43 protein-coding genes, 2 pseudogenes and 1 riboswitch (1 of these 46 running past the window's edge) are annotated in these 57,671 nt (G+C 40.4%); of the genes and pseudogenes, 40 read left to right on the top strand and 5 right to left on the bottom strand.

Annotated features, from left to right (window positions below):
- The 14 genes from K4Z77_RS06315 to K4Z77_RS06250 all read left to right on the top strand — a co-directional run.
- Positions 1-564, top strand: partial view of a GGDEF domain-containing protein gene (locus tag K4Z77_RS06315; RefSeq protein WP_224218795.1) — the end only. Its footprint begins 1,410 nt before the window's first position; 564 of the gene's 1,974 nt are visible here — the last part of the coding sequence; the start codon falls outside the window, past its left edge; its stop codon occupies positions 562-564.
- On the top strand, positions 561-1,013 hold the full coding sequence (gene rplI / locus K4Z77_RS06310) for a 50S ribosomal protein L9 (protein WP_224218794.1): 453 nt from the start codon (positions 561-563) through the stop codon (positions 1,011-1,013). Before K4Z77_RS06315 ends, rplI begins: the two co-directional genes overlap by 4 nt.
- 43 nt (positions 1,014-1,056) lie before the next feature.
- Positions 1,057-2,409 carry a replicative DNA helicase gene (gene dnaB, locus K4Z77_RS06305; protein ID WP_224218793.1) on the top strand — a complete coding sequence of 451 codons (1,353 nt, stop codon included), beginning with the start codon at positions 1,057-1,059 and terminating at the stop codon, positions 2,407-2,409.
- 1 nt (position 2,410) lies between these two features.
- The gene (locus tag K4Z77_RS06300; RefSeq protein ID WP_001278169.1) at positions 2,411-2,677 is read left to right on the top strand and encodes a Veg family protein; all 267 of its coding nucleotides are present in this window, start codon (positions 2,411-2,413) and stop codon (positions 2,675-2,677) included.
- An 88-nt stretch (positions 2,678-2,765) separates the two neighbouring features.
- Positions 2,766-3,881, top strand: a complete 1,116-nt coding sequence (gene cbpD, locus K4Z77_RS06295) for a choline binding-anchored murein hydrolase CbpD (protein ID WP_224218792.1) — start codon at positions 2,766-2,768, stop codon at positions 3,879-3,881.
- Between the two features lie 82 nt (positions 3,882-3,963).
- A riboswitch (TPP riboswitch) is annotated at positions 3,964-4,066 on the top strand.
- Between the two features lie 68 nt (positions 4,067-4,134).
- Complete coding sequence (locus K4Z77_RS06290; protein WP_224218791.1) at positions 4,135-4,425, top strand: thiamine-binding protein; 291 nt, start codon at positions 4,135-4,137, stop codon at positions 4,423-4,425.
- A complete protein-coding gene (locus tag K4Z77_RS06285) occupies positions 4,388-5,146 on the top strand; it encodes an ABC transporter permease (RefSeq protein ID WP_203175218.1) in 759 nt (252 codons plus the stop codon). The genes K4Z77_RS06290 and K4Z77_RS06285 overlap by 38 nt, the downstream gene beginning before the upstream one ends.
- A gap of 38 nt (positions 5,147-5,184) precedes the next feature.
- Positions 5,185-6,192, top strand: coding sequence for an ABC transporter substrate-binding protein (locus K4Z77_RS06280; protein ID WP_224218790.1), 1,008 nt, complete (start codon positions 5,185-5,187; stop codon positions 6,190-6,192).
- Positions 6,192-6,920, top strand: coding sequence for an ATP-binding cassette domain-containing protein (locus K4Z77_RS06275; RefSeq protein WP_049540316.1), 729 nt, complete (start codon positions 6,192-6,194; stop codon positions 6,918-6,920). The genes K4Z77_RS06280 and K4Z77_RS06275 overlap by 1 nt, the downstream gene beginning before the upstream one ends.
- Positions 6,921-7,038: 118 nt before the next feature.
- Positions 7,039-7,497, top strand: coding sequence for a CtsR family transcriptional regulator (locus K4Z77_RS06270; protein ID WP_001211279.1), 459 nt, complete (start codon positions 7,039-7,041; stop codon positions 7,495-7,497).
- Between the two features lies 1 nt (position 7,498).
- On the top strand, positions 7,499-9,931 hold the full coding sequence (locus K4Z77_RS06265; protein ID WP_224218789.1) for an ATP-dependent Clp protease ATP-binding subunit: 2,433 nt from the start codon (positions 7,499-7,501) through the stop codon (positions 9,929-9,931).
- A 147-nt stretch (positions 9,932-10,078) separates the two neighbouring features.
- On the top strand, positions 10,079-11,137 hold the full coding sequence (locus K4Z77_RS06260; protein ID WP_153193811.1) for an AAA family ATPase: 1,059 nt from the start codon (positions 10,079-10,081) through the stop codon (positions 11,135-11,137).
- Between the two features lie 9 nt (positions 11,138-11,146).
- Positions 11,147-11,926 (top strand): nicotinamide riboside transporter PnuC, encoded by a 780-nt coding sequence (gene pnuC / locus K4Z77_RS06255; RefSeq protein WP_224218788.1) that lies wholly within the window; start codon positions 11,147-11,149, stop codon positions 11,924-11,926.
- A 1-nt stretch (position 11,927) separates the two neighbouring features.
- A complete protein-coding gene (locus tag K4Z77_RS06250; RefSeq protein ID WP_153193813.1) occupies positions 11,928-12,701 on the top strand; it encodes an NUDIX domain-containing protein in 774 nt (257 codons plus the stop codon).
- Between the two features lie 53 nt (positions 12,702-12,754).
- Here K4Z77_RS06250 and K4Z77_RS06245 read toward each other — a convergent pair whose 3' ends face one another.
- Positions 12,755-12,985, bottom strand: a complete 231-nt coding sequence (locus K4Z77_RS06245) for a hypothetical protein (protein WP_153193814.1) — start codon at positions 12,983-12,985, stop codon at positions 12,755-12,757.
- Between the two features lie 277 nt (positions 12,986-13,262).
- Between K4Z77_RS06245 and K4Z77_RS06240 the strand changes: the two genes are divergently transcribed.
- Complete coding sequence (locus tag K4Z77_RS06240) at positions 13,263-13,991, top strand: hypothetical protein (protein WP_224218787.1); 729 nt, start codon at positions 13,263-13,265, stop codon at positions 13,989-13,991.
- A gap of 69 nt (positions 13,992-14,060) precedes the next feature.
- On the opposite strand, the gene K4Z77_RS06235 is transcribed toward K4Z77_RS06240, so the two are convergent.
- Genes K4Z77_RS06235 through hslO form a run of 3 tightly spaced genes read right to left on the bottom strand, consistent with a single transcriptional unit; the run spans position 14,061 to position 16,453 of the window.
- Positions 14,061-14,612 carry a cysteine hydrolase family protein gene (locus K4Z77_RS06235; protein ID WP_153193815.1) on the bottom strand — a complete coding sequence of 184 codons (552 nt, stop codon included), beginning with the start codon at positions 14,610-14,612 and terminating at the stop codon, positions 14,061-14,063.
- A gap of 1 nt (position 14,613) precedes the next feature.
- On the bottom strand, positions 14,614-15,594 hold the full coding sequence (gene dusB / locus K4Z77_RS06230; protein ID WP_000183308.1) for a tRNA dihydrouridine synthase DusB: 981 nt from the start codon (positions 15,592-15,594) through the stop codon (positions 14,614-14,616).
- A complete protein-coding gene (hslO, locus tag K4Z77_RS06225; RefSeq protein WP_049499132.1) occupies positions 15,581-16,453 on the bottom strand; it encodes an Hsp33 family molecular chaperone HslO in 873 nt (290 codons plus the stop codon). The genes dusB and hslO overlap by 14 nt, the downstream gene beginning before the upstream one ends.
- Positions 16,454-16,617: 164 nt before the next feature.
- On the opposite strand from hslO, the gene K4Z77_RS06220 reads away from it, so the two are divergent.
- The 17 genes from K4Z77_RS06220 to adcA all read left to right on the top strand — a co-directional run bounded on the left by K4Z77_RS06220 (position 16,618) and on the right by adcA (position 36,803).
- Complete coding sequence (locus K4Z77_RS06220) at positions 16,618-18,045, top strand: AcpB/EbpR/MafR family transcriptional regulator (RefSeq protein WP_153193817.1); 1,428 nt, start codon at positions 16,618-16,620, stop codon at positions 18,043-18,045.
- A 159-nt stretch (positions 18,046-18,204) separates the two neighbouring features.
- Positions 18,205-19,713 carry a glycerol kinase GlpK gene (gene glpK, locus K4Z77_RS06215; protein ID WP_224218786.1) on the top strand — a complete coding sequence of 503 codons (1,509 nt, stop codon included), beginning with the start codon at positions 18,205-18,207 and terminating at the stop codon, positions 19,711-19,713.
- A 41-nt stretch (positions 19,714-19,754) separates the two neighbouring features.
- Entirely contained in the window at positions 19,755-21,581 is a 1,827-nt protein-coding gene (glpO, locus tag K4Z77_RS06210; RefSeq protein ID WP_173278049.1) for a type 1 glycerol-3-phosphate oxidase, read from the top strand.
- A 70-nt stretch (positions 21,582-21,651) separates the two neighbouring features.
- Complete coding sequence (locus tag K4Z77_RS06205; RefSeq protein WP_224218785.1) at positions 21,652-22,356, top strand: MIP/aquaporin family protein; 705 nt, start codon at positions 21,652-21,654, stop codon at positions 22,354-22,356.
- Between the two features lie 515 nt (positions 22,357-22,871).
- A complete protein-coding gene (locus K4Z77_RS06200) occupies positions 22,872-23,735 on the top strand; it encodes a helix-turn-helix domain-containing protein (RefSeq protein ID WP_000713268.1) in 864 nt (287 codons plus the stop codon).
- A gap of 153 nt (positions 23,736-23,888) precedes the next feature.
- Positions 23,889-25,193 carry a radical SAM protein gene (locus K4Z77_RS06195; protein WP_001197959.1) on the top strand — a complete coding sequence of 435 codons (1,305 nt, stop codon included), beginning with the start codon at positions 23,889-23,891 and terminating at the stop codon, positions 25,191-25,193.
- A 268-nt stretch (positions 25,194-25,461) separates the two neighbouring features.
- Positions 25,462-27,039, top strand: a complete 1,578-nt coding sequence (locus K4Z77_RS06190; protein ID WP_000670463.1) for an ATP-binding cassette domain-containing protein — start codon at positions 25,462-25,464, stop codon at positions 27,037-27,039.
- 210 nt (positions 27,040-27,249) lie between these two features.
- A complete protein-coding gene (locus K4Z77_RS06185; protein WP_224218784.1) occupies positions 27,250-28,428 on the top strand; it encodes a ryptide export MFS transporter in 1,179 nt (392 codons plus the stop codon).
- Positions 28,429-28,741: 313 nt separating this feature from the next.
- Positions 28,742-28,873, top strand: a complete 132-nt coding sequence (locus K4Z77_RS06180) for a teichoic acid D-Ala incorporation-associated protein DltX (RefSeq protein WP_000813667.1) — start codon at positions 28,742-28,744, stop codon at positions 28,871-28,873.
- 20 nt (positions 28,874-28,893) lie between these two features.
- A complete protein-coding gene (dltA, locus tag K4Z77_RS06175) occupies positions 28,894-30,444 on the top strand; it encodes a D-alanine--poly(phosphoribitol) ligase subunit DltA (protein WP_224218783.1) in 1,551 nt (516 codons plus the stop codon).
- Positions 30,441-31,685 (top strand): D-alanyl-lipoteichoic acid biosynthesis protein DltB, encoded by a 1,245-nt coding sequence (gene dltB / locus K4Z77_RS06170; protein ID WP_224218782.1) that lies wholly within the window; start codon positions 30,441-30,443, stop codon positions 31,683-31,685. Before dltA ends, dltB begins: the two co-directional genes overlap by 4 nt.
- A 12-nt stretch (positions 31,686-31,697) precedes the next feature.
- On the top strand, positions 31,698-31,937 hold the full coding sequence (dltC, locus tag K4Z77_RS06165) for a D-alanine--poly(phosphoribitol) ligase subunit DltC (protein WP_000351967.1): 240 nt from the start codon (positions 31,698-31,700) through the stop codon (positions 31,935-31,937).
- A complete protein-coding gene (dltD, locus tag K4Z77_RS06160; protein ID WP_153193822.1) occupies positions 31,930-33,198 on the top strand; it encodes a D-alanyl-lipoteichoic acid biosynthesis protein DltD in 1,269 nt (422 codons plus the stop codon). The genes dltC and dltD overlap by 8 nt, the downstream gene beginning before the upstream one ends.
- Positions 33,199-33,347: 149 nt before the next feature.
- Positions 33,348-33,788 carry a zinc-dependent transcriptional regulator AdcR gene (gene adcR / locus K4Z77_RS06155; protein WP_001249314.1) on the top strand — a complete coding sequence of 147 codons (441 nt, stop codon included), beginning with the start codon at positions 33,348-33,350 and terminating at the stop codon, positions 33,786-33,788.
- On the top strand, positions 33,788-34,492 hold the full coding sequence (locus K4Z77_RS06150) for a metal ABC transporter ATP-binding protein (RefSeq protein WP_001269496.1): 705 nt from the start codon (positions 33,788-33,790) through the stop codon (positions 34,490-34,492). Before adcR ends, K4Z77_RS06150 begins: the two co-directional genes overlap by 1 nt.
- The gene (locus K4Z77_RS06145) at positions 34,485-35,291 is read left to right on the top strand and encodes a metal ABC transporter permease (protein WP_000950030.1); all 807 of its coding nucleotides are present in this window, start codon (positions 34,485-34,487) and stop codon (positions 35,289-35,291) included. The genes K4Z77_RS06150 and K4Z77_RS06145 overlap by 8 nt, the downstream gene beginning before the upstream one ends.
- A gap of 9 nt (positions 35,292-35,300) precedes the next feature.
- A complete protein-coding gene (gene adcA / locus K4Z77_RS06140) occupies positions 35,301-36,803 on the top strand; it encodes a zinc ABC transporter substrate-binding lipoprotein AdcA (RefSeq protein WP_224218781.1) in 1,503 nt (500 codons plus the stop codon).
- A gap of 630 nt (positions 36,804-37,433) precedes the next feature.
- On the opposite strand, the gene K4Z77_RS06135 is transcribed toward adcA, so the two are convergent.
- The gene (locus K4Z77_RS06135; protein WP_224218780.1) at positions 37,434-38,291 is read right to left on the bottom strand and encodes a 5'-nucleotidase, lipoprotein e(P4) family; all 858 of its coding nucleotides are present in this window, start codon (positions 38,289-38,291) and stop codon (positions 37,434-37,436) included.
- A gap of 258 nt (positions 38,292-38,549) precedes the next feature.
- On the opposite strand from K4Z77_RS06135, the gene K4Z77_RS06130 reads away from it, so the two are divergent.
- From K4Z77_RS06130 to K4Z77_RS06095, 8 genes and pseudogenes are all read left to right on the top strand, one after another.
- Positions 38,550-39,434, top strand: a complete 885-nt coding sequence (locus tag K4Z77_RS06130; protein WP_004237018.1) for an SPFH domain-containing protein — start codon at positions 38,550-38,552, stop codon at positions 39,432-39,434.
- A gap of 196 nt (positions 39,435-39,630) precedes the next feature.
- Positions 39,631-39,857, top strand: a pseudogene (locus K4Z77_RS06125) (YSIRK-type signal peptide-containing protein); the annotation flags it as partial.
- Positions 39,831-44,453, top strand: a complete 4,623-nt coding sequence (locus K4Z77_RS06120; RefSeq protein WP_281461375.1) for a ZmpA/ZmpB/ZmpC family metallo-endopeptidase — start codon at positions 39,831-39,833, stop codon at positions 44,451-44,453. The pseudogene K4Z77_RS06125 and the gene K4Z77_RS06120, both read left to right, overlap by 27 nt.
- 235 nt (positions 44,454-44,688) lie before the next feature.
- Entirely contained in the window at positions 44,689-48,477 is a 3,789-nt protein-coding gene (locus K4Z77_RS06115; RefSeq protein WP_224218779.1) for an Ig-like domain-containing protein, read from the top strand.
- Position 48,478: 1 nt separating this feature from the next.
- Positions 48,479-50,167, top strand: coding sequence for an alpha-L-fucosidase (locus K4Z77_RS06110; protein WP_224218778.1), 1,689 nt, complete (start codon positions 48,479-48,481; stop codon positions 50,165-50,167).
- Between the two features lie 100 nt (positions 50,168-50,267).
- The gene (locus tag K4Z77_RS06105; RefSeq protein ID WP_224218777.1) at positions 50,268-51,218 is read left to right on the top strand and encodes an Rpn family recombination-promoting nuclease/putative transposase; all 951 of its coding nucleotides are present in this window, start codon (positions 50,268-50,270) and stop codon (positions 51,216-51,218) included.
- Between the two features lie 7 nt (positions 51,219-51,225).
- Positions 51,226-51,582, top strand: a pseudogene (locus tag K4Z77_RS06100) (Rpn family recombination-promoting nuclease/putative transposase); the annotation flags it as partial.
- Positions 51,583-51,981: 399 nt separating this feature from the next.
- On the top strand, positions 51,982-57,671 hold a 5,690-nt coding region (locus K4Z77_RS06095; RefSeq protein WP_224218776.1), incomplete at its 3' end, for a DUF1542 domain-containing protein.

Here is a 57,671-nt window from a genome sequence, read left to right as displayed (position 1 = left end):
GAATTGATTCAGTTCCAGAATTCTAAGAAAAATCGTTTGAGTCGTATGCAGGCCAGTGTTTTGATGGCTGGTATGATGCTGGATACTAAAAATTTCACCTCACGAGTGACTAGTCGGACATTTGATGTTGCTAGCTATCTCAGAACGAGAGGAAGTGATAGTATTGCTATCCAAGAAATTGCTGCGACAGATTTTGAAGAATATCGTGAGGTCAATGAACTGATTTTACAGGGACGTAAATTAGGTTCAGATGTATTGATAGCAGAGGCTACGGACTCGAAATGCTATGATACAGTTGTGATTAGTAAGGCAGCAGATGCCATGTTAGCTATGTCGGGTATTGAAGCGAGTTTTGTTCTTGCGAAGAATACACAAGGGTTTATCTCTATTTCAGCTCGCAGTCGTAGTAAGCTAAATGTACAACGGATCATGGAAGAGCTGGGAGGTGGAGGCCACTTTAATTTGGCAGCAGCTCAAATTAAGGATTCAACCTTGTCAGAAGCAGGTGAAAAACTGACAGAAATTGTATTAAATGAAATAAAGGAAAAGGAGAAAGAAGAATGAAAGTAATCTTTTTAGCAGATGTCAAAGGAAAAGGTAAAAAAGGCGAAATTAAGGAAGTACCAACAGGGTATGCGCAAAACTTTCTTATCAAAAAGAGTCTAGCCAAAGAAGCGACTGCTCAAGCTGTAGGTGAACTTCGTGGTAAACAAAAATCTGAAGAAAAAGCTCATGCTGAGATGATTGCAGAAGCAAAAGCAATTAAAGCTCAACTAGAAGCAGAGGAAACTATTGTAGAATTTGTTGAAAAAGTCGGTCCAGATGGCCGTACTTTTGGTTCTATTACCAATAAGAAGATTGCAGAAGAATTGCAAAAGCAATTTGGAATTAAGATTGATAAACGTCATATCCAAGTACAAGCTCCGATTCGAGCGGTTGGTTTGATCGATGTACCAGTGAAAATCTATCAAGATATCACAAGTGTAGTCAATCTTCGTGTGAAAGAAGGGTAAATTTACATCTTCTTGACAAGATTGTAAAAGGAAGGGAAGTCTTATGGCGGAAGTAGAAGAGTTACGAGTACAACCTCAAGATATCTTAGCTGAGCAGTCCGTTTTAGGGGCTATCTTTATTGACGAGAGTAAGCTTGTTTTTGTGCGAGAATATATTGAGTCTCGGGACTTTTTTAAGTATGCCCATCGTTTGATTTTCCAAGCTATGGTCGATTTATCCGATTGTGGCGATGCCATAGATGCAACAACGGTTCGTACCATTCTTGATAATCAAGGCGATTTGCAGAATATTGGTGGCCTGTCTTACCTGGTTGAGATTGTCAATTCTGTGCCAACTTCTGCTAATGCGGAGTATTATGCTAAGATTGTTGCAGAGAAGGCCATGCTACGTCGATTAATCTCCAAGTTGACAGAGTCTGTCAATCAAGCTTACGAGGCTTCGCAACCAGCTGATGAAATCATTGCTCAGGCAGAAAAAGGCCTGATTGATGTCAGCGAAAATGCTAATCGAAGTGGATTTAAGAACATTCGAGATGTGTTGAATATCAACTTTGGAAATCTGGAAGCTCGCTCGCAACAAACGACCGATATTACAGGTATTGCGACAGGCTATCGTGACTTGGATCATATGACGACTGGACTTCATGAGGAGGAGTTGATTATCCTAGCAGCCCGTCCGGCGGTTGGTAAGACAGCCTTTGCCTTGAATATTGCTCAGAATATTGGGACTAAGTTGGACAAAACGGTTGCTATTTTTTCACTGGAAATGGGTGCGGAAAGTCTAGTGGATCGTATGTTGGCGGCAGAAGGTTTGGTGGAATCGCATTCTATCCGTACGGGTCAATTGACTGATGAGGAGTGGCAAAAATATACCATTGCTCAAGGGAATCTAGCTAATGCAAGTATCTATATCGATGATACGCCAGGAATTCGGATTACAGAGATTCGTTCTCGTTCTCGTAAATTGGCTCAAGAAACTGGAAATCTTGGTTTGATTTTGATAGACTATTTGCAGCTTATCACGGGAACTGGTCGAGAAAACCGCCAACAAGAAGTTTCAGAAATTTCACGTCAGTTGAAAATCCTAGCCAAGGAACTGAAAGTTCCAGTAATTGCTCTGAGTCAGTTGTCTCGTGGTGTAGAACAACGTCAGGATAAAAGACCAGTCTTGTCTGATATTCGTGAATCTGGGTCTATTGAGCAGGATGCTGATATCGTAGCCTTTCTCTATCGTGACGATTACTATGAGCGTGGTGGTGAAGAAGAGGAAGGCATCCCAAATAATAAGGTAGAGGTTATCATCGAGAAAAACCGTAGTGGAGCTCGTGGAACGGTGGAATTGATTTTCCAAAAAGAATACAATAAATTTTCAAGTATCTCAAAGAGGGAGGCATAAGATGTCAGATGCATTTACAGATGTAGCCAAGATGAAAAAAATCAAAGAAGAAATCAAGGCACATGAGGGACAAGTCGTAGAAATGACTTTGGAGAATGGTCGTAAGCGCCAAAAAAATAGATTGGGTAAGCTAATTGAGGTTTATCCATCCCTATTTATCGTTGAATTTGGGAACGTTGAAGGAGATAAACAAGCTAATGTTTATGTTGAATCCTTTACTTATTCAGATATTCTTACAGAAAAGAATTTGATTCATTATCTTGACTAAAGTGAGAAATTTTCTCACTTTTTCTTTTTTCTCCGAATAGTTTAAGTGAAGGTAATCTTCGATTTATATTATTTTTCAAGGAGGAAGAATGAAAGTTTTACCATTCAAAGTAACAGAGACAGGATTTTCTTTGAGAAAATCAGTTAAAAAGGTTGTTCCTTTTTTAGCAGTAGGATTGATGCTAGTAGCGAGTGATAGTGTATATGCCTATTCTGGAGGAAATGGATCGATTGCGCGTGGGGATGATTATCCTGCTTACTATAAAAATGGGAGCCAGGAGATTGACAAGTGGCGCATGTACTCTCGTCAGTGTACTTCATTTGCAGCCTTTCGCTTGAGTAGTGTCAATGGTTTTGAGATTCCAGGAGCTTATGGAAATGCGAATGAATGGGGCTATCGTGCCCGTCGTGAAGGCTATCGTGTAGATAATACACCGACTATTGGATCTATTGCTTGGTCTACTGCAGGAGGATATGGTCATGTTGCCTGGGTTTCAAATGTAATGGGGGATAATATAGAAATTGAAGAATACAACTATGGTTATACAGGATCCTACAATAAACGAATTATAAAAGCGAATACAATGACAGGATTTATTCATTTTAAAGATTTGGATGGAGGGAATGTCGTAAGTAGTAGCAAAGTATTCAATAGTCAACCTTCGTCTTCGACAGGAGGAACTCATTATTTTAAGAATAAGGTAGCTATAAAAAATCAACCTTTAGTTAGTGCAACTTCAATTGCCTATTATTCTCCAGGTGAGAGTGTTCATTATGATCAGGTACTTGAAAAAGATGGGTATAAGTGGTTGAGTTATATATCTTATAGTGGAAGTCGTCGCTATATTCAGTTAGAGGAGGTTGTGTCATCGCAGAATCAAACAGAAGGTAGTTCCAATGATGTTCTGACTGTTGGTTGGAAAAAAATAAATGGTAGTTGGTATCATTTCAAATCAAATGGTTCTAAATCAACGGGCTGGTTGAAAGACGGTTCTAGCTGGTATTATTTGAAATCATCTGGTGAAATGCAGACAGGATGGTTAAAGGAAAATGGTCTGTGGTATTATTTGGATAGTTCAGGGGCAATGAAAACAGGATGGTATCAAGTCTCTGGTAAGTGGTATTATTCTTACTCTTCAGGTGCCTTAGCTGTTAATACGACGGTGGATGGCTACAGAGTAAACAGTGATGGAGAACGAGTATAGAAAATTGGAGTAGGAAATTTTTCCTGCTCTTTTCTGTAAGCAGTTTCCTTGACATTTTTTTTGTTTTGCGCTATCATATTTCCATATAATATATGGGAGTCTGTGTACAGTCTGAGAGGAAGCGTTAAGCTTCGACCGCACCTGATCTGGGTAATGCCAGCGTAGGGAACGATACTTAGTCTATTCTTGACCTTTTCCATATATGGTAAAGGTTTTTCTTTTTATCAAAGGAAAACGAGAAGAGGAGGTTTTTATGAAAGCAAGCATTGCCTTGCAAGTTTTACCCCTAGCACAGGGGATTGATCGGATTTACGTAATTGATCAGGTCATTGCCTATCTGCAAGATCAAGAAGTGACCATGGTGGTGACACCATTTGAAACGGTCTTGGAAGGGGAGTTTGATGAGCTTATGCGCATTCTCAAAGAAGCGCTGGAGGTGGCAGGGCAGGAGGCAGATAATGTCTTTGCCAATGTCAAAATAAATGTAGGAGAGATTTTAAGTATTGATGAGAAACTTGAAAAGTATACTGAGACGACACATTAGTCTATTGGGCTTTCTAGGAGTCTTGTCAATCTGGCAGTTAGCAGGTTTTCTTAAACTTCTCCCCAAGTTTATCCTGCCGACACCTCTTGAAATTCTCCAGGCCTTTGTTCGTGATAGAGAATTTCTCTGGCACCATAGCTGGGCGACCTTGAGAGTGGCTTTACTGGGGTTGGTTTTGGGAGTTTTGATTGCCTGTCTCATGGCTGTACTTATGGATAGTTTGACTTGGCTCAATGACCTGATTTACCCTATGATGGTGGTCGTTCAGACCATTCCGACCATTGCCATAGCTCCTATCTTGGTCTTGTGGCTAGGTTATGGGATTTTGCCCAAGATTGTCTTGATTATCTTGACGACAACTTTTCCTATCATCGTCAGTATTTTGGACGGCTTTAGGCATTGTGACAAGGATATGCTGACCTTGTTTAGTCTGATGTGGGCCAAGCCTTGGCAAATCCTATGGCATTTTAAAATTCCAGTCAGCCTGCCTTACTTTTATGCAGGTCTGAGGGTCAGTGTCTCCTACGCTTTTATCACAACAGTGGTATCTGAGTGGTTGGGAGGCTTTGAAGGACTAGGTGTCTACATGATTCAGTCCAAGAAACTGTTTCAGTATGATACTATGTTTGCTATTATTATTCTGGTATCGATTATCAGCCTTCTTGGTATGAAATTGGTCGATGTCAGTGAAAAATATGTTATTAAATGGAAACGTTCGTAGAATGAGAATGTTTCTGAAAAAGAAAAGAGGAAATCAAAATGAAAAAAACATGGAAAGTGTTTTTAACGCTTGTGACAGCTCTTGTAGCTGTTGTGCTTGTGGCCTGTGGCCAAGGAACTGCTTCTAAGGATAACAAAGAGGTAGAACTCAAGAAGATTGACTTTATCCTAGACTGGACACCAAATACCAACCACACAGGGCTTTATGTGGCCAAGGAAAAAGGTTATTTCAAAGAAGCTGGAGTGGATGTTGATTTGAAATTGCCACCAGAAGAAAGTTCTTCTGATTTGGTTATCAATGGTAAGGCACCATTTGCAGTGTATTTCCAAGACTACATGGCTAAAAAATTGGAAAAAGGTGCAGGAATTACTGCCGTTGCAGCTATCGTAGAACACAATACATCAGGAATCATCTCTCGTAAATCTGATAATGTAAGCAGTCCGAAGGACTTGGTTGGTAAGAAATACGGAACTTGGAATGACCCAACTGAGCTTGCTATGTTGAAAACCTTGGTAGAATCACAAGGTGGGGACTTTGAGAAGGTCGAAAAAGTACCAAACAACGACTCAAACTCAATCACACCGATTGCCAATGGCGTCTTTGACACTGCTTGGATTTACTACGGTTGGGATGGTATCCTTGCTAAATCTCAAGGTGTAGATGCTAATTTCATGTATTTGAAAGACTACGTTAAAGAATTTGACTACTACTCACCAGTTATCATCGCAAACAACGACTATTTGAAAGACAACAAAGAAGAAGCTCGTAAAGTCATCCAAGCTATTAAAAAAGGCTACCAATATGCCATGGAGCATCCAGAAGAAGCAGCTGATATCCTCATCAAAAATGCACCTGAACTTCAGGAAAAACGTGACTTTGTCATCGAATCTCAAAAATACTTGTCAAAAGAATACGCAAGCGACAAGGAAAAATGGGGTCAATTTGATGCAGCTCGCTGGAACGCCTTCTACAAATGGGATAAAGAAAATGGTATCCTTAAAGAAGACTTGACAGACAAAGGCTTCACCAACGAATTTGTGAAATAATGACAGAAATTAGACTAGAACACGTCAGTTATGCCTATGGTCAAGATAGGATTTTAGAGGACATTAACCTGCAGGTGACTTCAGGTGAAGTGGTTTCTATCCTAGGTCCAAGTGGTGTTGGAAAGACCACCCTCTTTAATCTAATCGCTGGGATTTTAGAAGTCCAGTCAGGGCGCATTGTCCTTGACGGTGAGGAAAATCCTAAGGGGCGCGTTAGTTATATGTTGCAAAAGGATTTGCTCTTGGAGCACAAGACGGTGCTTGGCAATATCATCCTGCCCCTCTTGATTCAAAAAGTGGATAAGGCGGAAGCCATTGCCCGCGCGGATGAAATTCTTGAAACCTTTCAGTTGACGACTGTAAGGGATAAATATCCTCATGAACTGAGTGGGGGGATGCGTCAGCGTGTGGCCTTGCTTCGTACCTATCTTTTTGGGCACAAGCTCTTTCTCTTGGATGAGGCCTTTAGCGCCTTGGATGAGATGACCAAGATGGAACTCCACGCTTGGTACCTTGAGATTCACAGGCAGTTGCATCTAACAACCTTAATCATCACGCATAGTATCGAGGAGGCCCTCAATCTCAGCGATCGCATCTATATCTTGAAAAATCGCCCTGGGCAGATTGTTTCAGAAATTAAACTAGATTGGTCTGGAGATGAGGACAAGGAAGTCCAAAAGATTGCCTACAAACGTCAAATCTTGGCAGAATTAGGCTTAGATAAGTAGAAAAATAGGGAGTTGGTGAAGATTATCCTTTACCAGCGCCCTTTTTCTTTTAAAAATGAGAAAATTTCGGTATAATAGTCAAAGATAGTCAAGGTTTAAAGAGAGAGGTGGGTTTGTAATGAGATTTAAAAATACATCGGATCATATTGAGGCCTACATCAAGGCGATTTTAGATCAATCTGGAATTGTAGAGTTGCAACGGAGTCAGTTAGCAGATACATTCCAGGTTGTTCCTAGTCAGATTAACTATGTGATCAAGACACGCTTTACGGAAAGTAGAGGCTACTTGGTTGAAAGTAAGCGGGGTGGTGGAGGCTACATTCGTATAGGACGGATTGAGTTTTCTAGTCATCATGAAATGCTCCGAGAGCTACTTTATTCGATTGGCGAGCGGGTCAGTCAAGAAATTTATGAGGATATTCTACAGCTTTTGGTTGAGCAGGAATTGATGACCAAGCAGGAGATGAATTTGCTAGTATCAGTAGCTTTGGATCGCGTTTTAGGAGAAGAAGCTCCAGTTGTTCGTGCTAATATGCTACGACAGGTCATACAAGAGGTAGATAGAAAAGGGAAGTAAGATGAACTATTCAAAAGCATTGAATGAATGTATCGAAAGTGCCTACATGGTGGCTGGCCATTTTGGAGCTCGTTACCTAGAGTCTTGGCACTTGTTGATTGCCATGTCCAATCACAGTTATAGTGTGGCAGGGGCAACTTTAAATGATTATCCATATGAGATGGACCGTTTAGAAGAAGTAGCTTTGGAACTGACTGAAACGGACTATAGCCAGGATGAAACCTTTACGGAGTTGCCGTTTTCTCATCGTTTGCAGGTTCTCTTTGATGAAGCCGAATATGTAGCGTCAGTGGTCCATGCTAAGATGCTAGGAACGGAGCATGTCCTCTATGCGATTTTGCATGATGGAAATGCCTTGGCGACTCGTATCTTGGAGAGGGCAGGTTTTTCTTATGAAGACAAGAAAGATCAGGTCAAGATTGCTGCCCTTCGTCGAAATTTAGAAGAACGAGCAGGTTGGACTCGTGAAGACCTTAAAGCTTTACGCCAACGCCATCGTACAGTAGCTGACAAGCAAAATTCTATGGCTAATATGATGGGAATGCCCCAGACTCAGAGTGGTGGACTCGAGGACTATACGCATGATTTGACAGAGCAAGCGCGTTCTGGCAAGTTAGAGCCAGTCATTGGTCGTGACAAGGAAATATCCCGTATGATTCAAATCTTGAGCCGAAAAACCAAGAATAATCCTGTCTTGGTTGGGGATGCTGGTGTCGGGAAAACAGCTCTGGCGCTCGGTCTTGCCCAGCGTATTGCTAGTGGTGATGTACCTGCGGAAATGGCTAAGATGCGCGTGTTAGAGCTTGATTTGATGAATGTTGTTGCAGGGACACGCTTCCGTGGTGACTTTGAAGAACGCATGAATAATATCATCAAGGATATTGAAGAAGATGGTCAAGTCATCCTCTTTATCGATGAACTCCACACTATCATGGGTTCTGGTAGTGGAATTGACTCAACTCTGGATGCGGCCAATATCTTGAAGCCAGCCTTAGCGCGTGGAACCTTGAGAACGGTTGGTGCGACTACTCAGGAAGAGTACCAAAAACACATTGAAAAAGACGCAGCCCTTTCTCGTCGTTTTGCAAAAGTGACGATTGAAGAGCCAAGTGTGGCAGACAGCATGACCATTTTACAAGGCTTGAAGGCGACTTATGAGAAACATCATCGTGTGCAAATCACAGATGAAGCGGTTGAAACAGCTGTCAAGATGGCACATCGCTACTTGACTAGTCGTCACTTGCCAGACTCTGCTATTGATCTCTTGGATGAGGCAGCAGCAACAGTGCAAAATAAGGCTAAGCATGTAAAAGCAGACGATTCAGGCTTGAGTCCAGCTGACAAGGCCTTGATGGATGGCAAGTGGAAACAGGCAGCTCAGCTAATCGCAAAAGAGGAGGAAGTGCCTGTCTATAAAGACTTGGTGACAGAGTCTGATATTTTGACCACCTTGAGTCGTCTGTCAGGTATCCCAGTCCAAAAACTGACTCAGACTGACGCTAAGAAATATCTAAATCTTGAAGCAGAACTCCATAAACGGGTTATCGGGCAAGATCAGGCTGTCTCTAGTATCAGCCGTGCCATTCGCCGTAACCAGTCAGGAATTCGCAGTCACAAGCGTCCGATTGGTTCCTTTATGTTCCTAGGACCTACAGGTGTCGGTAAGACCGAATTGGCCAAGGCTCTGGCAGAAGTTCTCTTTGATGACGAATCAGCCCTTATCCGCTTTGATATGAGTGAGTATATGGAGAAATTCGCAGCCAGCCGTCTCAATGGAGCTCCTCCGGGTTATGTGGGTTATGAAGAAGGTGGGGAGTTGACGGAGAAGGTTCGTAACAAACCCTATTCTGTTCTCCTTTTTGACGAGGTAGAGAAGGCCCACCCAGACATCTTTAATGTTCTCTTGCAGGTCTTGGATGACGGTGTCTTGACAGACAGTAAGGGACGCAAGGTCGACTTTTCAAATACCATTATTATCATGACATCAAACCTTGGTGCGACAGCCCTTCGGGATGACAAGACAGTTGGCTTTGGAGCTAAGGATATCCGTTTTGATCAGGAGAATATGGAAAAACGCATGTTTGAAGAACTGAAAAAGGCTTATAGACCTGAGTTTATCAACCGTATTGATGAAAAGGTTGTCTTCCATAGCCTATCTAGCGACAATATGCAGGAAGTGGTGAAGATTATGGTCAAACCTTTAGTGGCAAGTTTGGCTGAAAAAGGCATTGACTTGAAATTACAAGCTTCCGCACTGAAATTGTTAGCAAATCAAGGATATGACCCAGAGATGGGAGCTCGTCCACTTCGCAGAACCCTGCAAACAGAAGTGGAGGACAAGTTGGCAGAACTTCTTCTTAAGGGAGATTTGGTGGCAGGCAACACACTTAAGATTGGTGTTAAAGCAGGCCAGTTAAAATTTGATATTGCATAAAAATGGAGAATCAGGAGCAATCTTGATTTTCTTTTTTGCTACTTTTTTATAAAAAACAATAAAAAACTATTGACAAAACAAAAATATAGTTTATAATAAAAACATAGATAACGAAAATATCAAAAAATATAAAAAGGTAATGCGTTTATGAAAAAGAAAACAGCAGTGGTATTTGGGACCTTTGCTCCGCTTCATCAAGGACATATCGATCTGATTCAGCGAGCGAAGCGGCTATGTGACCAGGTCTGGATTGTCGTTTCAGGCTATGAGGGAGACAGAGGGGAACAGGTAGGCTTAACGCTTCAAAAAAGATTCCGCTATATCCGAGAGGCCTTTGGTGATGACGAGTTGACCTCGGTTTGTAAGTTAGATGAGACCAATCTTCCTCGTTACCCTATGGGCTGGCAGGAGTGGTTGGACCAAATGTTAGAGGAGCTTTCCTATGATGAAATCCAGCAAGAACTAATTTTCTTTGTGGGAGAAGCAGACTACCAGCAAGAATTATCAAATCGTGGTTTTGAGACTGTTTTGCAAGAAAGAAAGTTTGGTATCTCAGCAACTATGATTCGAGAAAACCCAAGCAAATATTGGAAATATATCGCTCAACCCTTCCGTCGTCAGTTTACAAAGAAAGTGTTGATTATGGGAAGTGCCAGCAATGGGAAGACCACTCTGACCAAGGATTTGGCAAGGTATTACGATGCACCCGTCAGTCTGGAATACGCGCGTGAATACCAGATCAAAAACAATGTCCGCGACGATGAATTGACTCCAAAAGATTACTATTATCTCCTGTTGGGCCAGTATGACCAGACCTCTAAGTTAATTGACAGCAATGCCAATAGGGGACTGGTGATAGCAGATACCAACTCCTTAGTAACCAAGGGATACTATGATTATTATATGGAGACTGAGGATCAAGAGGACTTATCAGGAGAAACCTTTGATAATCTCTTTGTTTCGATCTTGGCTAAGGAAAAATGGGACTTGATTCTCTTTGTGCAGCCTGTCGGCTCCTATGTCAATGACGGATTTAGAGATATGACTATGGCAGAAGACCATATTCGTCACAGTTTTTCCCAGCATTTGGATCAGATGAGAGAGCGATATTTAACAACAATTCCACTAGTTTATCTAGCTGAGGATTATCTAGGAAATTATGAAGCAGCAAAAGTGGCTATTGATGCCATTTACCAAGCAGATTAGGATAAAAATATGAAAAAACTAACTGAAAAAATCACACAATTTATCGAAAACTTTAAAAATGTCCATGCGGAAGCCCGCAAGATTGGTTTTGCAGGAATCATGAACCTGCTCTGGAAAGATCTTTTTGTCGGTCGTAGCCTCTTCCAGTGGTTGTATCTCATCGTCCTGTCAAGTGTTCCCTTGATCTTGGAATTTACGCAAAATACAGAAAGTCATGACTGGATGAGCTTGTTTGCATCTTGGACTGGGATTATCTGTGTTATCTTGGTAGCAGAAGGGCGTGCAAGCAATTATCTCTTTGGGGCCATTAACTCTGCTATCTATTTGGTTTTGGCTATGAATGCGACTTTTTATGGTGAAGTTTTGACGACTGTTTACTTCTTTGTCATGCAGCCGATTGGTCTCTATGCTTGGCTGTCCAATCGTATCAATGACCAAGGAAAAGTAGAAGAATCTCACTTTGAAGCTAAGAAATTATCTGTGCTTGACTGGCTCAAGTACTTGGCTTTGACTGCTATCATTTGGATTGGTATGGGCTTGGCATACCAAAGTATCCATAGTGTTCGCCCTTTCCGTGATAGTGTTACCGATGCGACCAATGGTGTCGGTCAGCTCTTGATGACACGTCTCTACCGTGAACAATGGATTTTCTGGATTGCAACCAATCTTTTTAGTATCTACCTCTGGTGGGGTGAAAATATCCATATCCAAGGGATGTACTGGGTTTACACACTCAATAGTCTAGTAGGTTGGTACCAATGGACCAAGGCAGTTCGTAAGGAGGCATAAAATGGCAGACATAAAGATTCCAGAAGGGATGACGGAAAAAGAATATTTTGAAATTCATGCCAGTCAGGAGGAGTTTTTAGACTGGTACTACAAGCAGGAACTCCCTCAATACGAAAAACCAAGTGTGACGGTGGATATGGTAGCCTACTGCTTTGTCGAAGGAAAGATCAAGCTCTTATTAATTCGTCGCAAGGCTCACCCTTATCAAAATTGTTTGGCTCTTGTTGGAGGATTTATGGACAAGGGCGAAGATGCTGCGCATGCCTGTCAGCGTGAGGTGAGAGAAGAAGTCAATCTCGATCTTCCTTTGGAAAAAATCGAGCAATTGATGACCGTATCGACTCCCGGCCGTGACCCACGGGGCTGGACAGTGACCATTGCCCACTTGGTTTATTTGCCTAGTCGTGCATTAGAACTTGTTCAAGCAGGAGACGATGCCAAGGATGTGGTTTTTGTAGATGTCGATTTTCAGACGGGTAAGTGCTTCTTAGAGGGAGTAGAGTTGGAGGAGCAAGCTTTCGCTTTTGACCATTATGCCATTATCCAAGAATCCATCAAACGAATCCAAGGCCGTCTCGACTGGAATCCGACCTTCCTTTATCTGCTGGAGGAGGAGTTCACTGTCTACGAAGGAACTGAACTGGTCAATCTTATCAACCCCGGTCGTCCAATCGTCAGCAATAACTTTCTCGTAAAATACGGAGAATATGTAGAAGAAGTCGGACTCAAACGAGTACCTAAAAAGAAACCAAGAAAAACCTATCGATTGAAATAAAAAACGAGGTCGGGAAAAAGCTCCCGACTTCTTTATTTGCTGTTGCGACTGTTTTAGGGATGGCTATCTTTCTTAGAATTACTCAACATGTGAGTAAAGAAGTCTTTGTATCGATACTTGAGATAGTTCTCATGTAAAAATAACAAAGATATATAGAAAATCATAAAAACTGTAGTCAGATAAAACACATCAAATGCAGTTCGCGCATAGTAAGTGGCTGATTGATAAGAGCCAATAGCTGCCACAATCAACCAAGGAAGATACTTGTAATACTTATTTAGCATAAGAATGCACCTCCTATATTCTATTTCAACGTTATTATATTCCTTTGTACTTAAAGACGAAAGCGATTACACAAAAACAAATTCAAATTTTAAAAGAAAAATCTCCTGTTTTTCTGTTTTATTACGAATAGAATAGTAGGAGGAGTAAAGGTGTTTAAATTATGTGAGATTTTTAAAATAGTTTAGATAAATTGTTGACATATTTGAACCCTAATGTTACAATTATATTACAAAAAGATTTCTTTATGTTTCTAAAATGTTACAAAGGAGTAGAAAAATGAAAAAGAAAACCTATATCAAATTGATGGCAGCGACTGTATTGGCTTCTACCTTGCTATTAGGAGCTTGTGGAAATAAAAAGGAAACAACTCAAGCAAGCAGTTCTGCTAAGACAAGCCAATCATCAAATTCTAAAGTAGCTTCTTCTAGCAAAGAAAGCAAGACTCAAAAGTCCTCAAGTTCAGCTTCATCTGAAAAGACTAAGGCGTCTACTGATCAATCTTCAGCAACTGCGACACCTGCACCAGAGCAAAGACAAGGTCAAGAGGTGTCTAATCAACAAACAGCTAGTCAACAAACAGCTAGTCAACAAACAGCTAGTCAACAAACAGCTAGTCAACAAACTCCTGTTCAGGTTCCTTCAACTCAATGGGCTCCTCAAGCTCAGTCTAATCAATCAAACTATGACCCAACAACTGACCGCAAACTTCAAGACAAACAAGCAGAGCAAAATAAACGCTACAAGGGTGTTTTAACCATGGTAGATGGTGATTTCTCAGCTGCAGCGGGCAATTGGAAGGGAGCCAATGGCGAAAACATCACAGTTTCATCAGGTGGTCAATTTACAGTAGAATCTTCTGATGGAAAGAAAGAAAATTACTCTATCAAAGGCTATTCTTATACTCTTGATGATGGTAAGTATAATGCCAAAATTGGTGGAGGAAAAATCATCCAAATTACAACAGGAGCGGATGGTAAGGTTTCCAGTGTTGCTTTGAGTCAATAATAATCCTCAGTATTTAAATTTTTACAATCAAAGAAAATCCGTCAGCTCAATAAGAGTTGACGGATTATTTTATACTTGTACTTGGGTTAAAAATTCTTCTGTAGTAAGAATTTGAGCAAACTCATCTTGTAGAGAAAGGAGATTAATCTCATGGATAGTCTCAGGAGAGATGGCCTGACCGTTTTTGTTAGATAGGGTAAAACTGGCAGTAGCATCTGCTAGTAAAGTGACTTCAAAACCAAGATTTGCTGCCATTCGTGTCGTAGTAGATACACAATGAGGCAGGGTCAAACCAACAAGGACTAAATGACAAATCTGATTTGTTCGTAAATATGTTTCAAGATTTGTTCCAATAAAGGAGCTATTAACCGTTTTTTGAAAGACAGGTTCTGGAGCAACTGGTTCAAATCCACTTTTAAACTCCTGATTTTGTTTGTTATGAAATTGCGACTGGGGATTATCAGATATGTGTTGAACGTGTAAGACTGGAAGACCGTGTTTACGAAAGTGTTCCAGTACCCTCAATGATTGATGTTCAGCTTGAGGGTTATTTCGTTCTCCCCAAATAGGTCTATCAAATGCTTTTTGCATATCGATAATCAGTAGAGCAGTATGAACCATTTTAAGCTTTATCCAATTGTAAGAGAGCTTCAATCTCTGCTAGAGTGCTAGCTTGTGAAATAGCTCCACGAAGTTTGGCAGCGCCAGATGTTCCACGGAGGTAGTGAGGAGCGAGTCCTCGGAATTCACGAACTGCGACGTTTTCCCCTTTGAGGTTAATCAAGCGTTTCAAGTGTTCGTAGGCGATTTTCATCTTGTCTTCAAAAGTCAAATCAGGGAGGATTTCTCCTGTTTCAAAGTAATGGTTGATTTGGTTGAAGAGGTAAGGATTTCCCATGGCAGCGCGGCCAATCATAACTGCGTCAGCACCAACTTCTTCGATGCGTTGTTTGGCTTCTTGGACAGTACGGATATCACCGTTGGCGATAAATGGAATCTTGGTCAAAGCTTGAGCGACCTTGTGAAGGGTCTCAAGGTCTGCATGACCTGTATACATTTGTTCGCGTGTACGACCATGCATAGCAAGGGCAGAAACACCTGCAGCTTCAGCAGCGAGGGCATTTTCTACTGCAAGAGATGGGTCAGCCCAGCCTGTACGCATTTTGACAGTAAGGGGAATATCAAGGACAGATTGAACCTTGTTGATGATAGAGTAAATCTTATCTGGATCTTTGAGCCACATAGCGCCAGCTTCGTTCTTCACGATTTTATTAACTGGGCAGCCCATGTTGATATCCACGATATCGGTTTTGGTGTTTTCTTGGATGAATTCTGCTGCGCGTGCTAGGCTGTCTTCATCGCTACCAAAGAGTTGGATAGAAACAGGGTTTTCGCCTTCATCGATATGAAGCATATGCAGGGTTTTTTCGTTGTTGTATTGGATTCCCTTGTCAGAGACCATTTCCATGACAACGAGTCCAGCTCCGAGCTCTTTTGCAATAGTACGAAAGGCTGAGTTGGTCACGCCAGCCATGGGCGCTAAAACGGTACGATTGGGAATCTCAACATTGCCAATCATAAAGGGTGTATTAAGATTTGTCACGAATGAGTTCCTCCAGGTCGTGTTCATCAAAGTTGTAAGTTGTTTGGCAGAATTGACAAGTGATTTCTGCCCCGTGGTCTTCCTCTTTCATTTCCTGTAAGTCTGAGCTTGGAAGGCTAGCAAGAGCGTTCATAAAGCGTTCATGGCTACAGTCACATTGGAAACGGATTTCTTCTTCAGAAAGACGCTTGTAGGCCTCGTCACCGTAGATAGCTTTAAGGAGGGCTTCAATATGGTCTTCACTCTCTAGAAGAGTCGAGATAGCTGGCATTTCTTGGATGCGTTTTTCAAAGCGAGCAATCTCTTCTTCCTTGGCTCCTGGTAAGACTTGGACTAGGAAACCACCTGCAACCTTGACCTTGTCTTCCTCGTCTAAAAGGACATTGAGACCGACTGCTGAAGGCGTTTGTTGGCTTTCAGTCAGGTAAAAGGCAAGGTCTTCACCAATTTCCCCAGAGATAAGGGGAGTCATAGAGTTGTAAGGATTTCCAGTACCGTAGTCTGTGATAACGAGGAATTGACCATTTCCAACAAAAGGTCCAACTAGAACTTCACCAGTTGCAGTCTTTTTGATGTCAACACCAGGATTTTGAACGTAGCCTTTGACGTTCCCTTTGGTATCAGCAACGGTGATGATAGCACCTAGAGAGCTAGAGCCCAGTACCTTAACTGTTAGTTTGGTATTCCCTTTTTCATTGGCTGCGAGAATCTGGCTGGCGATAAGAGTTCGACCAAGCGCTACAGTTGAGCTAGCTTGGGTTTGGTGTTTTTCTTGAGCAGTACGGACGGTTTCTGTGCTATCAAGGACAAAAGCACGAAAGGCTCCGCTTTCTGATATAGTTTTAATAATTTTATCCATAGCTACTATTTTAGCATAAAAATGCCCAAAGGTGGAGCCGTGTGTTTGTTGATTTTCAGGATAATGGACTAGGAAATCAGCATGAAAATAAAAAGAGAAACAGATTATTTCAGCATTTGTAAGATTTATGCTATGCTTAAGGTAGAAAATGAAAGGGGTAACAAATGTATTTAGGAGATTTGATGGAAAAGGCCGAATCTGGCCAATTTTCAATCCTTTCCTTTCTATTACAAGAGTCTCAGACGACCGTCAAGGCTGTAATGGAGGAAACAGGATTTTCAAAAGCAACCCTAACTAAATATGTCACCCTGCTCAATGACAAGGCTTTGGACAGTGGCTTAGATCTGATTATTCATTTAGAAGATGAAAATCTGCGTCTATCAATCGGTGCAACTACCAAGGGAAGAGATATTCGGAGCTTGTTTTTGGAAAATGCTGTTAAACATCAGATTTTGGTCTATCTTCTCTACCACCAACAGTTTTTAGCTCATCAGCTGGCTCAAGAATTGATGATTAGCGAGGCTACACTTGGTCGTCACTTAGCTAGCTTAAATCAGATTTTGTCAGAATTTGATTTATCCGTCCAAAATGGACGTTGGCGAGGTCCAGAGCATCAGATTCGCTATTTCTATTTCTGCCTTTTCCGCAAGGTTTGGTCCAGTCAGGAATGGGAAGGCCATATGCAGAAACCAGAGAGAAAACAGGAGATTGCTACACTAGAAGAAATCTGCGGTGCAAGTTTGTCTTCGGGTCAGAAATTGGACTTGGTTCTCTGGGCTCATATCAGTCAACAACGTCTTCGGGTCAATGCCTGCCAGTTTCAAGTGATAGAAGAGAAAATGCGAGGGTATTTTGACAATATTTTCTACCTTCGTTTGCTGAAAAAGGCCTCGTCTTTTTTTGCTGGGCAACACCTTCCTCTAGGGACTGAAGATGGTGAGATGATGATATTCTTCTCTTTCCTCCTATCTCATCGCATTCTTCCTCTTCATACTATGGAGTATATTCTTGGATTTGGAGGGCAGTTAGCCGATTTGCTGACGCAATTGATTCAAGAAATGAAGAAGGAGGAGTTGCTGGGTGATTATACAGAGGATCATGTTACCTATGAACTCAGTCAGCTTTGTGCTCAAGTCTATCTATACAAGGGCTATATTTTACAAGATTGCTACAAGTACCAGTTAGAAAATCGTCATCCCTATTTCCTAATGGAACATGATTTTAAGGGAACGGCAGAGGAGATTTTTCATGCCTTGCCTGCCTTTCAACAGGGGACGGATTTGGATAAGAAAATTCTCTGGGAATGGCTCCAGTTAATCGAATATATGGCTGAAAATGGTGGCCAGCATATGCGGATTGGTCTAGATTTGACATCTGGTTTTCTTGTCTTTTCAAGGATGGCAGCCATTTTGAAACGGTATTTGGAATACAATCGTTTTATTACCATTGAAGCCTATGACCGAACTCGACATTATGATTTGCTGGTTACCAATAACCCGATTCATAGGAAGGAACAAACACCAGTCTATTATTTAAAAAATGACTTGGATATGGAAGATTTGGTGGCTATTCGTCAGTTATTATTCACTTAAAAGGCTTGGTTGTTCCAGGTCTTTTTTGTGAAATTCACACAATCTCCTCACATTTTTTTAAAAATTAAAAAAAGTTGATGAACAAGAAAGCGCTTTATTTTGTATACTAGTTAGTGTAAAGAGGAAACATCCTCAAGATCTTTATCAGGAGGACAGCACATGTCACAAGAAAAATACATTATGTCCATTGACCAGGGAACTACAAGTTCTCGTGCCATCATTTTCAACAAAAAAGGGGAAAAGGTTAGCTCGAGTCAAAAAGAGTTTACTCAGATTTTCCCTCAGGCAGGTTGGGTTGAGCACAATGCCAATGAAATTTGGAACTCTGTTCAGTCAGTTATTGCTGGAGCTTTCATCGAAAGTGGTGTCAAGCCAAATCAAATCGAAGCAATCGGGATTACCAACCAGCGTGAAACAACTGTTGTCTGGGATAAGAAAACAGGACTTCCTATCTACAACGCTATTGTTTGGCAATCACGTCAGACAGCTCCTTTGGCTGAGCAACTAAAAAGTCAAGGTTATGTGGAAAAATTCCATGAAAAGACTGGTTTGATCATCGATGCTTACTTCTCTGCTACCAAGGTTCGTTGGATTTTGGACCATGTAGAAGGCGCTCAAGAACGAGCTGAAAAAGGAGAATTGCTCTTTGGTACGATTGATACTTGGTTGGTTTGGAAATTGACTGACGGTGCGGCTCACGTGACGGATTACTCAAATGCAGCCCGTACTATGCTTTATAACATTAAAGAACTCAAATGGGATGATGAGATTTTGGAAATCCTCAACATTCCTAAGGCTATGCTTCCGGAAGTTCGTTCTAACTCTGAAATCTACGGCAAGACAGCTCCATTCCATTTCTACGGTGGAGAAGTGCCAATCTCAGGTATGGCTGGTGACCAACAGGCAGCCCTCTTTGGACAGTTAGCCTTTGAACCTGGTATGGTTAAGAATACTTATGGAACAGGTTCTTTCATCATCATGAACACTGGGGAAGAGATGCAGTTGTCTGAAAACAACCTCTTGACAACGATTGGTTATGGAATCAACGGCAAGGTTTACTATGCCTTGGAAGGTTCAATCTTCATCGCAGGAAGTGCTATTCAGTGGCTTCGTGACGGTCTTCGCATGGTTGAAAATTCACCAGAATCTGAAAAATACGCTCGTGATTCTCACAACAATGATGAAGTTTATGTCGTTCCAGCCTTTACAGGTCTAGGTGCTCCATACTGGAACCAAAACGCTCGCGGTTCTGTCTTTGGCTTAACTCGTGGAACAACTAAAGAAGACTTTATCAAGGCGACTTTGCAATCTATCGCTTATCAGGTGCGTGATATCATCGACACCATGCAAGTGGATGCGCAGACAGCTATCCAAGTCTTGAAAGTAGACGGTGGTGCAGCTATGAACAATTTCCTCATGCAGTTCCAAGCTGACATTTTGGGAATCGATATCGCACGCGCCAAAAACTTGGAAACAACAGCTCTAGGAGCAGCCTTCCTAGCAGGTTTGTCAGTTGGTTACTGGAAAGACTTGGATGAGTTGAAGCTCTTGAATGAGACTGGGGAACTTTTTGAGCCATCTATGAACGAATCTCGCAAGGAACAACTCTACAAGGGCTGGAAGAAAGCTGTGAAAGCGACTCAAGTCTTTGCGGAAGTAGATGACTAATATTGGAAGAATAAAGCGACTCAGTTAGAAAGTGTGTAAATATGGAATTTTCAAAGAAAACACGGGAATTATCAATTAAAAAAATGCAGGAACGTACCCTGGACCTCTTGATTATCGGTGGAGGAATCACAGGGGCTGGTGTAGCTTTGCAGGCTGCAGCCAGTGGTCTTGATACTGGTTTGATTGAAATGCAGGACTTCGCAGAAGGAACATCCAGCCGTTCAACTAAATTGGTTCACGGAGGACTACGTTACCTTAAGCAATTTGATGTAGAAGTGGTATCAGATACGGTTTCTGAACGTGCAGTGGTTCAACAAATCGCACCACACATTCCAAAACCGGACCCAATGCTCTTGCCAGTTTACGATGAAGATGGAGCGACCTTTAGCCTCTTCCGTCTCAAAGTAGCCATGGATTTGTACGACCTTTTGGCAGGGGTTAACAATACGCCAGCTGCTAACAAGGTCTTGAGCAAGGAAGAAGTCTTGGAACGTCAACCAAACTTGAAGAAAGAAGGCTTGGTAGGAGGTGGGGTTTACCTTGACTTCCGTAACAACGATGCGCGTCTCGTGATTGAAAACATCAAACGTGCCAACCAAGACGGTGCCCTCATTGCCAACCACGTTAAAGCAGAAGGCTTCCTCTTTGACGAAAGTGGCAAGATTACAGGTGTCGTAGCTCGTGATTTGTTGACATACCAAGTCTTTGAAATCAAGGCCCGTCTGGTTATTAACACAACAGGTCCTTGGAGTGACAAAGTACGCAATTTATCTAATAAGGGAACACAATTCTCACAAATGCGTCCAACTAAGGGAGTTCACTTGGTAGTGGATTCAAGCAAGATAAAGGTGTCACAGCCAGTTTACTTTGACACAGGTTTGGGTGATGGCCGTATGGTCTTTGTTCTCCCACGTGAAAACAAGACTTACTTTGGTACAACAGACACAGACTATACAGGTGATTTAGAACATCCAAAAGTAACTCAAGAAGATGTTGATTACTTACTTGGTATTGTAAACAACCGCTTCCCAGAAGCAAATATTACTGTTCAAGATATTGAAAGTAGCTGGGCAGGTCTTCGTCCATTGATTGCAGGCAATAGCGCTTCTGACTACAATGGAGGAAATAACGGAACCATCAGTGATGAAAGCTTTAACAACTTGATTGCGACTGTTGAATCTTATCTCTCTAAAGAAAAAACGCGTGAAGATGTTGAGGCTGCTGTCAGCAAGCTTGAAAGCAGTACTTCTGAGAAACATTTGGATCCATCTGCAGTTTCACGTGGTTCTAGCTTGGATCGTGATGACAATGGTCTCTTGACCCTTGCTGGTGGTAAAATCACAGATTACCGTAAGATGGCTGAAGGAGCTATGGAACGCGTGGTTGAAATCCTCAAAGCAGAATTTGACCGTAGCTTTAAACTCATCAATTCTAAGACTTACCCTGTTTCAGGTGGAGAATTGAACCCAGCAAATGTGGACTCAGAAATTGAAGCTTTTGCTCAACTTGGAGTGTCACGTGGTTTGGATAGCAAGGAAGCTCACTATCTCGCAAATCTATACGGTTCAAATGCACCGAAGGTATTTGCCCTTGCCCACAGCTTGGAACAAGCGCCAGGACTCAGCTTGGCAGACACCTTGTCTCTGCATTATGCAATGCGCAATGAGTTGGCTCTTAGCCCAGTTGACTTCCTCCTTCGTCGTACCAACCATATGCTCTTTATGCGTGATAGTTTGGATAGCATCGTTGAGCCAGTTTTGGATGAAATGGGACGATTCTATGACTGGTCAGAAGAAGAAAAAGCAGTCTACCGTGCGGATGTCGAAGCAGCTCTCGCTAACAACGATTTAGCAGAATTAAAAAATTAAGAAAAAATAAAAGAGGTGGAGGGCAGGACTCCTAGTCTACCCTCTCCTCCTTTTTAATGGAGACAGAAAGATGATGAATGAATTATTTGGAGAATTTTTGGGGACTTTAATCCTGATTCTTCTAGGAAATGGTGTTGTTGCAGGTGTGGTTCTTCCAAAAACCAAGAGCAACAGTTCAGGTTGGATTGTGATTACTATGGGTTGGGGGATTGCAGTTGCGGTTGCAGTATTTGTATCTGGCAAGCTCAGTCCAGCTCATTTAAACCCAGCTGTGACCATTGGTGTGGCCTTGAAAGGTGGTTTGCCTTGGGCATCAGTATTCCCTTATATCCTAGCTCAGTTCGTAGGGGCTATGCTCGGTCAGATTTTGGTTTGGTTGCAATTCAAACCGCATTATGAGGCAGAAGAAAATGCAGGTAATATCCTGGCAACTTTCAGTACCGGGCCAGCCATCAAGGATACAGTTTCTAACTTGATCAGTGAAATCCTTGGAACCTTTGTTTTGGTCTTGACAATCTTTGCTTTGGGTCTTTATGACCTTCAAGCAGGAATCGGAACATTTGCGGTGGGGACTTTGATTGTCGGTATCGGTCTATCACTAGGTGGGACAACAGGTTATGCCTTGAACCCTGCACGTGACCTTGGACCTCGTATCATGCACAGTATCCTTCCAATTTCAAACAAGGGAGACGGAGATTGGTCTTACGCTTGGATTCCTGTTGTGGGACCTGTTATCGGTGCAGCCTTGGCCGTGCTTGTATTCTCACTTTTCTAGTTTATACTCAATGAAAATCAAAGAGCAAACTAGGAAACTAGCCGCAGGTTGCTCAAAACAATGTTTTGAGGTTGCAGATAAGACTGACGAAGTCAGTCACATATATACGGCAAGGCGACGTTGACGCGGTTTGAATTTAATTTTCGAAGAGTATTAGAAAACAATTATGTTGATAGAGCTTAGGCAAAAACCCAATTTCAGCAAAAAATAAAGTAAATCTTCTCACAATAAAACGCATAGTATCAAGTTTTTTCAACACCTGATACTATGCGCTTTTCTTATCGTTAAGATTTTTTCTCCAGTCACTTTTTTCGATTGAAGATGTAAGTGTTTTAGTAACTAATTTCTTAGTACTAGCCAACAACGATAATCATAATTCCTCCTAAAATTAGGAATAATAAAGGCAAAAGTTTTTGCTTTTTCATGTGAAATACCTCACTTTTATTTTCTTCTATTTTATGCTAAAATATTAAAAATTAAAAACTATTCCCATATATGCTTATTGGAGAGATGCTATGAAAAAATTTGGAGAAATTTTTAAAAAGTTTCGAGAATCGAGAGGGTTTCGCTTAAAAGATGTCGAAAAAGCTGGTATATCAACATCACAGCTCTCACGTTTTGAAAAGGGAGAAACTGATTTAACCATTTCAAAATTTATGGCTATTTTGGATGAAATTAACATGCCTATTGATGAATTTATGTATGCTGTTCATGATTTTCATCGTGATGAACTGAACGAACTCTTATCAAAGGTTAGGCATTTTGTATCAAATCATGATGTTGATGGGTTGAAAAAACTACTTTATTCTCAGATGGAGTCAGATTCTAAACAAGAGAAATTTCATAAGCTTAACATTATTTTATTAAAAATTCGTTTACAAGATTTATCTGGAGAAGCTTATTATTCTGGTGATGATTTATCTTATTTAACTGACTATCTCTTTAGTGTTGAATATTGGGGATACTATGAATTATTGATTTTTTCAAATACTTTAGATGTCCTAAAACACGATGTCTTCATGCTTTTGGCTAGAGAGATGTCTAGACGTTCTGATTTTTATAAAGAAATTCCTAATAATAGACGACTGATTTCATCTATGCTATTGAACGGGTATATCACATGTATTGAAAGAGGAAAATTTCTTGATGCTTTGTATTTTGAAAAACGACTAAACCAATGCTTTTTCACTGAAACTGAAATTTATGAGCGATTGGTATTTCAGTATGCCCAATATCTATATCGCTATAAAAAAGAGATGGATTGTAAAGCAATTATTGAAATGAGGAAGTGTATTGGAGCAATGAAATTAGCGGGAAGTAACCATTTGGCAAAGAATTATGAAAGGCACTTAGAAAAAATTTTAGCAAGTAAAAAGTAATACGCAGATATGGGAAAGGAAGTATCTCGAAATAATATTTTGGTAGAATTGTCTTTAGAAATTTCAATTACGGTTGTTTTATCAGTTCATTGTATTTGAGCGATAGGATTTTTCGAAGTTGTCACCATAATTATGAATTTTGAGGTATTTAATATGCAAGTTCTATCTCCATATATTTTAAGAAAGAAAAGTGAAACAGGAGAATTATTTTTCAATAGTAAAAATAATCATTCTTTTTTCATTACAAATGATTTACAAGATGTTATGGAAAATGATTTAGAGATTAAGGAACAATATGAAAATTATTTGAATAAGTATAATTATTTTCAAGAAGAAAATGAATTCGAGAATACAATAGATTATGTTAGAAATAGTGAAACGGAGACGTTAGAATTTACAATTTTAACACATGGAGACTGTAATTTTAGATGTAAATATTGTTATGAAAAATTTGAAAATATAAAAATGAGTAGAGAAACAGAGATTGCGATAGTTGAATTTACAGAAAAACTATTATCTGAATCTATGTTTAAATCTTTACATGTATCATGGTTTGGAGGAGAGCCTTTATTGGGACTAAAAACGATAAAGAATCTTTCAGAAAAGTTTATTAGTATTTGCTCTCAAAATGGACTTGATTATTCTGCTAGTATAACAACTAATGGATATTTACTTAATGAACGAATGATTCATCAGTTGATTTTAGACTATAGAGTTAGTAATTTTCAGATAACAATTGACGGAGATGAGGAAAGTCATAATTTTCAAAGAGTGTTGCGTAATGGAAAGGGATCATATATCAAGATACTCGAGAATATCAAAGGTTTACAAAATTCAAATTTGAATTTTTATTGTAATTTAAGATTTAATATATCGAAAGAAAATTTTAATAATGTTAAGATTTTTTTAGATTCAGATGGGAAATATTTTAAGCATGATAAACGATTTAGATTTTATTTTTATAATGTAGGTAGTTGGGGTTGTGGGGAGCGTGCCCAAAATTATAAAGTGACATTACCTAATTCAGATGCTAGTTTTGAATTATCAAAGTTTGCCATAAAAAAAGGTTATAATGTTCCTGCTGCTAGAAGTATAATAACAAATTTGTTCAACTGTTATGCAAATAGAAAAAATCACTATACAATTAATGTAAAGGGTGTGATTCAAACTTGTACGGTCGCCTTGTATTCTAAATCTAATATATTTGGAAGTGTACATAGTAAGTTTAATCAAGAAAAGTTTGATAAATGGCACTTAAACATGGATTCAGATTGTAAGCAGTGTCCTATTGCTTTAATTTGTAAATCAGGATTTTGTCCGCCAAAACATAGAAGTAATAAGCAAAGAACATTATGCAATCAAATAAAAAAGAAAATTGATAAAAATCTAGAATTATTTATGTTAAATAAGGAATATTGTGATTATCTTGATGCAATAAGAGAGGGGGTGAAAAGATGATTGTAATTGAAAATAAGAGTACTACTCAACTTGATACACTTGTATTCCGTGATCATTATTGCGATGAAGATGGAAATGAGTTTTAGATTGATTTTTAAAATATAAATCGAAATTTAGTTAGTCTAGTTCAGGAGGTAGTCACTCTTAATAAACAGCATCATATATAGGTTAATTAAATTATTGTATAGTCTCAGTTGGAGTTAATTTATTTATAACTTTTAGACTGAGGCTTTTATATCTATTCGCTTTCTTTTAGATAGGCTTATTTATGAAATTTCTAAAATACATTAAAACTAATATTTTTATCTATTTTTTAATAGGAGTGCTTTTGAATAGCGGAATGGCTCTAATAAAGCCATTGTTATTGGATAAGCTATTGAATATTCGTGAAGAGCAACTTACAATTGGTACAATTTCATACTTTGTTTTATATGGCCTGTGTTTACACCTGTTTTTTTATAGCACGATGTTGCTAGCAAATTTTGTCAGTAATAATCTGCAGCGTCATCTGCAAATTCGGTTAAAAGATCAGCTTATTAAGAAACTATTTTTGAAAGAAAACGTTGTATATGATGAAAAAGTTTCAATTGTTACACAAGATATGGAACTGCTCTATAATCGCTTCTTTTTACCCCTGGATATGATAGTTGGAAGAGTTTTTATACTTTGTACAACGATTGTTTTTATTTTGGTGCAAAATTTTTGGCTTGGTCTTGTTTTTATCGTGTTTTCTTTTCTTCGACCATTACCTCAATGGGTAATGAATAATCGTTTAATGAAAAGTGGTGCAAATTTTTCGGAAATGCAAAAAGCTTTTCATCTATCTGTAGGAGATTTTTTTAAGGGAGCAGATACGATATATTTTTATGGTGCTAGTAAAGAAAACTTTGCTAAGATGAGAAAAAACAACGAGTGTTACGAGAATGCTCGTTGGAAAAATGAATGGACTAGTAATGTCGTTTATTTTTTCAATGGTCCTTTAGAATTCCTTAGTCAGGTACTACCTCTTGCACTTGGTCTTTTATTACAAAAGAGTGGTATAGAGTTAACAACAGCTAGTTTGGTCTCTATGTATATAGCTACAATGAATCTTAGCGGACCTATTCAAAGAATTATGTATAGCATATCTGATATACAGCGATCGCAAACAGTGAAAGAAAAAATATTTTCATTATTGGAAGAATCTTGTTTAGAAACATCATATCCGACAGTCGAATCTTTAGCTGAGCTAGTTTTGGAGGGCGTTTCAAAACAGGTTGGAGAGCAAGTGCTCTTTTATGATTTGTCACTTAGACTAACTAAGCCAAGTAAAGTTTTAATAAAGGGAGCTAGTGGTACCGGAAAGTCAACTCTCCTACAATTGGTAGCAGGAAAGATAAGTCCGAATAGTGGTAGAATTATCGTACGTGATAAATCAGGTCGAGAATTTACTCATTATCAAGGGAATATCGCTTATATCTCTCAGAATCCATTTTTCAGACATGGGACAATCCGAGAAAATTTAACATTAGGACAGGAGATTTCAGATAAAGAATTACTCTGTTGCCTAGAACAAGTTGGTTTAACGAATGAAATCACCAATATCTTGGATTATCAACTGGTAAATAATGGAGAAAACATTTCAGGTGGACAACGTTTACGACTTGAATTAGTTCGCTGTCTGCTTCGACAAAAAGACATTGTGTTGGCGGATGAGGTCACATCATCCTTAGACAAGGACAATGCATATCAAGTGCGCCAGTTACTTTTGCAGTTGCCTATCATTTTGATTGAAGTTGCTCATCATATTGATTCAGAAACGGTTTATAATCAAGTAATTGATTTGGGAAAATATAGAATAAAATAAATAGACTTGTTCGGCATCTTGCTAGATATAATATATATGTATATTATGTATTGTTTTAGCTGATTTAAAGATGTGAAAACTAAAAACTATGGCTAAGTTGGAATGTTAAAAATTCAATTTCTGACCACCTAATCTTGTGTCAAATAGTTATCAAACAAAGTCTAGTCTACCATTTATCAGTTAAATATTTTTATGTTATGGGAGCGTTACATGTCTAATTCATTTATTAAGTTGTTAGTCTCTCAATTGTTTGCAAATTTAGCAGATATTTTCTTTAGAGTAACAATCATTGCGAACATATACATTATTTCAAAATCAGTAATTGCCACATCACTAGTTCCCATTTTAATAGGGGTATCCTCTTTTGTTGCGAGTCTTTTAGTTCCTTTAGTTACTAAAAGACTAGCGCTAAATAGGGTTTTATCTTTATCCCAATTTGGAAAGACTATATTATTGGCGATACTGGTAGGAATGTTTACCGTAATGCAATCAGTAGCGCCTTTGGGGACCTATCTATTTGTTGTTGCAATTTCCATATTAGATGGTTTTGCAGCACCTGTTTCCTATGCTATTGTGCCACGCTATGCGACCGATTTGGGCAAGGCTAACTCAGCCTTATCAATGAGTGGTGAAGCTGTTCAATTGGTGGGTTGGGGATTAGGTGGACTCTTGTTTGCAACAATTGGTCTCTTACCTACCACGTTTATCATTTTAATCTTGTATATCATTTCTAGCTTTCTGATGTTATTTCTTCCTAACGCTGAAGTGGAGGTGTTAGATTCAGAAACTAATCTTGAAATTTTACTCAAAGGTTGGAAGTTAGTTGCTAGAGATCCTAGATTAAGACTTTTTGTATCAGCAAATTTATTGGAAATTTTCTCAAATACGATTTGGGTTTCTTCTATCATACTTGTCTTTGTAACTGAGCTATTAAATGAAACGGAAAGTTACTGGGGATATTCTAATACAGCATACTCTATCGGGATTATAATTAGTGGCTTAATTGCTTTTAGGCTATCTGAAAAGTTTCTTGCTGCTAAATGGGAAAGTATTCTTTTTCCTCTTGTAGCCATGGCAATAGTGACACTGACTATTCTATATTTTCCAAATGCACAGATGTTTTTAGTATTTTCAGCTCTAGTTGGTATGTTATCGCAACTAAAAGAAGTTCCTGAAAGTGTGTTTCTTCAGGAAACAGTAGAGGAAAATCATTTGGTTAATGTCTATTCCGTTCTTGAAGTGATTTCGACATTAGCATTTTCAGTATTTGTTTTGCTAATGAGCTATATTACTGAGAGTTTTGGTATTAGCATCAGTTTTTGGCTATCAGCCATTTGTCTGATGATAGAAGCTATTTTAATTTATATCAGACGAGATTATTTTAAATAAGAGACTGGTTAAAAAGTCTTGAAAAATTAGAAAAGCGCATAGTATCAGGTGTTGATGAAAAAACTTGATATTGTGCGTTTTATTATGGAAAGATTTACCTCATTTTCTGCTGAAATTGAGTTTTGAAGCAGGATCACTCTATTTGAAATATACATAGAAAAACCGCATAATTCTTAAAATAAACTGAAATCTACTGAAAATCTACGGTAAACAATTGAAAAACTAGTCTATAAAGTGGTACAATAGTAGAAAAATACTATAGTAAGAGTCTATCTTATTTAGCAAAAATTACAGAAATGAATGGTTTTTCTTGATGAAACAGAGAAAAGAATTGTACCTCTTTCTTGGTCGGACAGCCTTGTATTTTCTTATCTTTCTGGGGCTGCTTTACTTCTTTAGCTATCTTGGCCAGGGTCAAGGAAGCTTTATCTATAATGAATTTTAACTTGAAGGAGAATTCCTATTGTGTCAAATAAACCAATAGTAGATATGATTGAAACCATAGAGCATTTTGCTCAGACACAGCCTAGCTATCCTGTTTACAATGTTTTGGGGCAGGAACACACTTATGGAGATTTAAAGGCTGATTCGGATAGTTTGGCTGCAGCCATTGACCAACTAGGCTTGCCTGAGAAGTCTCCTGTGGTTGTTTTTGGTGGTCAAGAATATGAAATGTTGGCAACTTTTGTAGCCTTGACTAAGTCAGGTCATGCCTACATTCCAATTGATAGCCATTCGGCTTTGGAGCGAGTTTCAGCTATTTTAGAAGTGGCAGAGCCAAGCTTGATTATTGCCATTTCAGACTTTCCATTAGAGCAGGTTTCTACGCCAATGATGACTCTAGCTCAGGTTCAAGAAGCCTTTGCTCAAGGAACTAGCTATGAGATCACGCATCCAGTCAAGGGCGATGATAACTACTACATTATCTTTACTTCTGGTACGACTGGTAAGCCAAAGGGAGTGCAGATTTCCCATGATAACCTCCTCAGCTTTACCAACTGGATGATTACGGACAAGGAATTTGCGACGCCAAGTCGTCCGCAAATGCTGGCTCAGCCACCTTATTCATTTGACCTGTCCGTCATGTACTGGGCGCCAACCTTGGCATTAGGTGGTACGCTTTTTGCTCTTCCTTCAGCCATTACTCAGGACTTTAAGCAACTTTTTGCGACCATCTTTTCATTGCCAATTGCTATCTGGACCTCAACCCCTTCTTTTGCAGATATGGCCATGTTGTCAGAAGACTTTAATAGCGAGAAAATGCCTGGCATCACGCATTTCTACTTTGATGGCGAAGAATTGACGGTTAAAACAGCTCAAAAACTGCGCGAGCGTTTCCCAAATGCCCGTATTATCAATGCCTACGGCCCAACAGAAGCGACAGTGGCTCTGTCAGCTGTTGCTGTGACAGATGAGATGCTAGCGACTCTCAAACGTCTACCAATCGGCTATACCAAGGCTGATTCTCCAACCTTTATCATTGACGAGGACGGAAATAAATTGCCAAATGGCGAACAGGGAGAAATCATTGTTTCTGGACCAGCCGTTTCAAAAGGTTATATGAACAATCCTGAAAAAACGGCAGAAGCCTTCTTTGAGTTTGAAGGTCTACCAGCCTACCATACAGGAGATGTGGGAACTATGACAGATGAAGGCTTACTTCTCTACGGCGGACGCATGGACTTTCAGATTAAGTTCAACGGTTACCGCATTGAGTTAGAAGATGTCTCTCAAAACCTCAACAAGTCTCGCTATATCGAGTCTGCTGTAGCTGTGCCACGTTATAACAAGGATCACAAGGTGCAAAATCTATTGGCTTATGTCATCTTAAGAGACGGTGTGCGTGAGCAGTTTGAGCGTGATATCGATATTACCAAGGCCATCAAGAAAGATTTGACAGACATCATGATGTCCTATATGATGCCGTCTAAATTCCTTTACCGAGACAGTTTGCCATTGACTCCAAATGGGAAAATTGACATCAAAGGATTGATTAACGAGGTAAATAAGAGATGATGGAGTTCTTTCAACAGCTTCCTCATATAGAGCCATACGGCAATCCTCAGTATTTTGTCTATGTGATTGCTGCAACCTTACCCATCTTTATCGGCCTCTTTTTCAAGAAACGCTTTGCCTGGTATGAAGTGCTGGTTAGCCTCTTCTTTATCGTCACCATGTTGGTAGGTGGGAAGACCAATCAACTAGCTGCCTTGGGTATTTACCTTTGCTGGGAGATATTGCTCCTGCTTTTCTATAAGCATTATCGAAAAAGCAAGGATGGCAAGTGGGTCTTCTACTTAGTTAGTTTTCTGTCCCTACTTCCGATTATCTTTGTCAAGGTGCAACCAGCTATCAATGGAACGCAGTCTTTGCTTGGATTTTTGGGAATTTCTTACCTGACCTTTCGTTCGGTTGGGATTATCATCGAGCTGAGAGATGGAGTGATTAAGGATTTTACCTTGTGGGAATTCCTCCGCTTTCTTCTATTTATGCCGACTTTTTCAAGTGGCCCAATCGATCGCTTTAAGCGATTTAATGAAAATTATCAGGCCATTCCTGAGCGGGATGAGTTGATGGATATGCTGGATGAATCTGTTCGCTATATCATGTGGGGATTTTTGTATAAGTTTATCCTAGCTCATGTTTTAGGAGAGACCTTACTTCCTCCTCTGAAGAATCTAGCTTTGCAGTCAGGTGGCTTCTTTAATCTCTATGCCTTGGCAGTTATGTATACATTTGGTCTGGAACTTTTCTTTGACTTTGCAGGTTATTCTATGTTTGCCTTAGCCATTTCAAATTTGATGGGAATCCGTAGCCCTATCAACTTTAATAAGCCCTTTCTGTCTAGGGATTTAAAAGAGTTTTGGAATCGTTGGCATATGAGTCTCTCTTTCTGGTTCCGTGACTTTGTCTTTATGCGAATGGTCATGGTATTGACCAGAAAGAAGGTCTTTAAGAATCGCAATGTAACCTCAAGTGTGCCCTACATTGTCAATATGCTAATCATGGGATTTTGGCATGGAGTGACTTGGTACTATATCGCCTATGGACTCTTTCATGGATTAGGCTTGGTCATCAATGACGCTTGGGTTCGTAAGAAAAAAACACTCAATAAGGAACGGAAAAAAGCAGGGAAGCCTGCTCTACCTGAGAATCGCTGGATTCAGTTGCTTGGCATGGTTGTCACCTTCCATGTCGTCATGCTGTCATTCTTAATCTTTTCTGGATTCTTGAATGATTTATGGTTTAAAAAATAAAGGAAATAAAATATGGATATCAAATCAGAAGTTATCGAGATTATTGATGAGTTGTTTATGGAAGATGTTTCTGACATGATGGATGAAGATCTTTTTGACGCAGGTGTCTTGGATAGTATGGGAACGGTTGAGTTGATTGTGGAGATTGAAAACCGTTTTGACATTCGTGTCCCTGTAACAGAGTTTGGTCGCGACGACTGGAATACAGCTAATAAAATCATAGCTGGTATTGTGGAGCTACAAAATGCTTAAACGCTTATGGATGATCTTCGGGCCGGTCTTGATAGCTGGTTTGTTGGTTTGTCTGCTCATTTTCTTTTATCCTACTGAGATGCGTCATAATCTAGGAGCTGAAAAGCGTTCAGCGGTGGCTACTACTATCGATAGTTTTAAGGAGCGAAGTCAAAAAGTCAGAGCACTATCTGATCCAAATATGCGTTTTGTTCCCTTCTTTGGCTCTAGTGAATGGCTTCGTTTTGACGGTGCTCATCCTGCGGTATTAGCTGAGAAATACAATCGCTCCTACCGTCCTTATCTTTTAGGACAGAGGGGAGCTGCATCGCTTAACCAGTATTTTGGAATGCAACAGATGTTGCCACAACTGGAGAATAAACAAGTTGTGTATGTTATCTCACCTCAGTGGTTCAGTAAAAATGGCTATGAGCCAGCAGCTTTTCAGCAGTATTTTAATGGAGACCAGTTGACCAGTTTTCTGGAACATCAATCTGGAGATCAGGCTAGTCAATATGCATCGACTCGCTTACTACAGCAGTTCCCAAACGTAGCTATGAAGGATTTGGTTCAGAAGTTGGCAAGTAAAGAAGAATTGTCGACGGCAGACAATGAAATGATTGAATTATTGGCTCGATTTAATGAACGCCAAGCTTCCTTTTTTGGTCAGTTTTCAGTTAGAGGCTATGTCAATTATGATAAGCATGTAGTTAAGTATTTAAAGACCTTGCCAGACCAGTTTTCTTATCAAGCCATAGAAGATATTGTTAAAGCAGATGCTGAAAAGAATACTTCCAATAATGATCTGGGAATGGAAAATTATTTCTATAATACGCAGATTAAGAAGGATTTGAAGAAATTAAAGGACTCTCAGAAAAGCTTTACCTATCTCAAGTCGCCAGAGTATAATGACTTGCAGTTGGTTTTAACCCAGTTTTCTAAATCTAAGGTAAACCCGATTTTTATCATTCCACCTGTTAATAAAAAATGGATGGACTATGCTGGTCTACGAGAGGAAATGTACCAACAAACGGTGCAGAAGATTCGCTACCAGTTAGAAAGTCAAGGTTTTACCAATATAGCAGATTTTTCTAAGGACGGCGGGGAGCCTTTCTTTATGAAGGACACCATTCATCTTGGTTGGTTGGGTTGGTTGGCTTTTGACAAGGCAGTTGATCCTTTCCTATCCAATCCCACACCAGCTCCGACGTACCATCTGAATGAGCGCTTTTTCAGCAAAGATTGGGCGACTTATGATGGAGATGTCAAAGAATTTCAATAGATAATATAGAAGAGTTCAAGAATGAAACTAGTTTTCACGTTTTTTCTTGACTCTTTTTTTGCTTGTGATATAATTAACTGGTAAACAAAATGTCAAAGAATAGTATTTTTCTCTTAAAAAAGAGAAGTCTAAAAGGAAAGGAGTCAGATATGAGACAGCTAGCGAAGGATATCGATGGCTTTTTGAATGAGGTGATTTTGCAGGCGGAAAATCAGCATGAAATCCTAATAGGTCATTGTACTAGCGAGGTAGCTCTGACCAATACCCAGGAGCATATCCTCATGCTCTTGTCGGAGGAATCTTTAACAAATTCAGAGTTGGCTCGTCGTCTCAATGTCAGTCAGGCGGCAGTTACCAAGGCCATTAAGTCTTTGGTCAAGGAAGGGATGTTGGAAACATCTAAAGATCCTAAGGATGCGCGTGTGATTTTTTATCAGTTGACTGATTTGGCTCGTCCAATTGCTGAGGAGCACCACCATCACCATGAGCATACGCTTTTAACCTATGAACAAGTGGCGACTCAGTTTACTCCAAATGAACAAAAAGTGATCCAGCGGTTTTTGACTGCTTTAGTAGGAGAAATCAAATAATGAGATATATTACGGTAGAGGATTTATCCTTCTATTATGATAAGGAGCCTGTTCTTGAACATATCAATTATAGTGTTGATAGTGGGGAGTTTGTTACCTTGACAGGTGAAAATGGGGCAGCTAAGACGACACTGATTAAGGCCAGTCTTGGAATTCTCCAGCCACGCATTGGTAAGGTAACCATTTCAAAGACAAATACGCAGGGTAAGAAATTGAGAATAGCCTACCTTCCTCAACAGATTGCCAGTTTTAATGCTGGTTTTCCAAGTACGGTTTATGAATTTGTCAAGTCCGGTCGCTATCCACGAAAGGGTTGGTTCCGTCGTTTGAATGCTCATGATGAGGAGCATATCAAGGCTAGTTTGGACTCAGTTGGTATGTGGGAACACCGAGACAAACGCTTGGGGTCTCTATCTGGAGGACAAAAGCAGCGAGCGGTGATTGCGCGTATGTTTGCTTCGGATCCAGATGTGTTTATCCTAGATGAGCCGACAACGGGGATGGATGCAGGAAGTAAAAACGAATTTTACGAACTAATGCACCACAGCGCCCATCATCATGGCAAGGCTGTTTTGATGATTACTCATGACCCTGAAGAAGTTAAGGACTATGCGGACCGCAATATTCATCTAGTTCGTAACCAAGATTCGCCATGGCGTTGTTTCAACGTTCATGAGAATGATCAGGAGGTGGGCCATGCTTAGTTTGTTATCTTATGACTTTATGCAACGTGCCTTTCTGGCCGTTATTGCCATGAGTCTTTTCTCGCCAGTATTAGGAACCTTTCTTATCTTGCGTCGTCAGAGTTTGATGAGTGATACTCTTAGCCACGTCTCGCTGTCGGGTGTAGCTTTTGGTCTGGTTCTGGGGATTTCTCCGACTATTTCAACTATTGCTATTGTCTTGATTGCGGCGGTCTTTCTGGAGTATCTCCGTACGGTTTACAAGAGCTTTATGGAAATCGGGACAGCTATCCTCATGTCAACAGGTCTGGCTGTTTCTCTAATTGTCATGAGCAAGGGTAAAAGCTCTAGTTCTATGAGTTTGGACCAGTATCTTTTTGGTTCAATCGTGACTATCAGTGAAGAGCAGGTTATTTCCCTCTTTGTCATTGCGGCGGTTGTTTTGATTTTGACCTTCCTCTTCCTTCGTCCGATGTACATTTTGACCTTTGATGAGGATACGGCCTTTGTGGATGGTCTGCCAGTTCGTACCATGTCTATTCTTTTTAACATGGTGACAGGGGTGGCCATTGCCCTTATGATTCCTGCTGCAGGAGCTCTTTTGGTATCGACTATCATGGTCTTGCCAGCTAGTATTGCCCTGCGTCTGGGGAAAAACTTTAAATCGGTTATGCTGCTTGCCAGTGCTATTGGATTTTTGGGAATGGTAGCAGGACTTTACATTTCCTACTATGCAGAAACACCTGCAAGCGCAAGTATTACCATTATTTTTGTAACTGTCTTTTTACTCATTAGTTTAGTAAGACGTTTTATCAAATAGGAGAATGACATGAAAAAAATTGGCCTATTGCTAGCCAGTCTATGTGCCTTGTTTTTAGTAGCTTGTTCCAATCAAAAGCAGGTGGATGGTAAACTAAATATCGTGACAACCTTTTACCCTGTCTATGAATTTACCAAGCAAGTCGCAGGAGATACGGCTAATGTAGAACTCCTCATCGGTGCTGGTACAGAACCCCATGAATATGAACCGTCTGCCAAGGCAGTTGCCAAAATCCAAGACGCAGATACCTTCGTTTATGAAAATGAAAATATGGAAACATGGGTTCCTAAATTGCTAGATACCTTGGATAAGAAAAAGGTCAAAACCATCAAGGCGACAGGCGATATGTTGCTTTTGCCAGGTGGTGAAGAAGAGGGAGACCATGACCATGGAGAAGAAGGCCATCACCATGAGTACGATCCCCATGTTTGGTTATCACCAGTTCGTGCTATTAAACTTGTAGAGCACATCCGTGATAGCTTGTCAGCAGATTATCCTGATAAAAAAGAGACCTTTGAAAAGAACGCAGCAACCTATATCGAAAAATTGCAAGCCTTGGATAAGGCTTATGCAGAAGGCTTATCTCAAGCTAAACAAAAGAGCTTTGTGACTCAACACGCAGCCTTTAACTATCTCGCCTTGGACTATGGACTCAAACAAGTCGCAATCTCAGGACTTTCTCCAGATGCAGAGCCATCAGCTGCACGTTTGGCAGAGTTGACAGAGTACGTCAAGAAAAATAAAATCGCCTATATCTACTTTGAAGAAAATGCCTCACAAGCCCTTGCTAACACACTTTCAAAAGAGGCAGGTGTCAAAACAGATGTCCTTAATCCTTTAGAAAGTCTGACAGAAGAGGATACCAAGGCTGGAGAAAATTATATCTCTATCATGGAGAAAAACCTCAAGGCTCTGAAACAAACAACAGACCAAGAAGGTCCAGCTATCGAACCTGAAAAGGCAGAGGATACGAAGACAGTTCAAAATGGTTACTTTGAGGATGCAGACGTCAAGGACCGCACTTTGAGTGATTATGCAGGTAACTGGCAATCAGTTTATCCTTTCCTTGAAGATGGCACGTTTGATCAAGTCTTTGACTACAAGGCTAAGTTGACTGGTAAGATGACTCAGGCTGAGTACAAGGCCTACTATACAAAAGGCTATCAGACAGATGTGACTAAGATCAACATTACTGATAACACTATGGAATTTATTCAAGGTGGACAAAGTAAGAAATTTACCTATAAATATGTTGACAAGAAAATCTTAACTTACAAGAAAGGCAATCGTGGTGTTCGCTTCCTCTTTGAAGCGACAGATGCTGACGCTGGACAGTTCAAGTATGTTCAGTTTAGTGACCACAATATCGCCCCAGTTAAGGCAGAACATTTCCATATCTTCTTTGGAGGCACAAGCCAAGAAGCTCTATTTGAAGAAATGGATAATTGGCCAACCTACTATCCAGAAAACCTATCTGGCCAAGAAATCGCCCAAGAAATGTTAGCGCATTGATGAGAAACCGACTAGTTCATAAGAGCTAGTCGGTTTTTGGGTACTAGATGGCTAACTTCATTATAGACCTTTTAGAACTTTAAAAAATAAATAAAACTCTTGAAATATTAGGACTTATATGCTAGAATGTAGTTAATTGATAAGGTTCATTAGAACACCAAAGCCCCTAACTATGGCCGTAGTTAAGGGCTTTTTTTACGTATCTTAGCGATTTAACGGGTGTTGATAGGCTAGTCAGTCGGTCTACTCCTTACTATCTAGCCATCTGCAGACGAAATACAAGATAATTCCAGCTATAACATCCGCTATAATAGTAAGAGCGAGCTCTATGATAAGGCTCATTAGTTTCACCTCCTCTCACGAACCCATAGGAACGTAATCGGTAACCGATGACCAAAATAGTATACCACAATAAATTTAGATCATCAAGGGCACTTAATTCTTGAAATATCGGATCTAAGAGAAAAATCTTTAAAATCAAAAAACGTATAGTATCAGGTGTGTAAAAGTTTGATGTTATATCAATTATAAAAGTGGATAGGAAAGTTTTCTGATTATCAGAATTCCTTCCTATCCACTTTTTGAAGATTGTAAGTTAGCTTTATTTTATATAGAATTAGTTTATTTGTTTTATTTATCAAAACCTTGCAAGGCTTTTTGGCGTTCTTCTACTTGACCTTTAGCATCTAGTTTGTTACCACCGTATACAGCTGATTCCCATGATCCGTACATTGGATTTGGGAAGATGATGAATTTTTCACCGAATTCTTTTTGCAATTCTTCAAGTTGTTTATCACGGTCAGATTCAGAAGTCTTAGAAAAATCTGCAAAGTCTACGAGGTTATCACCAAACAATAAGATAAGATTTGTTTTTTCTTGAACTTTTTGGCGACGACCTTCTTTGGATTTTACACCACTTTCTAAGAACATGAGATGATCACGTCCTTGAACAGGAATTCCTTCACTTTCAAGATTTTTAATGGTAGCATCTACTTGATTAGCTGAGCGGTCAGAAATATAGTAGATTTGGACACCGTTTTGATCAGCAAACTGAAGAAAATCCTTGGCACCTGGGACAGCTTTTGCTGCAGCTTTTTGAACCCAAATATCCCAATTTGCGGGTGTGAATGCTGTACCGTCTTTGACATTTTGTACTTGATAAGGGCTATTATCTAGGACAGTTTCATCCAAGTCTAAAACGATGGAGTAAGGTTTGTCTGATTCTGTTTTGAGCAATTCCTTTAGGTGATTTGTTGCAACGTTATAACCCTGTATGTATAAAGCTTTAGTTTCAGCTGATTTTTGATACCAAAGGGTTGACATAGTATTTTCTCTTGACCGTAGTTGGTCATATGTCAATGTAATCTGATTATCAGATGAGCTATTATTGCTTGTCTGTGTTTCTGTAGACTTTGTTGAACAACTAGCCAATAAGACGACAGAAGCAAGTGCAGAAAGGATTGTAACAGTAGTTTTTGCTGTTTTCATGAAATATCTCCTATTTATTCATTTCAATAAATAGTATAGCACGAGGGAAAAGTTAAGGCAAGTTATTCCCTGACTATTGATGTAGATTCTATAGAAGTTAATGTAATGAAAAAAGCGATTACTGACTTGAAATGTAGTTTCACCTCTAATTATTGACATTTCAGGAAAAATCGCAGTAAAAACTGCACAGCCTTCTTTAAATGTGCTATAATACAGGAAAAAATAATAATGGAGGTCACGATAATGGCAACATTTTTGATGATTTTTGTGGTGGTTTGTGTGCTCCTATTGCTGATAGTCACACTGAGTACAGTTTATGTGGTTCGTCAGCAGTCGGTGGCGATTATTGAACGCTTTGGGAAATACCAAAAGGTTGCCAATAGCGGTATTCATATTCGCTTGCCTTTTGGGATTGACTCGATTGCAGCGCGGATTCAGTTGCGCTTGCTGCAAAGCGATATTGTGGTTGAAACTAAGACCAAGGATAATGTGTTCGTTATGATGAATGTAGCGACTCAGTACCGTGTCAATGAGCAGAGCGTGACAGATGCCTACTATAAACTCATGCGTCCAGAATCTCAGATTAAATCTTATATTGAAGACGCCCTTCGCTCTTCTGTTCCCAAATTAACCTTGGATGAATTGTTTGAGAAAAAAGATGAGATTGCCCTTGAAGTTCAACACCAAGTAGCAGAAGAAATGACTACTTACGGGTACATTATTGTGAAAACTTTGATTACCAAGGTCGAACCAGATGCAGAAGTTAAGCAATCCATGAATGAAATCAATGCGGCACAACGTAAGCGGGTCGCAGCGCAAGAATTGGCTGAAGCTGATAAGATTAAAATCGTCACTGCAGCGGAAGCCGAAGCAGAAAAAGACCGCCTTCATGGTGTGGGGATTGCCCAACAACGTAAGGCGATTGTGGATGGATTGGCGGAGTCTATCACCGAACTCAAGGAAGCCAATGTTGGCATGACAGAAGAACAAATCATGTCCATCCTCTTGACCAACCAGTATTTGGATACCTTGAATACCTTTGCCTCTAAAGGAAATCAAACCATCTTTTTACCAAATACACCAAATGGTGTGGATGATATCCGTACACAAATCTTGTCAGCCCTCCGCGCTGAGAAGAAATAATAGACTAAAGAGCTTGGCAACAGGCTCTTTTTATCTTACTTCAAGCAATATAGAAATATTTATACAAAATCCATTTATAAGTATAAGAGTTTTTATGAATATACTGAAATTGATAACTATGAATTTAAAACCTTTGTGTATATGAGTAATTTCTGTTATACTAAATATACATTAACAAGGAATGACGGGAGATGGAATGAAAGAATATCAATTTGATAGAAAGCAGCGTTTTTCTTTGAGAAAATATACAATAGGAGCTTGTTCGGTCTTGCTAGGAACGAGTTTATTTTTTGCTGGTATGGGGCTCAACCCGTACAGGCTACAGAAACGACTTCAACACTAATTTCAAGTCATTACTTGGATGAGCAGGATTTACCTGAAAAGCTGAAATCTGAGTTGCAATGGTTTGAAGAAAATAAGATTGAGGTAAAAGAGGGAAAAGAATACTATTTTGTCTATCGAAAATTGGCTACAAGATTACCAGAAACAGGTCTGTTTTCTAATGATGAGATGTTTATCTTGGGAGCAGGATTATTATTGCTTTCCTTCACTTTAATCAAGAGAAAAAAGGGAGCGTCTTACTTTCTTGTGACAGTCTTTGCTGTTGGTGGCTGGGGAGCATCCATCTCTGCTTTCGAAAATCTGGTAGAATTGCAACCAGCCCTTGTTAAAAGGGTAGAAGGTCAGTTTCTACCAAGTCCTGAAAGAGTTCAAGGATATGAATTTACGGGATATTATTTGGTAAGAGATAGTGCTAGCAAGGAACTTTCTGTTGATAAGGTAGAGTCGCCAGCATTATCTCAAAAGGAGGAAAGTTCAGAATCTCAGTCTAAGAAGATTGTACCACAGTTGGCATCTCATTTTAGCTCGACTGAAGACCTTGTACAATCTCCTCAACCATCCTACGCAGTTGAGCCTGTTTTAAATCCAACTTCTGAAAAAAGTATGAGTATTGAGTCTAAAAAAGTACCAGATGAAGGAATGAAAACTGTTATTGAAGACAAGCCAGAACTGGAAGTTAGGGTAGGGGAGATAGAGTTTGAAACTCAATTGCAGTCTGACCCAACTCTGGCTAAGGGAGAAAAAAGAATTTCTATAGAAGGTGCCAAGGGACAAGAACGAATCTTAACAGAAGTAAGGGTTGTCGATGGTATTGTTACGCGAAATGAAGTAGGGAGAGAAGTGCTTCGTGAACCAGTTGCTCAGGTGATTTTGGTCGGGGCAAAAGAGAAGGAACCTCAAGAAAATGGTATAAGCCTAGCCCCGGAAGTCCAACCACCTCTTCCGTCTTATGAGGGCGGTGTTTCCGGCGAATCCTTGGTGGAACCGTCCCTTCCATCTTATGAAGGCGGTGTTTCCGGTGAGTCCTTGGTAGAACCAGCACTTCCGTCTTATGAAGGCGGTGTTTCCGGTGAGCCTTCGGTAGAGCCGTCTCTTCCGTCTTATGAAGGCGGTGTTTCCGGTGAATCCTTGGTGGAGCCGTCCCTTCCATCTTATGAAGGTGGTGTTTCTGGCGAATCCTTGGTGGAACCGTCCCTTCCCTCTTATGAAGGTGGTGTTTCCGGCGAATCCTTGGTAGAACCAGCGCTTCCGTCTTATGAAGGCGGTGTTTCCGGTGAGTCCTTGGTGGAACCGTCCCTTTCCTCTTATGAAGGTGGTGTTTCCGGCGATCCTTCGGTAGAGCCATCTCTTCCGTCTTATGAAGGCGGTGTTTCTGGTGAAACTTTGGTAGAGCCGTCTCTTTCCTCTTATGAAGGCGGTGTTTCTGGCGAATCCTTGGTGGAACCGTCCCTTCCTTCTTATGAGGGTGGTGTTTCCGGCGATCCTTCGGTAGAGCCATCTCTTCCGTCTTATGAAGGCAGTGTTTCTGGTGAATCCTTGGTGGAACCGTCCCTTCCTTCTTATGAAGGTGGTGTTTCCGGCGATCCTTCGGTAGAGCCATCTCTTCCGTCTTATGAAGGTGGCGTTTCCGGTGAGCCTGAGATACAGGAGGCTCTCCCAGAGTACAAAGAAGACACTCAACTTCCTCAGACCAAAGTGGAGACCAAAGCTGTTCCTTATGAAACCGTTTATGAAAAGAATGAGAAACTAGACCACGGCGTTACAAGAGTAAAAATTCCGGGTGTTGAGGGACAAGAACAAGTTACTACTACCTATACTAAAGATCAAGCAAGTGGAAATATTTCTGAGAATAAAACTGTCAAAATAGTAGTTAACAAAGTTGATCAAGTTGTAGAAGTTGGAACTAAACCGAGTGTTGAAACTACTGTCCTATCTCATAAAACGATTTACCAAGTGAATCCTGCTTTGGAGTTCAGACGACAGGAAGTAGCGGTTGCAGGGCATGATGGTTCGGTGGAAACTAGGACGACTTATCAACTAGACAAGGCAACAGGTCAGGTGACGGTATCTGATACTACTAGACAAGTAAATCCAGCAGTCGATAAAGTGATTCAAGTTGGTAATGTGGAAAAAGTAATACAACCGATTGCTGTTACTGAGGAGCGAAGAGAGGATTCTTCACTTGCTAAAAATATAGAAAAGGTAGCATCTGAGGGTGAAGTTGGTGAGAATACACTTACCAGAACCTACGCTATCAATGAACAAACTGGTGAATTGGTTAATCCTCAAGAAGTGAGTCAAATAACAAAGCCAATGAAACCGAGAGTTGTTTTAGTTGGTAGTCAGGAGGATAAACCACACTTACTTCCGGCTAATAGTGAGAGAGAAGATGCTGTAGATGTGTCTGCTCTTACTACAAGCGTGAGATCAGTAGATTTCTTAAATGACAGTAAACTAAAAGAACAGTTGGAGCCTGTCTATGATCCTCGAGATATTATAACAAAGAGAATTGCGCTCAGAAAAACACACCCAAATATCACTGACCAAGAAGTCAAAGATATGTTGCGCACAGAGTATCTTCAAAAACTATCAATTCAAGAAAGCTTTGATCAGACGAAGACGCAAGCTGAGTCAAGTTTCAAAAAGATAGCCTCGCATACATTGGGAATTATAGGAGATACCCCTGAAAATCGCAGCAAGGTCAAACAAGAGCTTGAGCAATACAAAGAGCAGATTTTGTTGGGACTGTCTTATATCAATCGTTTTTATAATATTCAATTTGGGGACACGAATATTCGTGATATTCTGGCCTTTAATCCAAGCTCATTTGGCAATAAGACAATGACCGCCTTGGATAGTTTGAAAAAATTAGGATCCATGTCTTATGAAGAGATGAAATTGACCAATAGTCCTCAAACATTTACAAAGTATTTATCTACTATTACAGGTAAGGCTAGTTTGAAGGAATTTTTAGACAGCAATCGCCAACTCTTTACGTCAGATGATGCGGATACCTGGCTTAAAAAATCTAGCCAAGCTATGATTGTTGAAAAACCATCTAAGGAAAATCCTTCAGCGCATGTCGGGTTGTATAGCAAGTTGACAGCTGGGGAAAAGGATCCTCGTAAACAAGAGGCTAATATGGCTGCTATTTTGGGACTTTTGAATGTGAAAGAACCAAATGTTTACGTGATTAGTAATATGGCGACAATTACTTATGGTAATATTGGTTCCTATATAGATACTTCTCTTACTCAGTCTAATCCAACTAAGTATCAGGCTGAGCTTGCTAGAGTCAAGTCTTTAATTGAAAAGGCGGCTGTACAACAAGCCAACTATGTTGATACTCTTTATCGTATAACAAAACCAGAAAATCGTGATAAGTTACTGACAAATCGCTTGATTATTGATACGATGAAGAAATATACAAGTAATCCGAATGCCCAGATTGATAGCACTTGGTCACCAGCTACTGGTAATGGAGCTGATAAGGGAGTCGACCAATTTATGACTCCTATGAATTACTATTCTCCAGTAAGTAAGGTGGGAGCTGAGGCAAATGGATTAGGTGTCCGTTACTTTATAGATAGAGTTCTGGATGATAGAGGTTCAGCGACTTATTCTCATGAAATGACGCACTTACTAGATAGAACGGTCTTGTTTAATAATCACGGTCGTCGAGATGGTACAGGAGCAGAGTTTTATGCGCGTGGTATTTTTGAAAACTCCTATAATCCAGAAAAGGATACTTATTTCAATCTCAACTTTGTATATGATGAGAGTGATAAGAATGGATTTTACAACAAAACACCTGATCGATTTAAAACAGCAGAAGATTTGAAATCTTATATGAAGGGAAGTTTTGATGTCCTTTATACTCTAGATTATCTAGAAGCAGAGGTAAGTAAAGGCTTATCTGCAGAAGACAAGATGAGTTATTTCAAAAAAATAATGCCGATTCCTTCAACAGGTCCTAGAACTTGGGTAGATTACCGTAATACAGCAGTTAAACCGACTCATAAGAGTGAGGAGATTCAAGCTCTGACCTTAGAAGATGCCAAAAAATTGACAGATATTGATAGTTTGATTGACAATCATATCCTGGTCAATCGTTATATCATTGCTGGTTTTTCAGATAAAGGTAAAATTGCAGCAAATGGTTATTACACCGTTGATATGTTTGATACTATTTATGGTGTTAGTCAAAATGACTCTGGTATGAGTGGGGACATCACCTTTAGAAAACAAGCCTTTGAACTTATGGGAGCTTTGGGCTATTATGAAGGATTTGTACCTTATGCGTCAAATCAATACAAGCAAGCAGCAGAGGCTGAGAACAAGCCTCTATCTGATACTTACATTTTCAATAAAATTTTGAATGGTAAGAGCTATGCTGAGTTCAAAAAAGCACAGTTTAAGGAAAGAGTAGCTAAGATTGATCAATTGAAAGCTTTGACAATTCAATATGAAGGTCAGCAAATAAGTCTGACAAGTCAGAAGTTAAGTGAATTGATGCAGAAAGCTGTTAAAGAAGAACTTGCTCAAATAAAGGCAGGCAATACAACTGCGCGCACCTATACCTTTATCGAAACTCCAGTCCAAAAACTGAAAAAAGCGATTTATAAAGCTTATCTCAAAGATTCAGATGACTTTAGACAATCGATTTACAATAGCTAAGACAAAAGGAACATCTCTCTGGAATGAACATTCAGAGGGGTGTTTTTTGGTCTCTTTTGAGGTTTGTATTGTTTATGCAAATTACAGTTTGCTTGAACATGGAGTGATTTTCAGACTTTTCCACAAATTATAGAATCTTTTCTGAGGATTTAGGGAGTGATAGAGGAAACATTGAAAGCGCTTTTGTTTTGTGCTATAGTCAAGTAAATCGATTCGTTTAAAGAGGAATGTTTGTATGAGAAGAGAAGAAGTTTTACGAAATCACTGGTTTTTTAGTCAAGAGGTAGGGAAAGAAGAGGCCTTGGCAGCGGATTTTCAGAGGGAAAATTGGCAGGCCATTCAAGTGCCACATGACTGGAGTATTTACAATGATTTTGATCAGTATTCGCCAGCGCAAAATGAGGGTGGTCAGTTAAACGGGGGTCAAGCCTGGTATCGAACACAGTTTTACTTGGAAGAAGATTCAAGTCTTGTATCGGTGCGTTTGTTGTTTGATGGAGTTTACATGAATGCCCAAGTCTATATCAACGGGCAAGTGCTGGGCTATTATCCCAATGGCTACACACCTTTTTCTTATGATATTACGCCTTATCTAAGAAATGATGGGACGGCCAATCAGCTTGCGGTTTTTGTGGAGAATCAGCAACCTAGCAGTCGTTGGTACTCTGGTAGCGGTATTTACCGAGAAGTAAAATTATTGATTACAGATTCGGTGCATCTGGATTTATATGGGATTAAGATAGAAAGTCCCAAGCTCAAGGAACAAAGAGATAGATGGGTGGAGACTCAGCTTACAAGTAAGGTTTCAAATGATGGACCTCAGTCCGTGTCGGTGTATTTGGAGCAGAGTATCTGGTATGAGGGACAGCGTATTTCTGACTGGCAGGAGACTGATTCTGTAATGATTGAGTCTGGGGAAAAATATCATTTCAAACAAGCCATATCAATTTTTCAACCCTTGCTTTGGGATATTGATCATCCTCACCTTTATCAATTGAAGACTCGCCTTTACAAAAATGGAATTTTAGTTGATGAAGAAGAGGAGACCTTTGGTTACCGCTATATGGATTGGCAAGCGGATAAGGGCTTCTTTCTAAATGGTCGCTGGTTGAAGATTCATGGGGTTTGTCTGCATCATGACTACGGAGCGCTGGGAGCTGTGGAAAACAGGTCAGCTGCTGAGAGACGCTTGCGTCAGATGAAGGAAATGGGGGTCAATGCTATCCGAATTACCCATAATCCAGCTAGTAGTATTTTGCTGGATGTGGCTGCCAAAATGGGGCTACTCATCCAAGAAGAAGCCTTTGATACCTGGTATGGAGGCAAGAAAGAATATGATTATGGTCGTTTTTTTGAGGAAGAAGCTACTCATCCAGAAGCAAAAGCAGGCGATTTCTGGTCAGATTATGATTTGCGCATCATGATTGAGCGTGGCAAGAACAATCCAGCTATTTTTATGTGGTCCTTAGGAAATGAAGTTAGTGAAGCAAATGGAGATGCTCATTCATTGAAGACGATCAAACGCTTGCTAGAAAGGGTCAAGGAGGTTGATGATAGCCGTTTTGTGACCATGGGAATGGATCAGTTCCGCTTTGGAGATGGGTCTGGAGGTCATGAAAAGATAGCCAATTTGTTGGATGTGGTGGGCTTGAATTACTCAGAAGACAATATTGATAGGATTCGTAAAAGACATCCCAAGTGGCGACTTTACGGGTCTGAAACCTCATCGGCTACCCGAACGCGTGACAGCTATTTTCGCCCAGATAAGGAATGGGTTGGGGATAATCGCCGCGTGCGGAATTTTGAACAGTCAGACTATGGCAATGATCGGGTTCCTTGGGGAAAGACAGCGATGGTTTCTTGGATAGCAGATAGAAATCGGCTAGACTATGCAGGTCAGTTTATCTGGACAGGAGTGGACTATATAGGTGAGCCGACTCCTTGGCATAATCAAAATGATACGCCTGTCAAGAGTTCTTATTTTGGAATTGTGGACACAGCAGGAATTCCTAAAAATGATTATTATCTCTATCAAAGTCAGTGGTTGGCACTAGATCAGCATCCTATGGTTCATATCCTGCCCCACTGGAATTGGGAAATCCACAAGAGTTATCAACAAGTTGTGGATAAGTATGGGGATATCCCTGTTCGAGTGTATTCAAATGCTGGTTCAGTAGAGCTATTTCTTAATGGAAAATCCCAAGGTAGGAAGACTTTTCAGGAAAAATGGACTTCAGATGGTAGAAAATACCAAGAGGGACAAGGTTCTGGCCAACTCTATCTCGAATGGCGTTTGCCTTATCAACCGGGAGAATTGCATGCTGTAGCCTATGACTGTCAAGGTCAGCTTGTGGCAGAAGATAGGGTGGTGACTGCAGGTAAGCCAGCCAAAATCGGGTTACATGCCGATAAATCACAACTGGAGCCAGATGGGCAAGACCTCCTTTATCTCTATTTTGATGTATTGGACAAGGATGGAAATTGGGTGCCGACTGCCTCCAATCAGCTTCATTTTGAAATTGCAGGCCCTGCTCGCATTGTAGGTGTGGATAACGGCATGCAGGCCAGTCGTGAACGTTACCAAGCCCAGAAAAATGGTCGGTTTAAGCGGAAAGCCTTTCATGGCAGAGGTGTCCTCTTAGTTCAGAGCTTGGAGCAGGTAGGTCAAGTGAGAGTAAAGGCCAGTGCCAGAGGGCTAGAGCCAGCAAGTTTTGATTTCCTAGGGGGAGAGGCTTTGGCTTGCCAGCCAGTGAAAAATCAGCGCTTATTTGAGATTCGAGTGGACAAGCAGGCAGGATTACAAGAAGGGGCTTCCCCAGCTATTGGACTTTATCCACAAACTGTGGATAACCCTGTGAACAAGGTGGGGAATAGTGAAGTGATTTGGGAGACGAGTGGTAGTGCCCATGCCATTATCAAGCAGGGAGTGCTTCATTGCTTGTCTGCAGGGGACTTGGTTATCCGAGCCATGTATCAAGGGAAGACCTATCAAACTCACTTGCAGGTCTCAGAAAATACCTCGCTAGGGCAGGCACTTTCTGTACGACCACTTCGCTTGTATACAGCTAAGGGAACTTATCCACAGCTGCCATCTTCAGTCTTGGTGGACTATGAGTCCGGTAGTGCAAAACGAGTCAAGGTTGTTTGGGAGGCAATCTCCGAAGAAGATATGGCAAGCTTTCATAAATTTACGGTATCTGGTCATCTTGAGGGGCTGGATATAAAGGCTTCTGCTCAGATTTGTGTCCAAGGGATTTGCGCTATTGAGCCTGAAAGAGTCTGGACGCTTGTCAAGGAAGCCCCACACTTACCAGACCGAGTCAAGCTAGTCTTATCAGATGGCAGACGAGATACGGCCAAGGTGACTTGGGATGAAGTCGATCCTCGAGTCTATGCTCAGGTAGGAGAATGTGTGCTCACAGGGCAAGTAGCGGGCTGTGAGTTGCCAGCAACAGTCACTATTCATGTGACAGATGCTAGTGTAGATGGGGAAGTCATTTCCAATCAGTGGACAGGATCTAACCTGCCTCTGGTCTTTGCTTCCCACTCAGAGCCGAATCACCCAGCCTCTTACCTCAATGACAAGGTCATTGCTCGGAAGAAATCGACAGCCAATACTTGGATTGCTAAGTCAGAGAAAGCCAGCGTGGGCATTCTTTTTGGAGATGCAGGGATTTTAAAACCGCGATTTGTGGATAACCTGACCTTGTATTATGTTGAAAATCAAGACTATGTGGCGGTGGAGCCGACCTTTATTGATTATTACATAGGGAATGAGCCTAGCTTACCTCGGACTCCAAATCATTTGGATAAGGATTCCCTGCTCAAGCAAGAGGAGAATTGGCGCCCTGTATCAGCTATCCGAAAAGTTTCAAGCGACAAGGATGAAGAGCTTCGTTTTGAATTTGACAAGGTGGAAACCTATGCCCTTCGTCTTCGATTTGAAAATTTGACCAGTCCCATAGCCTTAACAGAATTGCAAGTACATGCCAAAAAAGTAAAGAAAAATGTAGATAGGAAATAGTATGGTAAGAGAAATAAAACCGCATGGGCCCTTGCCTAGTCAGGCCCAGCTAGCTTATTTAGAGGATGAACTAGCAGCCTTTATCCATTTTGGGCCTAATACTTTTTATGACCAGGAATGGGGGACAGGTCAGGAGGATCCTGGGCGATTTAACCCGACAAGGTTAGATGCGCGTGAGTGGGTTCGAGTGCTCAAGGAAACGGGCTTTAAGAAGTTGATTTTGGTGGTCAAGCACCACGACGGCTTTGTACTCTATCCGACAGCTTATACGGATTATTCGGTCAAGGCCAGTCCTTGGAGGAGTGGAGAGGGAGACTTGCTCCTTGAAGTATCCCAAGCTGCCACAGAGTTTGATATGGATATGGGGGTCTACCTATCGCCGTGGGACGCCCAAAGCCCCCTCTATCATGTGGACCGAGAAGCGGACTATAATGCCTATTATCTGGCTCAGCTGAAGGAGATTTTATCAAATCCTGCCTATGGAAATGGAGGGAAATTTGCTGAGATCTGGATGGATGGTGCCAGAGGAGAGGGCGCTCAAAAGGTTAATTATGAATTTGAAAAATGGTTTGAAACTATTCGTGACCTGCAAGGAGATTGCTTGATTTTTTCAACAGAAGGCACTAGTATCCGCTGGATTGGCAATGAACGAGGGTATGCAGGTGATCCCCTATGGCAAAAGGTGAAACCAGATCAGCTAGGGACAGAAGCAGAGTTGGATTATCTTCAGCACGGAGATCCCTCGGGCACGATTTTTTCAATCGGTGAGGCAGATGTTTCCATCCGGCCAGGTTGGTTTTACCATGAGGATCAGGATCCTAAGTCTCTTGAGGAGTTGGTCGAAATCTATTTTCACTCGGTGGGTCGGGGAACTCCACTCTTGCTTAATATTCCGCCGAATCAAGATGGGCTCTTTGACGATAAAGATATCAAGCGCCTCTATGAATTTGCGACCTATCGCAATGAGCTCTATAAAGAAGATTTGGCTCTGGGAGCCAAGGTATCTGGTCCTGTTCTTTCCGCAGACTTTGCCTGTCACTATTTGACAGATGGCCTTAAAACCAGCTCTTGGGCAAGCGACGTAGGCTTGCCAATCCAGTTAGAACTTGAGTTAGGGTCACCTAAAATTTTTGATGTAATTGAGTTAAGAGAAGATTTGAAGCTAGGGCAACGAATCGCTGCTTTTCATGTGCAAGTAGAGGTGGATGGCGTCTGGCAGGAATTTGGTACGGGCTTCACAGTTGGTCATAAGCGTCTCTTACGAGGTCCGCTAGTAGAGGCACAGAAGGTGCGCGTTATGATTACAGAGTCACAATCTATGCCTGTATTGACCAAGATTTCCCTCTATAAAACTCCTAGCTTATCAAAAACAGAAGTTGTTCAGGGCCTAGCATTTGCAGAAAAAAGTCTAGCTGTGACAAAGGGAGAGACTCTTCATTTTAGGATTGAACGTAGCGAAAGTAATACTCCTTTGGAAGCTAAGATTTCGATTCAACCAGGGACAGGTGTCCATGGTGTCGCCTATAAGGACGAGATTCAAGTCCTTCAATTCCAAGCAGGGGAAAGCAAAAAAGACTTGAGCATACCAACTCTGTATTTTGCTGCCGACAAGACCTTGGATTTCTATCTGAATCTGACTGTTGATGGACAGCTGATTGATCAAGCTCATATTTTAGTTGAAACGAGATAAAATATCTTCACAATTCATTTCCTTTTCGAATAAATAGATAGAACCATCGAATCTAACAAAATTAGATTTAAAACTATGGTATAATAGAAGGAGGAAATGGATGACTTTAAGACATCCGGGCATTAGCCCAACCAATGACTTGGTTGCTAAGAAAATTTTCAGCAATCCAGAAATCACTTGTCAATTTATTCGCGATATGCTGGACTTACCAGCTAAAAATGTAACTATCTTAGAGGGAAGCAATATTCACGTCTTGCCTTCCCTGCCGTACTCAGCGCAGGATTTCTATACAAGTATTGATGTCTTGGCGGAGTTGGATAATGGCACTCAGGTAATTATTGAGATTCAGGTGCATCATCAGAATTTTTTCATCAATCGCCTGTGGGCTTACTTGTGCAGTCAGGTCAATCAAAACCTTGAAAAAATCCGTCAACGTGAAGGTGACACCCACCAGAGTTACAAACACATCGCACCAGTTTATGCTATTGCAATTGTGGACAGCAATTATTTCTCAGATGACCTAGCTTTTCATAGCTTTAGCATGCGAGAGGATACGACAGGTGAGGTCTTAACCATCACAAACAATGGACAAGAAAACCATCTGGTTAAGATGGCATTCTTGGAATTAAAAAAATACAGAGAAACCAGCAAAGACGAGGTTCGCAAACCGTGGTTGGAGTTTTTTGGTAATAAGCCCTTTACTCAAGAACCCGAGCGAGCCATCAGTCAAGCAGATCAACTGCTGGACTACAAGAGCTGGTCCGAGGAGGACAGGAAAATGTTTAGTCAACTACGTATGCGAGAAGAACAAGCATTGTTAGCGCAGGACTATGCCTTGGAACAAGCTGAGGAAAAGGGCTTAGAGCGTGGTCTTGAACGTGGTCGTGCAGAGGGTCGTGAACAAGGACGAGAAGAAGGCATTGAACAGGGATTAAAAGTAGGTTTAGTAAATCTAGTACGTCAAGGTCTCCTGACTTCTGAAGTTGCCAGCCATCAATTAGGCATGACCGTGGCTGAGTTTGAGGAGCTATTGAAAGCCCATCATAAATAAGATCTAAAAATACAGAGAAACCAGCAAAGATAGTATTCGCAAACCGTGGTTGGAGTTTTTCGGCAACAAGCCCTTTACCCAGCAACCTGAGTGAGCTATCAGTCAGGCAGACAAACTGCTGGACTACAAAAGCTAGTCCGAGGAGGACAGGAAAATGTTTAGTCAACTACGTATGCGAGAAGAACAAGCGTTATTGGCTCAGGATTATGCCCTGGAAACAGCTAGGGCGGAAGGCCTTGAACAGGGACTGGAGAGAGGGAAACTCTTTGCCTTCCTAGATATGGTTCGTAAGCATCTTTTGACATCTGAAGTTGCTAGCCAGCAATTGGGCATGACTGTCGCTGAGTTTGAGGCTTTACTATAAATGAGAATGGGGACATGTTATCAAATTAGATAGCATGTTTTCTTTTGGGCTAATAGTCAATGCTTGTTTTTAAACTTACTCTGATTCTAATTATATATATGTAATATCTTCTGCAATTACGTATAAATCGAACAAAAATACAATAGTATAATATAGAGATTAAATATATATTCAAACGTAAAAAAATGCAAATTTAAATTGTCTGAAAATTCCTTGCTTTACCAAAACGCTTTTTTTTTTTGCAAAAATTTGAAGTCGAAAAGTTTGCATATATATTGAAAATAGGGTAAAATCAGAGTGTAGGTTTCTGCATGCATAAGAGAATATTGCTTATTCGTTTTAAGTGATAAATTTTGTTATGTAGAAGCTAAATCAACTAATTTCCAAAAGGAGAAAAAAATGGAACACAAAAACTCTATGAGTCGTGTTGAACGTTTGCACCGTGAAAAGGTCACGCGTTATTCGATTCGTAAATATAGCTTTGGAGCGGCTAGTGTAGCGGTCGCTGCTCTTTTCATGTTCTTAGGTAATGGAGCTGTATCAGCTAATGAGCTAAGCAAACAAGATACACCATCTGTAGAAGCTCCAGCAAAAGCCACTGAAGACAAAACAATTTCGGAAGAGGCTACTGCTAAACCAGCAGAAGCAACAACTCCAACTTTGGACAAGTCAGAGTTGACAAATTTAATTTCAGAAATTGAGACAAAACTTTCTAACGGTTCTTACGATAACAAAACAGAAGAAAGTGTTGCAGTATTAAAAGCTGACTTAGAAGCTGCAAAAGCTACATTAGCGAATGCAACTACTCAAGCTGAACTAAAAAAAGCTTACAGCAAACTTGTCACTACAGCTAACGCTGGATTAAGAAACAAGCCTGTAGAGAAAAAAGAAACTCCAGCAGTAGACACTACTAACGGACAACCAACTGTAGGTAAAAAAGCAGATAACACTGAGAAAAATCCAGAATCTAACTCAATCGAAAACACAGGATCTAAAGACTCACGTAATGGACAAGCATTAGACAAAAACAATGCTTTCCGTGCTGAGACAACTGAAACTCAAGGTACCTTTACTTATTCTATGGAATATTCTAATGGAAAAGAAATTTACCTTTACAATGAAGAAAATGCAGATGTCAATATTACAGTTAACTCAACAGCTGGAAATATCAAAAGAGCAACAGTTAAAGCTGGAAGTGGTCAGTTCGTACTAAAATCGAAAAGTGATCAAGCGATAGCTTATACAAAATACAGAAGAGGAACTATGCCTCCCGAAGAAGAAGTTGAAATAGACGGTTATGGATGGAGTTATCATCAAACACTAAGCGATACTCCAGGTCCAGTAAAAATTAAAATTACTGGTAAACCAAACGATACCTTTAAAGGGATTAAAGATTATACGAAAGCTGAAAACCAACGAGCAGTATTAGGAGCAAGATATTTAGAACTTGAAGATTCTAATGGTAATAAACTATCTGGAGGTAGCAACTTAAATGCTCCTGGTGCGTTTAACTTAGTTGTTAAATCTCAAACATACAAATATGATATTCAACCAGTAACAGAGGAGAATAAAGTTGGTGTTGCTGATATTAACAACTTGACTGCGCCTGATATTACTAAAATCAAAGAGAAAATTAAGATTCAATATTCTGATAAGGCAACGACACAAGATGCTCGACTAGCGTCTCACAAAGGGGAAGTCTTAGCAGATAGATCTTCAGTAGTGAAAGAAATCGCGGTTGCCGACGGAACAGTTACTGTTACCTATAAAGACGATTCAGTAGATACTACCCCAGTTGCAAGTGTTGCACGTACAAACGCAGCTCCAACGGTAGAAATTCCTTTCTCTGTAGATGGTAAAAAAGACGTTTATGTATATGCTAATGAAGACTTCGATATTCCGATTAAATTTAAGGATGATAATGGAAAAGTAGCATCAGCAACAATAACCCGCGGTGGAAATGTAGAACAACCACCTAAAGATGCATCAAATCCAAATATATTGAATAACGAATATGACACAGTAGTCGAGAAAATCTCTACAGAAACACCAGCAACAGCAGATAAACCTGCAGTTGTTCATATTAGAGGTAAAATCACAAAAGATACAGAAGGTGGAACACCAGTTAAGAAAATAACACTTCCTACAACAGAAAGTGCGGAACTTCCAGTTGTAACTCGTTATGCAACTGCAACAGATACAGATGGAGCATACATTAACAACACTGCGACTGGATCTTCATATGCAAATGACCCAGGTTCATTCAGAATTGTCTTAAAAGCTCAAACAGCAAAATATGATATTAAGAATCCAGAGACAAAAATTTCTGTAGCGAATGCTAATAATATCACAGAAGACGAGTTTAACCAGATTAAAGACAGTATTAAGATTCAATACTCTACTACAAACCCAGATAAAAATCTTCTTGATAAACAAGGAAAAGACGTTGAAAACCAAACTGATCGTATTGAAAGCATTACTAGAGAAGGAAATAATGTTGTAGTAACCTATAAAGATGGTTCTAAAGATACAAAAGCATTAGCAGATTTTGTAAACGTAGCTCCAACAGTAGAACTTCCATACTCAAATCAAACCAACAAAGAAATCTATGTTTATTCAGGTGAAAACACTGATTTAACATTCAAAGGTTCAGATGAAAATGAAGTTAAAGATCTTTACCTACGTGGACCTGGAGATGTTACATGGAATAACGCGAATGGATTCAAATTGACAACAGGTAAAGTTGAAGATGGTGTGGTTACAGGAGAAGGTTCAGTATCTGAAGATAAAAGAACAGCTACTATCAAGATGACTGGCACTACAAACCTTACAGCTGGAAAAGCGTGGACAAGTTTTATCGTTTCTAAAGACAACGATGGTAAACTTTCAAACACTGATTATAGAGCGCTAGATGTAGATAAAAACGCGAAAGAAAAACCAGGGTATGCTCGATTCGTAGTTAAAAATCAAACATCTAAATATGACATTGCAGCTCCAACAGAAAAAGTAGCTGTAGCAGACCCAGCTAATGTAACAGCAGATGACTTAGATAAAATCAAAGAAAAACTGCAAATTGAGTATGCTCAAACTAATGATGATGCCAACTTTGCAGACAAAAAAGGTAAAACTGTAGATGCTGCAGATGCTAAGACTAAGATTAAATCAGTAGAAAAAGATAACGCTGGAAATCTTGTAGTAACATATACAGATGGATCTACAGATAAAAAACCATTGTCAGACTTTGTAACTCTTGATAAACAACCAGCTATTGAGGCAGTAGAAAAAGCAGCAGAAGCCCAAATTGCTGCCATCAATAAAACTCCAAATGCTACTGATGATGAGAAACAAGCAGCAATCGATAAAGTAAATGCTGACAAAACAGCAGCTTTGACAGCAATTAATGATGCTGCTACAAAAACAGCTCTTGATACGGCTAAAGACGCAGGAACAACTGCAATCGCAGGAGATAATCCAGTAGTAGCTAAGAAAGATGCAGCAAAAGCAGATGTTGAAGCAGCTCGTAAAGCGAAAGAAGACGCTATTAAAGCAAATCCAAATCTAACACAAGCAGAAAAAGACGCAGCAATTGCGAAAAATAATACGGCAGCAGCAGAAGCAACTAAGGCTATCGACTCTGCAACAACAAACGATGCAGTAGATGCAGCTAAAACTGCTGGTACTGGTGAAATTGCGAAAGTAAATCCAGTAGCTAAAGAAGCAGCTAAGAAAGCAGTTGCGGATGAATTAGCTGAGAAAGAAAAAGCAATCGATGCACGTACTGACTTAACTGACGCAGAAAAAGCAGCAGCTAAGGAAGATGCAAAAGCGAAAGCCAAAGCAGCAACAGACGCTATTAATGCACAGCCAGATAACGCAGAAACACCAGAAGCAGCAGCAACAGCACAAACAGCAGTAAATGATGCAAAAGATAAAGGTGTAGCAGACGTTAAATCTGTAAACCCAGTAGCTAAAGAAGCAGCTAAGAAAGCAATCGCAGATGAATTAGCTGAGAAAGAAAAAGCCATCGACGGACGTACTGACTTAACAGATGCAGAAAAAGCAGCAGCTAAGGACGACGCAAAAGCGAAAGCAAAAGCAGCAACAGACGCTATTAATGCACAGCCAGATAACGCAGCAACACCAGAAGCAGCAGCAGCAGCTCAAACAGCAGTAAATGATGCTAAAGATAAAGGTGTAGCAGATGTTAAAGCTGTAAACCCAGTAGCGAAAGCAGCAGCTAAGAAAGCAATCGCAGATGAATTAGCTAAGAAAGAAGAAGCAATCGATGGACGTACAGACTTAACTGATGAAGAAAAAGCAGCAGCTAAGGACGACGCAAAAGCGAAAGCAAAAGCAGCAACAGATGCAATCGATGCTCAACCAAGCAACGCAGCAACACCAGAAGCAGCAGCAGAAGCTCAAACAGCAGTAAATGGTGCTAAAGATAAAGGTGTAGCAGATGTTAAAGCTGTAGATCCAGCAGCGGCTAAGAAACCAGCAGCTAAGAAAGCAGTTGAAGATGCTCTTAAAGCTAAAGTAGATGCAATTGACGCTCGTACAGACTTGACAGATGACGAGAAGAAAGCAGCTAAAGATAAAGCAGCAGCAGAAGCTAAGAAAGCAACAGATGCCATCGATGCAGCAACAACAGACGCAGCGGTAGATACAGCTAAAGAAGCAGGAACTGGAGAAATAGCGAAAGTAAACCCAGTAGCTAAAGAAGCAGCTAAGAAAGCAGTTGCAGATGAATTAGCTGAGAAAGAAAAAGCCATCGATGCGCGTACTGACTTAACTGACGCAGAAAAAGCAGCAGCTAAGGAAGATGCAAAAGCGAAAGCAAAAGCAGCAACAGACGCTATTAATGCACAGCCAGATAACGCAGCAACACCAGAAGCAGCAGAAGCTCAAACAGCAGTAAATGATGCAAAAGATAAAGGTGTAGCAGACGTTAAAGCTGTAAACCCAGTAGCTAAAGAAGCAGCTAAGAAAGCAATCGCAGATGAATTAGCTGAGAAAGAAAAAGCCATCGACGGACGTACTGACTTAACTGATGAAGAAAAAGCAGCAGCTAAGAAAGATGCGCAAGATAAAGCTAAGGAAGCAACAGATGCAATCGATGCTCAACCAAGTAACGCAGCAACACCAGAAGCAGCAGAAAAAGCACAAACAGCAGTAAATGGTGCAAAAGATAAAGGTGTAGCAGATGTTAAAGCTGTAGATCCAGCAGCGGCTAAGAAACCAGCAGCTAAGAAAGCCATCGACGACGCTCTTAAAGCTAAGGAAGCAGCAATTGACGCTCGTACAGACTTGACAGATGACGAGAAGAAAGCAGCGAAAGATCTAGCTAAAGCAGAAGCAGATAAGGCTAAAGCAGCAATTGATGCAGCAACAACAGATGCAGCAGTAGATACAGCTAAAGACGCTGGTACTGGAGCAGTTGAAGCAATCAATCCAGAAGCCAAAGCTAAACCAGAAGCTAAGAAAGCTATTGATGACGCTCTTAAAGCTAAGGAAGACGCAATTGACGCTCGTACAGACTTGACAGATGACGAGAAGAAAGCAGCTAAAGAAGCAGCTAAAAAAGCAGCAGATAAAGCTAAAGCAGCAATTGATGCAGCACCAAGCAATGCAGAAGTAGATAAAGCTAAAGAAGCAGGAACTGGTGAAATTGCAAAAGTTAACCCAGTAGCTAAAGAAGCAGCTAAGAAAGCAGTAGCGGATGAATTAGCTAAGAAAGAAGCAGAAATCGCTGGCCGTAACGATCTCACAGATGAAGAGAAAGCTAAAGCCAAAGAAGAAGCTCAAGCAAAAGCTAAGGAAGCAACAGATGCAATCGATGCTCAACCAAGCAACGCAGAAACACCAGAAAAAGCAGCAGAAGCGCAAACAGCAGTAGATGGTGCTAAAGATAAAGGTGTAGCAGATGTTAAAGCTGTAAATCCAGAAGCCAAAGCTAAACCAGAAGCTAAGAAAGCAATTGATGACGCTCTTAAAGCTAAGGAAGCAGCAATTGACGCTCGTACAGACTTGACAGATGACGAGAAGAAAGCAGCTAAAGATGCAGCTAAAGATGCAGCAGATAAGGCTAA

This window comes from Streptococcus mitis subsp. hohhotensis, from assembly GCF_020089495.2.
Classification (GTDB): domain Bacteria; phylum Bacillota; class Bacilli; order Lactobacillales; family Streptococcaceae; genus Streptococcus; species Streptococcus hohhotensis.
The sequence above is the reverse complement of the archived record's forward strand: the minus strand, read 5'-3'. Positions and strand labels throughout refer to the sequence as shown.

Excerpts from the sequence above, each read along its gene's own strand:
- K4Z77_RS06150 (WP_001269496.1), top strand. The coding sequence starts at position 33,788 with ATGAGATATATTACGGTAGAGGATTTATCCTTCTATTATGATAAGGAG.
- K4Z77_RS06195 (WP_001197959.1), top strand. The coding sequence starts at position 23,889 with ATGCAAGTTCTATCTCCATATATTTTAAGAAAGAAAAGTGAAACAGGA.
- K4Z77_RS06180 (WP_000813667.1), top strand. The coding sequence starts at position 28,742 with ATGAAACAGAGAAAAGAATTGTACCTCTTTCTTGGTCGGACAGCCTTG.
- hslO (WP_049499132.1), bottom strand. The coding sequence starts at position 16,453 with ATGGATAAAATTATTAAAACTATATCAGAAAGCGGAGCCTTTCGTGCT.
- adcR (WP_001249314.1), top strand. The coding sequence starts at position 33,348 with ATGAGACAGCTAGCGAAGGATATCGATGGCTTTTTGAATGAGGTGATT.
- K4Z77_RS06110 (WP_224218778.1), top strand. The coding sequence starts at position 48,479 with ATGGTAAGAGAAATAAAACCGCATGGGCCCTTGCCTAGTCAGGCCCAG.
- rplI (WP_224218794.1), top strand. The coding sequence starts at position 561 with ATGAAAGTAATCTTTTTAGCAGATGTCAAAGGAAAAGGTAAAAAAGGC.
- K4Z77_RS06265 (WP_224218789.1), top strand. The coding sequence starts at position 7,499 with ATGAACTATTCAAAAGCATTGAATGAATGTATCGAAAGTGCCTACATG.
- K4Z77_RS06240 (WP_224218787.1), top strand. The coding sequence starts at position 13,263 with ATGAAAAAGAAAACCTATATCAAATTGATGGCAGCGACTGTATTGGCT.
- K4Z77_RS06275 (WP_049540316.1), top strand. The coding sequence starts at position 6,192 with ATGACAGAAATTAGACTAGAACACGTCAGTTATGCCTATGGTCAAGAT.
- glpO (WP_173278049.1), top strand. The coding sequence starts at position 19,755 with ATGGAATTTTCAAAGAAAACACGGGAATTATCAATTAAAAAAATGCAG.
- K4Z77_RS06200 (WP_000713268.1), top strand. The coding sequence starts at position 22,872 with ATGAAAAAATTTGGAGAAATTTTTAAAAAGTTTCGAGAATCGAGAGGG.
- K4Z77_RS06185 (WP_224218784.1), top strand. The coding sequence starts at position 27,250 with ATGTCTAATTCATTTATTAAGTTGTTAGTCTCTCAATTGTTTGCAAAT.
- dnaB (WP_224218793.1), top strand. The coding sequence starts at position 1,057 with ATGGCGGAAGTAGAAGAGTTACGAGTACAACCTCAAGATATCTTAGCT.
- K4Z77_RS06280 (WP_224218790.1), top strand. The coding sequence starts at position 5,185 with ATGAAAAAAACATGGAAAGTGTTTTTAACGCTTGTGACAGCTCTTGTA.
- K4Z77_RS06105 (WP_224218777.1), top strand. The coding sequence starts at position 50,268 with ATGACTTTAAGACATCCGGGCATTAGCCCAACCAATGACTTGGTTGCT.
- dltB (WP_224218782.1), top strand. The coding sequence starts at position 30,441 with ATGATGGAGTTCTTTCAACAGCTTCCTCATATAGAGCCATACGGCAAT.
- K4Z77_RS06235 (WP_153193815.1), bottom strand. The coding sequence starts at position 14,612 with ATGGTTCATACTGCTCTACTGATTATCGATATGCAAAAAGCATTTGAT.
- K4Z77_RS06285 (WP_203175218.1), top strand. The coding sequence starts at position 4,388 with ATGAGAAACTTGAAAAGTATACTGAGACGACACATTAGTCTATTGGGC.
- K4Z77_RS06220 (WP_153193817.1), top strand. The coding sequence starts at position 16,618 with ATGTATTTAGGAGATTTGATGGAAAAGGCCGAATCTGGCCAATTTTCA.
- K4Z77_RS06130 (WP_004237018.1), top strand. The coding sequence starts at position 38,550 with ATGATTTTTGTGGTGGTTTGTGTGCTCCTATTGCTGATAGTCACACTG.
- K4Z77_RS06290 (WP_224218791.1), top strand. The coding sequence starts at position 4,135 with ATGAAAGCAAGCATTGCCTTGCAAGTTTTACCCCTAGCACAGGGGATT.
- K4Z77_RS06115 (WP_224218779.1), top strand. The coding sequence starts at position 44,689 with ATGAGAAGAGAAGAAGTTTTACGAAATCACTGGTTTTTTAGTCAAGAG.
- dltC (WP_000351967.1), top strand. The coding sequence starts at position 31,698 with ATGGATATCAAATCAGAAGTTATCGAGATTATTGATGAGTTGTTTATG.
- K4Z77_RS06135 (WP_224218780.1), bottom strand. The coding sequence starts at position 38,291 with ATGAAAACAGCAAAAACTACTGTTACAATCCTTTCTGCACTTGCTTCT.
- K4Z77_RS06250 (WP_153193813.1), top strand. The coding sequence starts at position 11,928 with ATGGCAGACATAAAGATTCCAGAAGGGATGACGGAAAAAGAATATTTT.
- K4Z77_RS06190 (WP_000670463.1), top strand. The coding sequence starts at position 25,462 with ATGAAATTTCTAAAATACATTAAAACTAATATTTTTATCTATTTTTTA.
- glpK (WP_224218786.1), top strand. The coding sequence starts at position 18,205 with ATGTCACAAGAAAAATACATTATGTCCATTGACCAGGGAACTACAAGT.
- K4Z77_RS06270 (WP_001211279.1), top strand. The coding sequence starts at position 7,039 with ATGAGATTTAAAAATACATCGGATCATATTGAGGCCTACATCAAGGCG.
- dltD (WP_153193822.1), top strand. The coding sequence starts at position 31,930 with ATGCTTAAACGCTTATGGATGATCTTCGGGCCGGTCTTGATAGCTGGT.
- adcA (WP_224218781.1), top strand. The coding sequence starts at position 35,301 with ATGAAAAAAATTGGCCTATTGCTAGCCAGTCTATGTGCCTTGTTTTTA.
- K4Z77_RS06205 (WP_224218785.1), top strand. The coding sequence starts at position 21,652 with ATGATGAATGAATTATTTGGAGAATTTTTGGGGACTTTAATCCTGATT.
- pnuC (WP_224218788.1), top strand. The coding sequence starts at position 11,147 with ATGAAAAAACTAACTGAAAAAATCACACAATTTATCGAAAACTTTAAA.
- cbpD (WP_224218792.1), top strand. The coding sequence starts at position 2,766 with ATGAAAGTTTTACCATTCAAAGTAACAGAGACAGGATTTTCTTTGAGA.
- K4Z77_RS06300 (WP_001278169.1), top strand. The coding sequence starts at position 2,411 with ATGTCAGATGCATTTACAGATGTAGCCAAGATGAAAAAAATCAAAGAA.
- K4Z77_RS06145 (WP_000950030.1), top strand. The coding sequence starts at position 34,485 with ATGCTTAGTTTGTTATCTTATGACTTTATGCAACGTGCCTTTCTGGCC.
- K4Z77_RS06245 (WP_153193814.1), bottom strand. The coding sequence starts at position 12,985 with ATGCTAAATAAGTATTACAAGTATCTTCCTTGGTTGATTGTGGCAGCT.
- K4Z77_RS06260 (WP_153193811.1), top strand. The coding sequence starts at position 10,079 with ATGAAAAAGAAAACAGCAGTGGTATTTGGGACCTTTGCTCCGCTTCAT.